Origin of the sequence: Cognatilysobacter xinjiangensis (assembly GCF_014651995.1) — a bacterium.
In the GTDB taxonomy this organism is placed as follows: domain Bacteria; phylum Pseudomonadota; class Gammaproteobacteria; order Xanthomonadales; family Xanthomonadaceae; genus Cognatilysobacter; species Cognatilysobacter xinjiangensis.
This window is the reverse complement of record NZ_BMXY01000001.1, coordinates 621858-679528: the sequence shown is the minus strand read 5'-3', so window position 1 is coordinate 679528 and position 57671 is coordinate 621858. Positions and strand designations below refer to the sequence as shown.

The following is a 57671-nucleotide window of genomic DNA, read 5'->3' as shown; positions in this document are numbered from 1 at the left end:
TCGACGCGTGGACGCCGCAGCAGCTCTCGCTGCAGCGCTTCGCGGCGTTCAGCGTGCGCAAGGGCTGCTATCCGGGCCAGGAAATCGTCGCACGCACGCATTTCCTCGGCCGCGCCAAGCGCGAAGCCGTGCTGTTCGAGTTGGTCCACGGCGAGCTGCCGGACGGGCCGCTCCACGGACCCGAAGGTGCCACAGCGACGCCCATGGCCCGCGCCGGCAATTGGTGCCTCGCGGTGGCGTCCTGCGAACGTCCCTCGGGCGATTGGACGTCAGGCAACGCCGTACTGGTCGAGCGTCCGCTCGCGGACGGGCGGGCGAAGGCCGGCACTTCAGTTTCGTGAAGGCCGGCCGATAAGGGGCCGACCTCCCACGGCGCTGCCATGAACGCCTCGTCCCTCGACCGCGCGTCCCCCGCACTGCGGCAGCTCGTCGACGGCATCGACGAATTGCTGGTGCTGCTCGCGCCGGACGGCCGCGTGCTCGATGCCAACCTAGCCGGGCGCGGACTGATCGGCGACGACTCGACGGGTCGCGCGTTCGCCACGCCCTCGTGGTTGCCGGCCACTGAGGACCGGGAGGCCGTAGCCGCGGCGATCGCCGGCGTGTCGATCGCCGGCGCGCCTGCCCGCGTCCACGTGCGGCCGGTGCGGGGCGGCGAGAGGCTCGACATGGAGCTGCGCTTCTCCCCGGTCGAGAGCGACGACGGCCCCGCGGTCGCGGTGAGCGGGCACGACGTCACCGCCGAGCGACGCGCCGAGCGCGCCTACGATCGGTCCGAGCGGATGCTGGCCGGCATCGTGCGCAGCGTGCCGGATGCGATCGTGACCGTGGACGCGCAGCAGGTGATCCGGATGGCGAACCCGGGCGCCGAAGCCGCCTTCGGCTACACGGCGGACGAAATGATCGGCCAGCCGCTGGCGCTGCTGCTTCCCGAGGCGGTACGCGAGCGCCACGCTGCCCACGTGCGCGACTTCGGCGGTGGCGGCGAGGACGCGCGCTTCATGAACCAGCGCGTGCCCGTCGCCGGCCGCCGTCGCGACGGCCGCGTGTTTCCCGCGGAAGTCACGATCGCGCGGACGCCGGTCGGAGACGAGGTCCTCTACACCGCCGTACTGCGCGACATCAGCGATCGCTGGAAGACCCAACGCGAGCTCGCCGAGGCGCGCCAGCACGAGGAGGCGATCCTGCGCTCGGTAGCTGACGGCGTTATCGGTATCGATCGCCACGGCCGTACCACGTTCGCCAATCCTGCCGCCGCGCGCCTGCTCGGCTACCGCGTGCACGAGTTGATCGGCCATGACCTGCATGCGCTGGCGCACCACTCGCGCCCCGACGGCAGTGCCTACGCCGCCGAGCAATGCCCGACATGGCGGGCCACCCATCAGGGCATCGCACTGGGCGGCGACGACGTGTACTGGCGCGCCGACGGCACCGCCCTGCCCGTCGAGTACACGGCCACGCCGTTCCACGTCGACGGCCAGGTCGAGGGCGCGGTGATCGTGTTCCGTGACGGCTCGGCCCGCAAACGCGCCGAGGCCGAGCTGCTGCAGCTCTCGCTGGTCGACGAGCTGACCGGCCTCTACAACCGCCGCGGCTTCATGCTGCACGCCAATCGGGCGCTCGAGCGCGCGGCCGAGGATGGCCACGTGATCGTGCTCGCCTTCTTCGACATGGACCGCTTCAAGGCGATCAACGACGCGCACGGGCATCTCGCCGGCGACCAGGCGCTGCGCGAGGTGGCGACGCTGCTGCGCCGCACGCTGCGCCGCGACGACGTGCTGGGCCGCTTCGGCGGCGATGAATTCGTCGCGCTGCTGGCGCGTCCGCCGGGCGAGGACTTCGACGGCCAGCTGCAGGCGCGCATCGAGGCGCAGCTGGCGCACCGCAACGCGGCGCCCGACACGCCGTTCGCGCTGGCGATGTCCATCGGCACCGTGCAGCGGGCGCCCGGCGACCAGCGCAGCATCGAATCGCTGCTGGCCGACGCGGACGCCGAGCTCTACCGCGCCAAGCGCGGGCGTCGCCCCGCCTAGCGCGTGGCCAGGCGATCGGCGGCCGCGACGATGTCGTCGTCGGCCGGGATCACCGCGAATGCGGCGCCCGCGAGCGGGGTATAGGTGTCCGCGCCGACGACGCGTTCCAGCGGCGTCGCGCCCAGCCCGCCTTCGGCGAGCGCGGTGATCACGCCCTCGCCCACGCCCGCGCTGCGGCGGCCCTCGTCGACGACGATGATCCGCCTGGCGTTCTTGGTGTGCTCGACGATGTAGGCATCGCTGAGCGGCACCAGCCAGCGCAGGTCGATGACCTTCGTCTTCCAGCCATGCGCCTGCTCGATCCGCCGCGCGGCGCGCAGGCTCATCGGCACGCCGTTGCCGTAGGTGACGATCACGACGTCCTCGCCATCGCCGTACGTGCGGCCTTCACCGAGCGTCATCGACTCGCCGGGCGCCGGGTACTGCGTGAGCCACAGGCCGTCACCGGGCTCGTACAGGTCCTTGGTCATGTACAGCGCGATCGGCTCGAGGAAGATGCTCACGCGGCCGTCGACCTTCGCCAGCGCCATCAGCGTGCGCAGCATCCTGGCGGCATCGTCGCCGCGCGACGGGCAGCCCACGACCAGCCCCGGAATGTCGCGCAACGCGGCGATCGAGTTGTCGTTGTGGAAGTGCCCGCCGAAACCGCGCTGGTAGCCCAGGCCCGCCATGCGCACGACCATCGGATTGCGGAACTGGTCGTTGCTGAAGAACTGCAGGCTCGAGGCTTCGCCGCGGATCTGGTCGCCGGCGTTGTGGAAATACGCGAGGTACTGGATCTCGGGCACCGGCAGCATGCCCATGTTCGCGAAGCCCTGCGCGAGGCCGAAGATCATGGTTTCGTCGAGCAGCGTGTTGAACACGCGGCGTGGGCCGAACGCCTTGTACAGGCCCTTGGTGACCGTGTAGACGCCACCCTTCTGCGCCACGTCCTCACCGAACAGCAGCGTATCCGGATACTTCGCGAACTGGTCGTGCAAGGCGTTGTTGATCTGGATGGCGAGGTGCCTCGGCGGCTGGTTCTCGGGCAGCTTCGCCTCGCTGCCGAACACCTCCAGGCGGCGCTGCGCGTCGGGTGCGCGCTCGGCCTCGGCACGCACCGCGTCGGGCGTGTACGGCGCCAGCGGAGCGACGACTTCGTCCAACGTCTGCAGCTTCGGACGGCGATCGGCCTCCTCGGCAGCTGCGAAGCACTTCGTGCGCGTCGCTTCGTAGAGCTCGATGAGGTCGTCCTTGGACATCACGCCCGATTCGAGCGCGATCCCGGCCGAGCGCAGTAGCGGATCGGTCGCCTCGACCGCGCACAGCTCTTCGATCGAGCGCCACTCGATCTCGAAGTCGGTACCGGCGTGACCCATGATGCGGGTCGTCTTGAGGTGCAGGAACGTCGGGCGACGCGTGCGGCGACAGTGCTCGACCGCGCGCTGCACCTCGCCGTAGCCGTTGGCGAGGTCGAGACCGTCGGCGAAGAAGTAGTCCAGGCCGGGCACGTGGCGGAAGCGGTTGGCGATCCAGCCCGTCGGCGTCTTCACCGAGATGCCGATGCCGTTGTCCTCGCAGACGAACAGCACCGGCGCGGGCAGCTTCTGGTAGGCGGTCCACGCTGCGGCGTTGAACGCCGTCTGCGCGGTCGCATGGTTAGCCGAGGCGTCGCCGAACGAGCAGATCGCGATCGAGTCGTCCGGAATCGGCAGCGAATGGCCGATGCGGCGGCCGGTTTCGATGGCGACCGCGGTGCCCAGCGCCTTGGGCAGGTGCGAGGCGATGGTCGAGGTCTGCGGCAGCACCCACAACGGCTTGCTGCCCCAGACCTTGTGGCGGCCGCCACTGGCCGGGTCGTCCTTGCTGGCGGCGAAGCTCAGCGCCGAATCCATGATCGGATCCATGCCCGGCAGCTTGCGGAAGCGCTCGGCCATGAAACCGCCGGAGCGGTAGTGCAGGAACGCGGGGTCGGTATGGCGAGTGAGCCGCGCGACCATCGCATTGCCCTCGTGGCCGCTGCTGCCGATCGTGTAGAAGACCTTGTTCTGCACGCGCAGCACGCGCGCCATCAGGTCGAGGTGGCGGCTGATCAGCTGCGACTCCAGCAGCTCGCGGAACCCGTGCGCGTCGAGCGCGCTGCCTTCGAGGATGGACTCGTGCGGAGCGGGCCGCGCATCGACGTGGCCATGCCAGGCCTTCACGAACTCGACGAAGTTGACGTCGCAGATCTCGGCGCGGTTGACGCCCTTCATTCGGGCGGGAATCGGGTTCGGCAGCGTAATCGACATCGGGGATCCAGGACGGGCGCACACCCGTCGTCAGTCGTGCGTTGGAATCAGCCGGCTCGCGCAATGCACGCGACGCCGGAGGTGGGAAATGCGTTGATCGGCCGGGTCATCGAGGCTCGCGGCGCGGCGCAGGGCTCACAGCCGGGCGCCGCGATGCGCGCGCCATTCCTCGCGCGTCTGGCCCCAGATGTCGAGCTCGAAGCGGTCGTGCGGCGGCTGGAAAACACCGCGCCCGCGATTCCTCGCGCCGAGGCGTTTCGCGACGTTCTGCGAGGCGACGTTGGCCACGTCGATCGAATGGATGACCTCGGTCCAGCCGAGCGTGTCGAAGGCCCAGTCCATGGCGGCAGCGCAGGCCTCGGTCGCATAGCCCTTGCCCCAGGCCTGCGGATGCAACGCATAGCCGACCTCGGTGCCCGGCCAGCCCGCCGGCTGCCACGGGCCGGCCTGCCCCATGAACAGGCCGGTGGCCTTTTCCTCGATGGCGAACATCGCGAAGCCCTGCACCGCCCACGCGCCGGGCATCTGCAGGAACCGGCGCCAGGCGTCGCCCAGGACCAGCGGACCGCCGATGAAGTGCGTCTCGGGGGCCGCGAACATCTCGGCATAGCGCGGGAAATCGTCCTGCCGCCACTGCCGCAGGACCAGCCGTTCGGTTTCGAGGCTCGGGCCGTGCTCCGACATCGTGCTTCTCCGCTAGTCGACGCGCCGCGTCGCGGGTCGATCCGTTCGCGCGCAGCCGGCGCGCATGCGGAAACCGGCCCGAAGGCCGGTTCCATCGATCAGAACGCGTTGATGCCCGTGAGCTCGCGGCCGACCACCAGCTGGTGCACCGTTTCCGTGCCCTCGTAGGTGATGACCGACTCGAGATTCAGCGCGTGGCGGATCGCGGCGTGCTCGGTGGTGATGCCGGCGCCGCCGAGCAGGTCGCGGCATTCGCGCGCGATGTCGATGGCCATGCGGCAGTTGTTCCACTTCGCGAGCGACACCTGCGTGGGCTGCATGGTGCCGGCGTCCTTGAGGCGGCCGAGCTGCAGCACCAGCATCTGCGCGAGCGTGATGCGGCGGGCCATGTCGGCCATCTTGATCTGCGCGCTCTGCGTGGCGGCTACGGGGCGGCCGAACAGGATCCGCTCCTTCGTGTAGTCGACGGCCTCCGACAGACAGGCGATCGCCGCGCCGATCGGGCCCCAGGTGATGCCGTAGCGCGCCTGCGTCAGGCAGCCGAGCGGGCCCTTGAGACCCTTCACGTTCGGCAGGCGGTTGGCCTCCGGCACGCGCACGTTGTCGAAGTACAGCGCGCTCGTGACCGAGGCGCGCAGCGACATCTTGTGCTTGATCTCCTGCGCCGCGAAGCCGGGCATGCCCTTCTCGACCACGAAGCCCTGGATGCCGTCCTCGGTCTGCGCCCAGACGATCGCGATGTCGGCGAGGTTGCCGTTCGTGATCCACATCTTCGAGCCGTTGAGGACCCAGTCGTCGCCGTCGCGCTTGGCGTTCGTCTTCATGTTGGCCGGGTCGGAGCCGCCGTGCGGCTCGGTCAGGCCGAAGCAGCCGATCACCTTGCCCGCGGCCATGTCCGGCAGCCAGCGCATGCGCTGCTCCTCAGTGCCGTAGGCGTAGATCGGGTACATGCAGAGCGAGCTCTGCACGGAAACGAACGAGCGGATGCCGCTGTCGCCGCGTTCGAGTTCCTGGCAGATCAGGCCGTAGCTGACGGCGTTGAGGCCGGCGCAGCCGTACTTCTCGGGTAGCGACGACCCCAGCAGGCCGAGTTCGGCGATCTCCGGCACCAGCTCGCGCGGGAAGCGCGCCTGGTCGAAGGCCTCGCCGATGATCGGGATGACCCGCTCGTCGGTGAAGCGCGCGACGGTGTCCTGCACGGCGCGCTCTTCTTCGGAGAGCAGCGAGCGGACGTCGTAGAGGTCGAACGGATTCAGGGCCATGCGGGATCGGGCGCTCGGGCGATGGAGCCCACTATTGTAGGCGTGCGTCACAAGCCCTCGACACCCCCGGCGGCCCGGGCCCGGCGCCGCAAAAGGAAAGGGCCGGTCGCCCGGCCCTTCCTGTCGACATCGGATCGTCGCGATCAGCCGCGGCTGGCGAGGGCGGGCGTGGTCACCACGCGGCCGTCGACGACAGGCAGGCGCGTGCCCGGGCGGTCATCCATGCGCACGGTCTGCTCGCTGCCCTGGTAGCGGTAGGTCACGTCATAGCCCACCACCTTGTTGTCGGTGCCGACCTTGATCCGGCTGCCGGGGCGGCTGCCCATGCGCTGGGTGCCGACCGTGCCGTCCGGATTCCGGTAGGTCACGTTGTAAGCCACGGTGCGCGAGCTCTGCGAGGTGTCGGTCACCGTGTGGCACTGGTGGTCGACGCGCTCGACGACGCGGCCGCCGACATGATTGCGGTCGACGCGATTGCCGATCAGGCCACCACCCACCGCGCCCGCCGCGGTCGCGAGCTTGCGGCCATTGCCGCCACCAACCTGGTTGCCGACAAGTCCGCCGATCAGCGCGCCCGCCACCGTGCCGCCGACGTTGCCGTCGCGCTCGGGCAGGCGCTCCTGCACGACCACGTCCTTGCAGACCTGGCGCGGCGTATTGGTGGTGCTGGTCTCGCGCACCGGGTCGATATCGATCACCGACGCGTAGAGCGGGCTGGAGGTGCGGACCGCCTCGACATCGACGACGTCGGCGTATTCCATGCGCGGCGTCGCGGCGGCGAGCTGCGCGGTAGGCGCGATCGCGCCCTGAGCATCGGCCGAGGCATCGAGCTGCATTGCGCCGATGGCGGCCGGCTCGCCGGCGCGGACGGGCTGGAAATCGGCCGCGTCGTCCTTGCCCAGCGTGTTGTATGCCGCAACCGCGACGCCGCCGAGCAGCATCGAACCCAGTGCGACGGCGAGGATGTTCTTGTCCATGTGAGCCTCCGGAAACCAGTCATCGCTGGCACGGGGCGATTCGAGCACCGGCCAGCTGAACCGGTACCGAGTGTGACGGGACGATCACATGCACGGTTCAGGATGCGCGCGGCCGCCGCCGGGCATCGTGCTAGCGTCGCCAACCACGAGGTGCCCATGTCACGACTGCTGATCAAACCCCTGCTGCGTTGGGCGGAGAATCTTCGTCACCCGACGCTCTTCTGGATCGTCGCCGCGATTTTCGGGCTCGACGTTCTCGTGCCCGACTTCATCCCGTTCGCGGACGAGATCCTGCTCGGCCTGGGCACGATCCTGCTGGCCAATTGGAAGAACCGCGGCGCGCCTGCGCCGATCGTCCGGCGCCGATGACGCGACTGGTCGACACCCATGCGCACATCGACGTCGAGGAATTCGCGGACGATCGCGACGCGGTGATCGCCCGGGCCGCCGCCGCCGGCGTCACGCGGCAGATCGTTCCGGCGATCGAGGCCGCGACCTGGTCGCAGTTGCGCGAGGTCTGCGCGCGCCACGATGGCCTGCATGCCGCTTACGGTCTGCATCCGATGTTCCTCGAGCGTCACGAGGCTGCGCATCTCGACCTGCTGCGCGAATGGATCGCGCGCGAACGCCCGGTGGCGGTGGGCGAATGCGGACTCGATCATTTCGTCGAGGGGCTCGACCGGGAGCGGCAGGCGGCCCTGTTCGACGCCCAGCTGCGCATCGCGCGCGACTTCGACCTGCCGGTGATCGTGCATGCCCGCCACGCGGTCGACGCGGTGATCGCGGCCCTCCGCCGTATCGGTGGCCTGCGCGGCGTGGTGCACAGCTTCTCGGGCAGCCGGCAGCAGGCGGAGACGCTGTGGAAGCTGGGCTTCCTCGTCGGCCTCGGCGGCCCGGTGACCTACGAGCGCGCCAAACGGCTGCGCACGCTGGCGGCAACCATGCCCATCGAGTTCCTGTTGCTCGAGACCGATGCGCCCGACCAGCCGGGCGCCGGCCATCGCGGCGAGCGCAACGAGCCCGCGCATCTCGTGGAGGGCCTGCACTGCATCGCCGCGCTTCGCGGCGAGGATGCCGGCGCCGTCGCGGGCGCCACCACCGCGAACGCGGAACGGCTCTTCGGCTTCAGCCCCCGCGCTTCGGCTTGAGCAGCATCTCGATCGCCTTGCCGGCCATCGCGAAGGCAAAGGCGCCGGTGATGTGCGTGGCGGCGCCCAGGCCGCCCCCGCAGTCGAGCTTCAGGCCGCCCTCGCCGTCCGCACCGCTCGGGCGCAGGCCGCAGACGCTGCCATCGGCCTGCGGGTAGCGCACGTTCTCCAGCGAGTACACCGCCGGCACGCCGAAGTAGCGGTCGGCATTGCGCGGGAAGTTGAATTCGGCGCGCAGCTTCTTGCGCACCAGCGCGAGCATCGCATCGTGCTCGGTACGCGAAAGGTCGCGCACGCGCACCAGCGTCGGATCGGTGCGGCCGCCCGCCGAGCCGCTGACCACGATCGGCAGCTTGCGCCGGCGACACCAGGCGATCATCTCGACCTTGCTGCGGAAGCTGTCGCAGGCGTCGATGACGAGGTCGAAGTCCGCGTCGAGATGCGTGGCGAGGTTCGCCGCCGTCACGAAGGCCGGCACCGGCTCCACGTCCATCAGCGGACTGATGCGCTGGCAGCGCGCGGCCATCGCCGCGACCTTCGCATGGCCGTAGGTGCCGTCGAGCGCGGGCAACTGGCGATTGGTGTTGGAGACGCAGATGTCGTCGGCGTCGATCAGCCGCAGGTGGCCGACCGCGGAGCGCGAAAGCGCCTCGGCCACCCATGAACCCACGCCGCCGAGGCCGACGATCGCAACGCGGCACTTCGACAGGCGCGCCACGCTGCCGACGCCGTACAGGCGGTCGATGCCGGCGAAGCGTTCTGTCCAGGCGGGATCGAGGGCGTGCATGTCCATCGCGTCATTCTAAGTGTCGCGCCCGCCGTGCCGGGGCCTCGCGGACCGCGTGTTAAGGTCGCGGCAACTCCGCCGCACAGGACCGAGAACGACGTGAACGCGCCCGCCCCCGCCCCCGCCAGACGCGGCAATGGTTCCCGCTACCTGTTCATGGCGCTGCTCGGACTCGTCGTGGGCGCCGTCGCCAGCGTGATGGTGATGCGCGCGATCCAGCAGCGCCACGACCCGTATCCCGAAGCGGTGATGCACGTCATGAGCGCCCACATGCGCGCGCTCAAGCAGAACGTCGTGCAGAACCGCTGCGCGGCCACCGACGTGCTGCCGCACCTGCAGGCACTACGCGTGGTTTCGAACGACATCGAGCCCGCGTTTGCCGACATGCGCGACGACGAGAAGTTCGCGAAGTACGCCAGCGACCTGCGCGCCGCGATCGATGCATCGCTCGCGGCGCCGCCGATGGCCTGCGGCGCGGTACAGACCGCTGCGGCGAAGATCGGCGAGGCCTGCGAAGGCTGCCATCGCTACACGAACCAGTGACGCAGCCCGCCGGCGGCTGAACACCGCCGCGCGCGCTTGATACGCCATTCACCGCAGCGCTCCCAGCATCCGGCGTGCAAGGCGACCGCCTTGGTCCGCCACGATCAACTGGAGCGCCCGATGAATACCTCCCTGCGAATGATGGGCCTCGCGGCCGCCGCCTCGATCGCCCTGGCCGGCTGCGCGACCACCGCCGGCACCGGTTACGGCGGCGGCTACGGCTACGGCAGCACCGGCAGCGCCTACGGCACCTGCTACGACTGCGGCGTGGTGACGCGTATCGAACAGGTCGGCACCGGTACGGCGCCGAGTTCGGGCGCGACCGGCGCGGTCATCGGTGGCCTGGTCGGTGCGGCCGCGGGTCGCACGCTCGCCAACGATTCAAGTTCGGGCCGCCGCAACACCGCGACGGTGGCCGGCGCGGCCGCGGGCGCGGTCGCCGGCGCCGCCATCCAGCGCAACATGAACGACGGCCGGACCTACAACGTCTACGTCCGCATGGACGACGGCCGTACCACCGTCGTCACCCAGAACGACCTGGGTGGCATCCGCGAGGGCGCGGCGGTCCGCGTCTACAACGGCCGCGCCGTGGTCCGCTGAGCGACCCGTATCACAGTCCGATGAGGCGGTCCCGGAGACGGGGCCGCTTTCGTGTCCGGTCCCGGCGCCGTTTGTCGTTTGTTGCGACGCGCCATGCATCCGGGCAGCCCCGGGCGTAACGTCGGCCCGTCCAATCCGGACGGACCACTCCCCCGAGGTCTAGATGAACCGCCTGCCCCTGATCGCCGCCGGCAGCGTGCTGCTGGCCGGACTCGCACTGAGCGCTGCCGACGCGTCGGTGCAACCCGCCCGCCTGAACCCGCTGCGCGTGGCGATCGTCGCCTCGACACAGCAGTCGTCCTTCCTCGGCGCCGTCGACATCGAGGTGACCAATACCAGCGGTCATACGGTCCGCGTGCCGACCTGGCAGCTGCCCTCGCAGTACCTGCAAGCCGATGTCTTCCGCGTCACCCGTGACGGCGAGGAGGTCGGCTACGAGGGCCCGATGATCAAGCGCGGCCTGCCGAGCGCGGCGGACTTCGTGATCCTGCGCCCGGGGCAGACGTACCGCACCAGCGTCGACCTGTCGGCCTTCTACGACATGTCGCGCAGCGGGCAGTACACGGTGGCGTACGCGTCGCCGCTGCAGCACGCGTCGATGTCGAGCGGCGAGATGCTGATGGCCGCGAACGGCCTGCCGATGACCGCGCAGAGTGCCCCGCTGCGGCTTTGGGTGGACGGCACCGACCAGCTCGGCGGCGCACGCACGCTGGCCGCACGCGCGAAGCCCAGCGTCGGCGCGACGGCGGTCAACGGCGTGAGCTACGTGGGCTGTTCGACCTCGCAGATCAGCACGGCGGGCAGCGCAGTGAACTCCGCCCGCACCTATGCCGAGAACGCGAAGGGCTACCTCAACGCCGGCACCACCGGCTCGCGCTACACGACATGGTTCGGGTCGTACACGTCGTCGCGCTATTCCACGGCACGCCAGCACTTCGTCAACATCGACAAGGCGATCGACCAGAGCGGCGGCCAGATCACCATCAACTGCGGCTGCAACCAGAACTACTACGCCTACGTCTACCCGACCCGCCCCTACGAGATCTTCGTCTGCAGGGCGTTCTGGTCCGCCCCGCTCACCGGCACCGACTCCAAGGCCGGCACGCTGATCCACGAAATGAGCCACTTCAACGTCGTGGCGGGCACCGACGACCATGTCTACGGACAGTCCGGCGCCAAGAGCCTGGCGGCGTCGAACCCGACGCAGGCGCTGGACAACGCCGACAACCACGAGTACTTCGCGGAGAACAATCCCGCGCTGAAGTAAGCCGTCGCGATCGGCTCCGGAAAGCCCGGCCCCGGCCGGGCTTTCCATTTGCGGCGTCGGCCACCCCGGATGGGACAGAATGGCCGCTCCATCACCGGAGCCGACCGTGACCGACCTGAGCCTGCTGTGGACCGTACTCGCCGTGCTGCTCGTCATCGCAGGCATCGCCGGCACCATCCTGCCCGCCCTGCCTGGCATTCCGCTGGTCTTCGGCGGCCTGCTGCTCGCGGCATGGGCCGATGGGTTCCAGCATGTGGGCGTGTGGACGCTCGGCCTGCTCGCCGTGCTCACGCTGCTCTCGTTCGCGGTCGACCTGCTGGCAACGGCGCTGGGCGCGAAGAAGGTCGGTGCGAGCCGGTTGGCACTGCTGGGCGCGACCATAGGCACCTTTGCCGGCCTGTTCGCGGGCTTCATCGGAATCTTCGTCGGGCCGTTCGTGGGTGCGGTAATCGGGGAGCTGCTGCATCGGCGTCGCCTGCGCACCGAGGACATGGGCCATGCCACGCGTGTCGGCGCGGGGACCTGGATGGGCCTTCTACTGGGCACGGTGCTGAAGCTTGGAATCGCGTTCGCGATGCTCGGCTACTTTGCGATCGTCTGGGTGGCGAACCGCGGCGCGTGACGGCTTCACGCCCGCTTGCGAAGCGGCCGTACACAGTCACGGGTGAATGAAGTTCCGACCGAACTGGAGTCGCCGCCGGATGATCTGGACCATCGCCCTGACGGCGCTGGCAACGCTTTTCGTCGCCGTGATCGCGATGAACTTCGCGACGCCGGAAAAGAAGCTCGAGCGCCGCATCAACCACGCCTACGGCACCGCCGACCCGCAGTTCCTGCGCGAGATGGGCGTCATGCTCGGCCCGTCGATCGTGCCGGGCAACAAGGTCGAGGCGCTCAACGACGGCGACGAGATCTTCCCCGCCATGATCGAGGCGATCCGCGGCGCCAAGCGCACGATCACCTTCGAGACCTACATCTACTGGTCCGGCGACATCGCCCAGAAGATGACCGCCGCCCTCGCCGAGCGTGCCCGCGCCGGCGTCGAAGTGAACGTCACCATCGACTGGGCCGGCAGCATCAAGATGGACCAGTCGCTGCTCAAGTCGATGGAGGACGCGGGCGTGAACGTGCAGCGCTACCGGCCGCTGCACTGGTACAACCTGGGCCGCATGAACAACCGCACGCACCGCAAGCTGCTCGTCATCGACGGGCGGCTCGGCTTCACCGGCGGCGTGGGCATCGCGGACCAGTGGATGGGCCACTCGCAGGACCCGGACCACTGGCGCGACATGCACTTCCGCATCGAGGGGCCGGTCGTCGCGCAGATCCAGGCCGCATTCAACGACAACTGGATCAAGTCCACCGGCACGGTGCTCAACGGCGAGGCGTACTTTCCGCCGCAGACCGTGGCGGGCGACATGGACGCGCACATGTTCATCGCCTCGCCCGCCGGCGGCAGCGAGAGCATGCACCTGATGTACCTGCTGGCGATCGCCGCCGCCGAGCAGACGATCGATCTCGAGGCTTCATACTTCGTCCCCGACGAGCTCGTCACCAAGGCGCTGCTGGCCGCCCGCAAGCGCGGCGTGCGCGTGCGCCTGCTGCTGCCCGGGCCGCACATCGACTCGGAGACGGTGCGCATCGCCTCCAAGCGCGAATGGGGCCCGCTGCTGGAGGCCGGCATCGAGATCCACGTCTACCAGCCGACGATGCTGCACGTGAAGCTGCTCGTCGTTGACAACTACATGGTGTCGCTGGGCTCGACGAATTTCGATATCCGCTCGTTCCGGCTCAACGACGAGGCGAGCCTGAACGTCTACCATCGCGGCTTCGCCGAGCAGATGACGGCCACGTTCGAGCGCGACCTGCAGCGGGCCAAGCCCTACACCCTGCAGATGTGGCGCCAGCGCCCGTGGACCGAACGCCTGTCCGAGATGTTCCTGCTGCCGATCAAGTCGCAGCTGTAGCCCGAGGTAGCCGAGTGCCGTTGCGCCCAGTCGTCCGATTCCTGCTTGCCTGCTGCCTGATCCTCGTCACGTTCGCCGCGGCCGCGCAGGACGACGCCCTGCTCGCGCAGGCCGCCGGTGCGAAGGCGGCTTCCGCGCCCGGCGCCGTCGACACGCAGCTCGCGCGGCACGTCGCCTCGCGGCTGCACGCGGTGCCGGGCTACGACGGCATCGTGGTGACCGCCGAGAACGGCGTGGTGCGCCTAGATGGCGAGGTCGGCGACCCGGACGACCGCGCGCATGCCGAGCAGATCGCCGCGCAGCAGAAGGGCGTGGCCTCGGTCGACAACCGCATCGAGATCGCCGGCGGCGTCGGCAAGCGCCTGCATCTCGCGCTGCAGCAGGTCTACGGCAAGCTGTTCGGGTTGGTTGCCAAGCTGCCGCTGCTGCTGGTCGCCGCATTGATCGTTTTCCTCGCGTGGCGCGTCGGCCGCGCGATCAGCCGGCGCATCCACCTGTCGCGGCTGAGCGCGAACAACCCATACATCGATTCGCTGGTCGCGCGCATCGTGAGCTGGGCGATCCTGCTGGTCGGCCTGCTGATCGCGCTCGACCTGCTGGAAGCCACGGCCGTGGTGGGCGCCCTGCTCGGTTCGGCCGGCGTGGCCGGCATCGCGCTCGGCTTCGCCTTCCGCGACATCGCCGAGAACTACGTCGCCGGCATCCTGCTGAGCCTGCGCCGCGGCTTCTCGCCGGGCGACCACATCCTGGTGGACAAGTACGAAGGCAAGGTGGTCGCGCTGACCTCGCGCCACACGCTGCTGATGACGTTCGACGGCGTGCAGGTGGCGGTGCCGAACGCGATCGTCTTCAAGTCGGTGGTCAGCAACTACTCGCAGAATGCGACGCGGCGATTCGAGTTCGCGATGATCATCGATACCAACGAGTCGATTCGCGAGGCCCAGGAAGCCGCGGTCGCGCAGCTCATGCAGACCCCGGGCGTGCTTGCCGACCCCGCGCCGTCTTGGGCGGTCGACAGCTACACCAACGGCGGCATCCAGCTGAAGTTCCAGGCCTGGGTGAACCAGCGCGAGAGCGACATGGGCAAGGTCCGCAGCGAGGCCATCCGCGCGGTGAAGTCCTCCTTCGAGAAGGCGCAGATCGACGGCCCGCGACCGGTGCAGTACCTGTTCACCGCGCCGCTGCCGGCGGGCGTCGCGCACCGCATCGGCATGGAGATGGAGGCGCCGACCCCGACCGAGCCGACCGACTGCGGCGATACATCCGTCAATCGCGACATCGACGCGCAGGTCAGCGCGCAGCGGGCCGCGCACGACGACGAAAACCTCATTTAGCCTCGCAGCCGCTGCGACGCGGACCGCGCAGGCTCGGCATCAAGGAGGACGCCATGGACCTGCGACGCATCCTTTCCCTCGACGGCGGCGGCATCCGCGGCATCGTCAGCTGCCGCTGGCTGGCGGCCGTCGACGCCGCACTCGGCGCGGCCGGCAAACCCGCGATCCCCGCCAGCTTCGACCTGTTCGCCGGCAGCTCGACCGGCGGCCTGATCGCCTGCGGGCTCGCACTCGGGCATCCGCCGGACCTGCTTGCCGGGCTTTACCAGACGCAGCGGCACGAGATCTTCCCGGGCATGGCACGCCGCCTGTGGTCGCGCGCGACGCGCCTTCTCAGCGATGGCCCGTCGGCGCCGCGCTACGACGGCCGCGGGCTCGAAGCAGTGCTGGCCGACGTGTTCGGCGACGCACGCCTCGGCGATTGCCGCGTGCCGACGCTGGTGACCAGCTACGACACCATCAGCCGCAGCCCGGTGATCTTCAAGAGCTTCAAGCACGAGCACGCCGACCTCCGCGTGCGAGACGTCTGCCGCGCCACCGCCGCGGCGCCCACCTACTTCCCCGCGCATCCGCTTCGTGTCGAAGGCCGCGACTGCGCGCTCATCGATGGCGGCATCGTCGCCAACAACCCCACCGCCTGCGCGATCGCCGAGGCGCTGCGCAAGGACGCCAAGGTCCAGGGCACGCGCGACCTCGTCGTCGCATCGATCGGCAGCGGCGAGCGCACCCGCCCGATCGACCTGCGCTCGGCGCGCGAATGGGGCGCGGTCGAATGGGCGATCCCGATCATCGACGTGCTGTTCGACGGCAACGCGGAGTCGGTGGACTACATCGCCCGGCACGTCGTCGGCGACGGCTACTTCCGCATGCAGGCGCCGCTGACCATCGGGCTTGATGACCTCGACGACGTCAGCGACACCAACATTGCGGCGCTGGAACGGCTGGCGGAGGACTACGTCGCGCAGTCGACGACGCAGCGCATGCTGGCGGCGCTCGCCCAGCGCATCTGACACCCGAATACGACGATGCCCGGCGAACCGGGCATCGTCATCGCATCAGGCGGGCTCGACCACCACCGGGATCTTGCCGATCCGCGCCTGCCATTCGCGCGGTCCGGTGGCGTGCACCGACGTGCCATTCGAATCGACGGCCACGGTCACCGGCATGTCGCGCACGGTGAACTCGTAGATCGCTTCCATCCCGAGGTCCTCGAAGGCGACGACGCGCGAGGCCTTGATCGCCTTCGACACGAGATATGCCGCGCCGCCGACCGCCATCAGGTAGGCCGAGCGGTGCTTGCGGATCGCCTCGATGGCGACCGGGCCGCGCTCGGCCTTGCCGACCATGCCCAGAAGCCCGGTCTGGTCGAGCACCTGGTCGGTGAACTTGTCCATGCGCGTGGCGGTCGTCGGGCCCGCGGGGCCGACGACCTCGTCGCGCACCGGGTCGACCGGGCCGACGTAGTAGATGAAGCGGCCGGCGAGATCGACCGGCAGCGTCTCGCCGCGATTGAGCATGTCGACCATGCGCTTGTGCGCGGCGTCGCGGCCGGTGAGCAGCCTGCCGTTGAGCAGCAGCACCTCGCCCGGCTTCCAGCTGGCGACGTCCTCCCGCGTGATCGTGTCGAGATCGACGCGGCGGCCGGCGCTGGCGTCGTAGGTCAGCTTCGGCCAGTCCTCCAGCGATGGCGGCTCGAGATGCGCCGGGCCGGAGCCGTCGAGCGTGAAGTGCGCATGCCGCGTCGCCGCGCAGTTCGGGATGATCGCCACCGGCAGGTTGGCCGCGTGCGTCGGGTAATCCTTGATCTTGACGTCGAGCACGGTGGTGAGGCCGCCGAGGCCCTGCGCGCCGATGCCGAGCGCGTTGACCTTGTCGTAGAGCTCCAGGCGCAGCTCCTCGATGCGGTTGGTCGGGCCGCGCGCGATGAGGTCCTGGATGTCGACCGGCTCCATCAACACTTCCTTCGCGAGCTGCATCGCCTTCTCGGCGGTGCCGCCGATGCCGATGCCGAGCATGCCCGGCGGGCACCAGCCGGCGCCCATGGTCGGCACGGTCTTGAGCACCCAGTCGACGATGGAGTCGGACGGGTTGAGCATCGCGAACTTCGACTTCGCCTCCGAGCCGCCGCCCTTCGCGGCGACGGTGACGTGCACCGTATTGCCCGGCACGAGCTTCATGTGGATCACGGCCGGCGTGTTGTCACGCGTGTTGGCACGCTTACCCGCGGGGTCGGCCAGTACGCTGGCGCGCAGCACGTTGTCGGGATTCAGGTATGCGCGGCGCACGCCCTCGTTGACCATATCCTCGACGGACATCGTCGCGCCGTCCCAGCGCACGTCCATGCCGACGTCGAGGAACACGGTGACGATGCCGGTGTCCTGGCAGATCGGCCGGCGCCCCTCGGCACACATGCGCGAGTTGATGAGGATCTGTGCCATCGCGTCGCGCGCGGCGGGCGACTGCTCGCGCTCGTACGCGGCCGTCAGCGCCTTGATGTAGTCGACCGGGTGGTAGTAGCTGATGTACTGCAACGCGTCGGCGACGGACTGGATCAGGTCGTCCTGGCGGATGGCGACGGGCGTGGACGGAGCGAACGGAGCGGTCTGGACGGACACGGCGGGCACGGCTTGCGGAAAGTCCGCCATTTTACGGGCCCGCCGCGGCCGGCGGGCACGGGACGTGTCGCGGCCTTCAGGCGCGGCGCGCGACCGGGCCCGGCGCGAGGCCGGTGAGCTCCGCCACGCGCTCGGCATCCAGGGGCGGACTGAACAGCGAGCCCTGCAGCCCCGCGCAGCCCCAGGCGGTGAGCAGGTCGCGGTGCGCGTCGGCCTCGACGCCCTTGGCGATCACCGGATAGCCCAGCGCCGAACCCATGTGGCAAATCGCACGCGCGATGCGGCGCGCGCGGTCGTCCTCTGGCAGGCCGTTGACGATGGAGAGATCGAGCTTGAGCGCGTCGAACGCGTAGTCCGCGAGCTGCTCGACGCTGGCCTGGCCGCTGCCGATGTCGTCGACGGCCACGCGCACGCCGAGCGCGCGCAGGTCGACCACCAGCGCGCGGCCGCGCTCGCCCTGCGCGAACAGCTGCGCGCCGCGGAATTCGAGTTCCAGCCACTGGGGCGCAAGCCCGGTCTCGGTGAGCGCCGTGCGCACCTGGCGGATCAGGCGCTCGGGGTCGAATCGCGCGAGCGACAGGTTGACCGACACCGGCAACGGCTTGGCGCCCGACGCCTGCCAGGCCTGCGCCTGGCGGCAGGCGGCAAGCAGCACCCATTCGTCGATCTGCACGATCAGGCCGGTTTCCTCGGCGACATCGAGGAAGCCCTTGGGCAGCGTCACCGCACCGTCGTCGCGGCGCCAGCGCAGCAGCGCCTCGACCGAGCGCCAGCCGCCGCGCGTGCTCGCCACGGGCTGGTAGTCGAGCACGAAGTCCTCGTGCGCGAGCGCCAGGCGCAGGTCGTGCTCAACGCGCATGCGCGCCTCGGCGCTCTCGCCCATCACGTCGGTGAAGTAGCTGTAGCGACCGCGCCCCGTCTCCTTGACGTGGTAGAGCGCCGTATCGGCCTGCTTCATCAGCGTCCGCGCCTCGCGCGAATCCTGCGGATACAGCGCGATGCCGACGCTGGCGCCGACGCGCAGCTCGTGGCCGTCGAGCATGATCGGCTGCTCGACCGAGCGGATGAGCTTTTCGGCGACACGCGCGGCGTCGCGCGGATCGGCCAGGCGCTGCAGCAGCAGCACGAATTCGTCGCCGCCCTGACGGCTCACCGTGTCGTCCTCGCGCACGCAGGCCTTCAGGCGCGCGGAGACTTCCTGCAGCACCCGGTCGCCGACGGGATGACCCAGCGTGTCGTTGATCGGCTTGAACTTGTCGAGGTCGATGTAGAGCACCGCGCCGCGGCGCCCCTGCGGCACCTGCGCCAGCGCCTGCGTCAGGCGGTCCTGGAACAGCACGCGGTTGGGCAGGCCGGTGAGCGCGTCGTGCTGCGCCATGTGGGTGAGCGCCTGCGCCTGCTCGCGCGCGTGGCTGACGTCGCGCAGCAGCAGCACGCCGCCGGTCGCGCGGCCCTGCGCATCGCGCAACGGCGACGCGGATTCCTCGACCGCGCGCTGCGCACCGTCGCGGCGCACCAGCTCGCGCTCGCCCTCCAGGCGTGAGGGCTTGCCGGTCTTCAACGCCTCGCGCAGCACCGAGACCTGCGGCACCGCGCGGCCTGGCTCGACGAGCCTGACCACTTCCTCCAGCACGCGACCGAGCGCGTCCTCGCGCGTCCAACCGGTGAGCTCCGTCGCGGCGGGGTTGAACGCGGTGACCGTGCCGGCGGGGTCGACCACCACCAGCGCGTCGCTGATCGAATCGAGCGTCGCCTGCGCCTGTTCGCGCGCGGCACGCGCGGCGTCTTCCAGCGCGCGGTCGCGGCTGAGGTCGCGCAGCGTGACCACCGCACGGCCACCGTGCTCGCCGGGCATCGAGCCGAGTTTGAGCTCGACCGGGAACGTGGTGCCATCGCTGCGGCGCGCACGCATGCCCGCCACGCCGTCGGCCTGTGCGGCGGCGAGGCCGTTCTCGCTCAGCCAATTGGCGAGCGTCGCGCCCACGAGGTCGCTGCCCTGCGCGCCGAATACGCTGGCGGCCGCCGCGTTGTGCATCTCGATGCGGCCATCCTCGTCGAGCACCAGCGTGGGCTCCGGCGCGGCGTTGACCAGCGTGCGCAGGTCGCGCTCGCCCTGCTGGCGCCAGGTGACGTCCTCGGCGAGCAGGTGGAAGCCGGCGATCGCGCCGTCGAGGCCGAAGTACGGCTCCAGGCGCACGTCGAGCACGCGATCGGCACGCTCGGCCTGAAGGTGTTGCGAAGCGCCGGCCATCGCGCGCGCGGCGCTGCTGTCGATGCGCGCGGCGAAGTCGGCGCCCAGCACGTCGGCGAGCGTCGCGCCTTCGAGGCGCTCACGCGTCAGTCCCGACCAGCGCTGGTAGGCGTCGTTGACGTGGCGATGGCGAAAGCGCCGGTCGAAGGTGGCCACGAGCCCCGGGCTCTTCTCCGCCAGCGTGAGCAGGTGGCCGCTCGCAGCGCGCAGACGCGCACGCACGCGATCGCGCTGGTGCACGAGCAGGCAGCCGAGCATCGCCAGCGCCAGCATCGTCGCGACCAGCCCGAGCGCGGGGCCGACCGACCAGCCGCCCGCCATGCGCGACAGCAATGCCGGCGAGCGCGCCGCGATCGCGAGCGCGCCGATGGCCACCAGCATCGACAGCGCACCGAGCGTGCGCGGACGCCCGGCCGCCGCGATCGCCAGCAGCCCCAGCGCCAGCAACGGCACCAGCCGCGGCGACCAGAACGCGAGTGCCGCGGCACCCAGCAGAAGCGCGGCCGCGAGGATGAGCGTGGTGCGTCGCGGATCCTCGGCGAACGGGTCCTCGGGATCCAGCGATGCGAACGCGATCGTCGTAACGTAGGCCGCCACCGCACCGAGCGCGAGCGCCGGCCATGCGGCGAGCCACGCGCCCGGCAGTACGTGCACTGCGTCGGCCAGCGCCCAGGACAACGCGAGCGCGGCGACGCCAAGTGCCGCGAGCGCGCCCGCGGCGGGCGCGGGGTCGTCCCATTCGAAATGCGGATGCAACCGGCGCACGAGCGCGCGCAACGCGGCGACGCTCGCGGTGATCACCGCGGTAGCGACGATCGCCTCGACCGGCGACAGGCGCACCGCCAAGCAACCTGCAAGAACCCCGAGCGCGCCGAGCAGCCAGCGCAGGTCGGCGCGGCCGCGCAACGGACGCGCGAGCCATAGGCCCGCCCAGCCGCCGACGACCATGCCCACCAGCCCTGCCGCGAGCGGCGGTGGCAGCCACCGCGTGGCGGCCGCCATCGCCCCGCCCGCCAGCAGGGCGAACAGCAAGGGGGCGGACAACACCCGCCCGACGCCGATGCCTCGACGGGGGCCGGCGTGCGCGCGGCTTGGGGCGTGGTCCATTTCCATCCGGTGGCAGGTGCGACGAAAAGCGTCACTTCCGTATCGATAACGGCATTCTGTGAACGGAGTACGCCAAGAAACTGTGCAGCCCATTGCAGCTCGGCCGGCGTCTACACGTGGCCTTGACGCGGACTGCCGACCGGTTCACACCTTCGTCCACCCCACTTCCACACGGAGACGCCATGCGCCGACTCGCCCCGCACGCCGCCATCCTCGTCATCGCGCTCGCCGGTTGCCGCGCGCAGGACGCCACCTCCGCACCGCCGACCCCGGCGGCCGTGGCCGCGAGCGCAGCCAGTGGCGAGATACGCGTCACCCGTGTCGCTGGCGGGCTGGAGCACCCATGGGCCGTGCTTCCCCTGCCCGATGGCCGGTTCCTCGTGACCGAACGCCCGGGCCGGCTGCGCTACGTCGAGCGCGACGGAAAGCTTTCCGCGCCGCTGGCCGGCGTGCCCGAGGTCTGGGCGCAGGGCCAGGGCGGCCTGCTCGACGTCGTGGCGGCGCCGGACTTCGCCACCAGCCGCCGCATCTGGCTGAGCTATGCCGAGCCCGGCCCGAACGGGACCGCGGGCACCGCCGTGGGCTATGCGACGCTCGGCAGCGACCGCATCGACGGCTTCACCCGCGTCTACCAGCAGCAACCGAAGCTCGAAGGCCCGAACCACTTCGGCTCGCGCATCGCGTTCGATCGCGAGGGTCACGTCTTCATCAGCCAGGGCGAGCGTAACGACCGCCCGACCGCGCAGAAGCTGGACATGCTGCAGGGCAAGCTGGTGCGGCTGAATCTCGACGGCAGCATCCCGCGCGACAACCCCTTCGTCGGGCGCAGCGATGCGAGGCCGGAGATCTGGAGCTACGGCCATCGCAACATGCAGTCGCTCGCGGTCGACCCGCGCACCGGGCGCGTATGGGAGGCCGAGCACGGCCCGCGCGGCGGAGACGAGGTCAACCTGCCGCAGCCCGGGAAGAACTACGGCTGGCCGATCGCCAGTCACGGCCTCGACTACGCGCTGCCGCGCGCCTATCCCGAAACGCAGGGCACCGAGGTCGCGGGGACCGAGCCCCCGTACCACGTCTGGAAGAAGTCGCCGGGCCTGTCCGGCATGGCCTTCTACACGGGACGGCCGCAGTCGAGGTGGAACGACAGCCTGTTTATCGGCGCCCTCGCCGACCGCAACCTGATCCGCCTCACGCTGGAAGGCGACCGCATCGTGTCCGAGGAACGCCTGCTGGACGACCGCCGCGCGCGCATCCGCGACGTGCGCGTCGGCACGGATGGCGCGGTCTACGTGCTGACCGACGACGACAAGGACGGCGAGCTGCTGCGTCTGGACCCGCCGGCCTGACGTCACGCGGCGGGCGGCCGGTAGCGGCGGCCCTGCCCGGCTGTCAACGTCGACGCGCCCGGGCACGGCGTCCACAATCGCCGGCCCACCCGATCGTCGACGCATCGCCCATGCAGGATCGCAGCACCGCAGCACACATCGCCCGCCGCATCGCCGAGGAGATCGGCGCGCAGGCCCGACAGGTGGAAGCGGCGGTCGCGCTGCTCGACGAGGGCGCGACCGTCCCCTTCATTGCGCGCTACCGCAAGGAAGTCACCGGCGGCCTCGACGACACGCAGCTGCGCGAACTCGAAACGCGCCTGGGCTACCTGCGCGAGCTCGAAGACCGCCGCGTGCAGGTGATCGCCAGCATCGAGGAACAGGGCAAGCTCACGGACGAACTGCGCGCCGACATCCTCGCCGCCGACAGCAAGGCGCGTCTCGAAGACCTCTACCTGCCCTACAAGCCCAAGCGCCGCACGCGTGCGCAGATCGCCCGCGAGGCCGGGCTGGAGCCGCTGGCCGACACGCTGCTCGCCGATCCCACGCAGGCCCCCGAAACCGTGGCGTCGCAGTACGTCGATGCCGACAAGGGCGTCGCCGATGCGCGCGCCGCGCTCGACGGCGCGCGCGCGATCCTCATGGAGCGCTGGGGCGAGGACGCCGCACTGGTCGGCGAGTTGCGCGAATGGCTGGCGAACGTCGGCGTGATCCGCGCGAAGGTGATCGAAGGCAAGGAGAACGACGGCGCGAAGTACCGCGACTACTTCGACCATGCCGAACCGCTGGCGAAGATCCCCTCGCACCGCATGCTCGCGCTGCTGCGCGGCCGCCGCGAGGAATTCCTGCAGCTCGACCTCGACCCGGGCAGCGATGCCGACGCCGGCCATCTGCTCGCCACCGGGCGCGTCGCCAAGCACGCGGGCATCCGCAACGACGGCCGTGCCGCCGACCAGTGGCTGATGGACGCCGCGCGCCTGACCTGGAAGGCGAAGCTGCACCTGCACCTGATGCTGGACCTGATCGCGCAGGCCCGCGAGCGCGCCGAGGCCGAGGCCATCGCCGTGTTCGGCGACAACCTCAAGGACCTGCTGCTGTCCGCGCCGGCCGGCCCGCGGGTCGTGCTCGGACTCGACCCGGGCCTGCGCACCGGCGTGAAGGTCGCCGTAGTCGACCGCACCGGCAAGCTCGTCGCCACCGACACGATCTATCCGCACGAGCCGCGCCGCCAGTGGGATCAATCCCTCGCCACGCTGGGCCGCCTGTGCAGGCAGCACGGCGTGGAGCTGATCGCGATCGGCAACGGCACCGCCTCGCGAGAGACCGACAAGCTCGCGGCCGACCTCATCAAGCTCGCACCCGAACTCAAGCTCACCAAGATCGTCGTGAGCGAGGCCGGCGCATCGGTCTACTCGGCCTCCGAGATCGCCTCGCGCGAGTTCCCCGACGTGGACGTGTCGCTGCGCGGCGCGGTGTCCATCGCGCGTCGCCTGCAGGATCCGCTGGCGGAACTCGTCAAGATCGAACCGAAGGCGATCGGTGTCGGCCAGTACCAGCACGACGTCGATCAGTACAAGCTCGCCCGCGCGCTCGACGCGAAGGTCGAGGACTGCGTGAACGCCGTCGGCGTGCACGTCAACACCGCCTCGGCCGCGCTGCTTGCGCGCGTGTCGGGCCTGACGTCGACGGTCGCCGAGAACATCGTGCGGCACCGCGACGCCAACGGCCCGTTCCGCTCGCGCAAGGAGCTGCTGAAGGTGCCGCGCCTGGGCGACAAGACGTTCGAGCAGTGCGCCGGCTTCCTGCGCATCGACGACGGCGACGAGCCGCTGGACGCGAGCTCCGTGCACCCCGAGGCGTATCCGGTGGTCGAGCGCATCGTGTCGTCGACCGGCAAGCCGATTCGTGGGCTCATCGGCGATGCGGCTTTCCTGCGCGGGCTGAGGCCCGAGCAGTTCGTCGACGACCGTTTCGGCGTGCCGACCGTGCGCGACATCCTGAAGGAACTGGAAAAGCCGGGCCGCGATCCGCGCCCGGAGTTCAAGGCCGCGCGTTTCGCCGACGGCGTCGAGGACATCAAGGACCTTCGCCCGGGCATGGTGCTCGAAGGCGTGGTCACGAACGTTGCGGCATTCGGCGCGTTCGTCGACATCGGTGTGCATCAGGATGGACTCGTGCACATCTCCGCGCTGTCGAACACCTATGTGAAGGACCCGCGCGACGTGGTCAAGGTGGGCGACATCGTCAAGGTGCGCGTGCAGGAGGTCGACGTGCCGCGCAAGCGCATCGCGCTGACCTGCCGCCTCGACGACGCTGCCCCGCGCGCACCGCGCAGCGATCGCGATGCACCGCGCCCGGCCGCCGGCCGGCCCGGCAACGACCGTGGCGGCGCGCGTGGCCCGGCGCCGAAGGCGCAGCCGGCATACGTCAACAACGCACTCGCCGACGCATTCGCAAAGGCGAAGGGCAAGTAACGCGCGTCGATCGCGGCGTCGGCATCGATGCGCGATCGCTTCGGCGATGCAACGGGGCCCACGCGCCCCCTTCTCTCCATCGGGCCTCAGAACAGCCCGGGCTGCGATGCGGCCTCCGAGTAGTCGAGGCGGCCGTCGACGATGCGCGCAGCGCCCGTGTAGGGATGCGCCTGCACGCGCCCGCCGGCCTGCAGGTGCAGCACCGTCCAGCCACTGGCCTTGAAGTCGTCCGAGATCAGCGAGCGGTGGCACTGCCACCACATCGCCTCGGCGCACAGCACGGTCGTGTTCCTGCGCGATGCGAGTTCCGCGAGCCGCTCGCGCGCGGCGCCGTACTCGCGCGTTTCCATGTAGTCCGCATAGCCGCGGAAGGCCTCGTTGCGCCAGGCGGTGTTGTGGGTGTCGGACCGCGGGCGGCGGCGGCCGCCGAGGTCGGGGAACGGCAGGTAGTCGATGCCCGCTTGCGGCAAAGCCATCGCCATCGCGTCCGCGCCGAACTGCGGATGACGGCGCGAGCCCGGGAATCGCCGTACGTCGGCGACCGCGGCAATTTCCGCGCCGTGCAGCATCTCGACGAACGCCTCCCACGCGAGCGTCGAATGGCCGACCGTCCACAGGGTGCCCGTGCTGTCCATTTCCGAAGCCTGCCCGCACGCCGATGAAGCGGCCTTGACGGCGCCGCGCCTAGGCTGCCGTGAATCCACGGAGACACCTCATGTCCGAGCAGACCACCGGCCTTGCACGCACGGCCCAGATCGTCAGGTTCCTGCTGAAGTACCGCAGCGCCGGCGTCTTCAGCGGCCTCGACCAGGACGCGGTCCTGCAGGAGGTCGCCGCCGAGGTCGACGTGCAGTCCGACACGCAAGGCCGGCCGGAGGAATTCGTCAACGACCTCGAAGCGCTGGGCCCCACCTTCATCAAGCTCGGCCAGGCGCTGTCGACGCGCCCGGACATGGTTCCTGCCGAGTACATCGCCGCGCTCGAGCGCATGCAGGACAAGGTGCAGGAGCTGCCGTCCGCTACCGTGCAGCAGGTGATCGAGGAAGAACTCGGCGTCGGCGTGCACAAGGTATTCGCCGAATTCGACGACAAGCCGCTGGGCAGCGCCTCGCTGGCACAGGTGCATCGCGCGGTGCTGCGCGACGGCCGAGAGGTCGCGGTGAAGGTGCAGCGCCCGGACGCCATCGCCAGCGTCCGCACCGACCTCGAATCGCTGCGCTCCATCGCGTCCAAGATCGACCGCGGCACCGACATGGGCCGGCGCATCAAGGTCGGCGACTGGGTCAACGAGTTCGGCCGCACGCTTCTCGCCGAGCTCGACTACCGGCTGGAAGCGGAGAACCTGCAGCGCTTCGCGGACAACCTCGAACGCTATCCGCAGCTGGTCGTGCCGCGCCCGGTGTGGAGCCTCTGCGGCAAGCGCGTGCTGACGATGGACCTGGTGAAGGGCAAGAAGGTCACCGACATCACCGGCCTTCAGCGCACCGAGCAGCCGCTCGGCGACCTCGCCGCGGCGCTGATGCGCGCCTATCTCGACCAGGCGTTCGTCAACGGCGAGATCCACGCCGATCCGCATCCGGGCAACCTGCTGCTGACTACCGACGGCCGGCTCGCGATCTTCGACCTCGGCATGATCGCCCACGTACCGCCCAAGCGCCGCGACCGCCTGCTGAAGCTGCTGTTCGCCTCGGTCGACGGCCGCGGCGAGGACGTCGCCACCGAAGGCATCTCGATCTCCACACGCCTGGAGGACTTCGACGAGGAGCGCTACACGCGCGAGGTCGGCCAGCTCGTGTCGCAGTACGCGGCGCGCTCCGGCGGGCGCACTGTGTCCGAAGGCCGGCTGGTGCTGGACCTCACGCGCATCGCCACGGCGTGCGGCCTGCGCACGCCGCCCGAGCTGTCGCTGCTGGGCAAGACGCTGCTCAACCTCGAATCGATCTGCGACGCGCTCGATCCGGACATGGACGCCAAGGACGTGGTGCGCGAGCACCTCGAGGACGTGATGCGCCAGCGCCTGCGCAAGACGCTCTCGCCGGCGGGTCTGGCCGGCGAACTGATCGAGGTCGAGGGCCTCGTGCGCGAGGCGCCGCGGAAGCTCAACAACCTGCTGAGCCTGCTGGCGGACAACCGCCTGCAGGTCCGCCTCGACGGCCTCGACGATTCGAAGCTGATGGAGAACATGCAGAAGATCGCCAACCGCATCACGATGGGCCTGATCATCGCGGCGCTGCTGGTGTCCTCGGCGCTGATGATGCGGGTGGATGTCGGCGCGAGACTGTTCGGCTATCCGGCGATCGCGATGGTGCTGTTCCTGGTCGCCGCGCTGCTCGGCCTGTTCGTCGTCGTGAGCGTGCTGCTCACCGACCGCCGGGCGCGGCCCAAGGAAGAACGCGGCCTGCACTGAGGATCACGCGCGAGGCTGAATATCCTGAACACGGCTGCTTGCACGCGGGCTTCACTGCCCTAACCTTTGCAGATAGAGCTTCACCGGATCTGCACGCCGGTGAAGCGTCCGTTTCAGGGATTCTCCTCCATGCGTACTTCCGTCGCCCTGGCTTCGGCCATCGCCTGCTGCCTGCTACCGGCCCTGTCGCCGGCCGAGCCCACGGTTTCGATCCGCACCCCCACCGCGGTGCCGACCGCGCCCATCGCGCCGCCGGCCGCAACACCCGCGCTGCCGTCGATGTCGCTCGCCGCGCGTCTGGCCGCCCTCGCGCCCGGTGCCGACCCGGAGGTGATCGACCTCGCGCTGAGGGCCCGGGACTGCGCGATGTCGAGCGGCGAGGCCACCGGCGCGGGCGAAAAGCTGGCCGTGATCGACTACTCCAAGCCGTCCACGCAGAAGCGCCTCTGGGTGTTCGACCTCGCCGCCGAGCGCGTGCTCTATACCGAACACGTCGCGCACGGCCAGGGCAGCGGCGAGAACTTCGCGCGCGCCTTCTCCAACCGCGACGGCAGCCACCAGACCAGCCTCGGCCTGTTCCGCACCGCCGAGACCTACAACGGCGGCAACGGCTACTCGCTGCGCATGGATGGCCTGGAGCCCGGCTTCAACGACAACGCCCGCTCGCGCGCGATCGTGATGCACGGCGCCTGGTACGTGGACGCGTCGATGGCGCAGAAGAACGGCCGCATCGGCCGTTCGCACGGTTGCCCGGCGGTTCGCGCGCAGGTCGCGCGCGAGATCATCGACACGCTGAAGGGCGGCCAGTTCGTGTTCTCGTATTACCCCGACAACAAGTGGCTGCACCAGTCCCGCCTGCTGGCCTGCGCAACCACGGGCACGACGGTGGCATCGCGCCGCTGAGTCGAACGATCTCCACGGCGACATGAAGCGGGCGGCGCGATACTGCGTCGCCCGTTTTCGTTGGCGCCGCCGATGACCGACGCGTCCAAGCCGCAATCCCCTGCCTTCGTACGCCGTCACCTGCAATCGGCGGTGATCCGCGCCGACGACTATCTCGACGCCGCGCGCGGCCGGTTCCGCCAGATCGCCGGCACGCATCGCCCACGCCATCTCGCCGCCTACCGCGGCTGGGGCGACGCCACCGGCGTGCAGATGATCGGCCGCGTGCTGGCCGATGCGCCGCAGGGCGGGCCCGGCGAGGCGGATCGCTGGTGGGAGAACCTCCTCAATACGTATCGCCGCTTCGAAAGCGACGAGGTGCCGAACGTACTTATCAAGGTCGAGTTCGGCGGCCACGCGGTCGAAGCCGTCGCCGATCACGAGGGCTATTACCAGGCCGCGCTGCCCGGCCCGTCGCGCATCGATTCGTTGTGGGCCGACGCGACCGCGAGCCTCGCCGACGGCACGCTCGCCACGCCGCAGCCGGTGTTGCTGGTGCATCCGCGTGCGCGCATCGGCGTGATTTCCGACATCGACGACACGATCCTGCACAGCGGCATCACCAACTGGAAGACCGCCGCGCAGCTGACCTTCCTGCACAACGCGCGCACGCGAAAGCCGCTCAAGGGCGTCGCGACGCTGTACCGCGCGCTGCAGGCCGGCGCGCACGGCCGCGCGCCGTCGCCGATCTTCTACGTGTCCAGCTCGCCGTGGAACCTCTACGACCTGCTGCACGACTTCATGCAGATCAACGCCATTCCGCCAGGCCCGATGTTCCTGCGCGACCTCGGCACCGACGCCGGCAAGTTCATCAAGAGCGCCGGCCATGGCCACAAGCTCGAACGCGCGAAGGAGCTCATCGCGCGCTTCCCGTCGCTGCGCTGGGTGCTGCTGGGCGATTCGGGGCAGGCGGACGCCAAGCTCTACTCGCAGGCCGCGGAGGAGTTCGGCGAGCGCATCGCAGCGATCTACATCCGCGACGTCGACCCGGACATCGACTCGCCGCTGGACGCCGCCGTCGACGCGCACATCGAGCGCATCGCCGGTGGCCGCGTGCCGATGCTGCGCGCCCGCGACAGCCGCGCGATCGCCGAGCATGCCGCGGGCCTGGGGCTGATCGACGCCGATTCGGTCATTGAAGTCGCGCGCGAGGTCGAGCGCGACGCGGCCCGCCCGAGCCTCGCCATGGCGGCTTCGCAGGCCGCCGCGCAGGGCCGGGATGCGACCGCGGCGCCCGCGCGGCCGGAGGACGCCGGCGCCGGCGCGGCGGGCCCGCCGGCGGACGTGGGCTAGAATTCGCGCCCCCGCTCGAATCCCGCTCCGATGTCCTCGCCTTTCGGCACCGAGACCGTGCTCGACGTCCGTCACTGGACGGACGCCTATTTCAGCTTCACCACCACCCGCGACGACGGCTTCCGTTTCGACAACGGCCAGTTCGTGATGATCGGGCTGGAGGTCGAGCAGCCCGACGGCACCCGCCGCCCGCTGATGCGCGCGTATTCGATCGCCAGCGCGAACTGGGAAGAGCAGCTGGAGTTCTTCAGCATCAAGGTGGCCGATGGCCCGCTGACCTCGCGCCTGCAGCACATCCAGCCGGGCGATTCGATCCTGATCGGCCGCAAGCCCACCGGCACCCTGCTCATCAGCGACCTGCACGCCGGTCGCAACCTGTACCTGCTGGGCACGGGCACCGGCTTCGCGCCGTGGCTGTCGATCATCAAGGACCCGGAGACCTACGAGCGGTTCGAGCGCGTGATCCTCTGCCACGGCGTGCGCTCGGCGGCCGACCTCGCGTACCGCGACTACATCGTCAACGAGTTGCCGAACCACGAGTTCCTCGGCGAACAGATCGCCAAGCAACTGATGTACTACCCGGCCGTGAGCCGCGAGGACTTCGTATTCGACAGTGCGGACCATCGCGGCCGCCTGACCGACCTCATGGCGAGCGGACGGATGATGGAGCAGCTGGGCCTCGAGCCGCTGGACGCCGAACGCGACCGCGCGATGATCTGCGGCAGCCCGCAGATGCTGGCGGACTTCCGCGCCCTGCTCGACTCGCGCGGCTTCACGGCCGCACCGCGGATCGGCACGCCCGGCCAGTACGTCTTCGAGCGCGCCTTCGTCGAGAAGTAGGCGCGCTCAGCGCGCCGCGGCCGCCCGTTCGGGCTGCGGCCGCGTGTCGAAGCGCAGCGCGTCGCGGTAGCGACGGCTGCAGGGCACCACCGCACCGTCCTGCAACACGATGCGTGCATCACCCGACTCGACGGGCTCGATACGATCGATGCGGTCCAGGTTGACCATCCAGCTGCGGTGGACGCGCCGGAACGTGGCCGGGTCGAGTTGCTCCTCGATCTGCGCCATCGTGGTGCGCAGCGGGTAGTCGCGGCCTCGCACGCGCAGGTTCACGTAATTGCCCGCCGCCTGCAGCCACTCGATGTCCGCGGCTGGCACGAGGAATTCCTTGCCGAGCTTGCGCACCAGGAAGCGGTCCGGGCGCGCGGGCGGACCGGCGTTCGACGGCGCGTCGTCCGCGAGGCCCGGCAGGCTCGCCTCGCCCTGCAGGCGGCGCAGGAACAGCCGGTAGGCCTCGATGGTCAGCACCGTGCCGGTGAAGCCGCGCACGTCCTTCAGGTATTCGTAGGCACCCTGCACCCACCAGTCGCCGAAGTCGTAATGCCCTCCGGCCACCGAATAGGCCAGTTTGCGCAGCGCGACCATGCCGGTGACGTGCAGTGCGGACCAGACGACGCTGGCCAGCGCGTACTCGCCGAGGCGCCGGCGCCAGTTGTCGAATTCCACCGGCCGCCAGCGCGTGAACGCCACCACGGCCGGCACCAGCAGCAGGCTGAGCAGGTTGCTGCTGACCTCCCAGACCACCGGCTCCCAGCCGGCCACCTCCAGGTGCACCCGGCGGGTGTCCATCGACACCGTCACGCTGTTGGCGATCGCGTTGACGAGGAACAGGCCGATCCAGAAGCCGTACTCGATCCACGGTCGCCAGGGCTGGAAGCGCGCCCAGTCGGAGGCGGCGGGTTTCGGGTGATCGGCCATCCGCGCATTGTGCCGCGCGGGCCACGCGCGGGCGGATTCGCTCGTCCCGCGGGTCCACCTCTCGTCCCCGTGGCGGCCCGGATCGTCACCGAGGATGTCCGCGAACGCAGGCGCGACGTGACATTGGCCGCCCCGTCCAACGGACCGCCGGCATGAACCGACGCCACTACATCGACGCGCTGCGCGCCCTCGCCTTCGCCCTGCTGATCCTCTACCACTGGGGCATGCTCTACGTGGGCGACTGGGGCTGGCACATCAAGAGCCCGCACACCTACGAATGGCTGCAGTGGCCGATGCTGTTCGTGAACCGCTGGCGGATGTCGTTGATCTTCCTGATATCCGGCGTGTCCACGGCCTACCTGCTGGGCCGCGCGGGCGGGCTGGCCTTCCTCGGTCGGCGTACCTTGCGTCTGCTGCTGCCGCTGGTGTTCGGGATGCTGGTGATCGTCCCGGTGCAGCCCTACGTGCAGGGCATCGGCACCGGCTACGTGCAGCCGGGCTACCTCGACTTCCTCGCCCGCTACTACCGGTTCCAGCCGTGGCCCGCAGGCGCGTTCGACGGCGATACCCACGGCATCACCTGGAACCACCTGTGGTACCTCGCCTACCTGTGGACTTACACCGTCGCGCTGGCGCTGGTGCTGCCGTTGCTGCGCTCACGCGGCGGCCGCTGGCTGCAGGCGCGCTTCACCGGCCTGCGTGGTGCCGCGATGCTGCTAGTGCCGGCCATCCCGATCGCCATCGCCACGGTGACCCTGCAGGGGCGCTTCGAGGACACCGGCGACCTGATCCACGACGGCTACCGCAACGCCCTCTACTTCACCGTCTTCCTCTACGGCTTCGCGATCGCGCGCGCCGACGGCTTCTGGGACGAACTCGCGCGGCTGCGCCAGCGCTCGCTGGCGCTGATGCTCGGGCTCTTCGGCCTGTACGGCGTGCTGGTGGCCGTCCTGCCCGACGACCTCCCGGCCTGCGTGCAGCAGATCGTCTGGGTGCTGCGCAGCGTTTACATCTGGTGGTCGCTCTGCGCGGTGCTCGGCTGGTCCAAGGCCCTGCTCGACCGCCCGTGGCCCTGGCTCGGCTGGGCCAACGAGGCCGTGTTCCCCTGGTACGTCCTGCACCAGAGCCTGACCGTGCTGCTCGCGTACTGGCTTATCCCGCTGCGGCTGCCAGTCGGCGTCGAGGCGGTGGGCGTACTCGCCGGCACCGTCATCGGCTGCTGGGCCGGTTTCGCGGTGATCCGCCGCCTGCCGCTGCTGCGACCGCTGTTCGGGCTGAAGTGGCGCCGCCGCGATGCGTCGCCGGCGGTAACACTTCCCGCAGCCGCCGCAGCATGACTGCACGGAGCGCCCGCATCCACGGGCGCTCCATCGCGGTCAGCGCGCGATCGCCACCGGCTCGGCGAATGGCGCGATGCCCAGCGCGCGGTCGATCTCCGCCGGCGCATACGCGGTGTCGCCCTTGATGACCAGCGCGACCTTGCGCACGTCGGCGATGTTGGTCGTGGGCTCGCCGTCCAGCAGCACGAGGTCGGCAGTCATTCCGGGCCGGATCTCGCCGCGATCGGGTGCACGCGCGATCGTCGCGGCATCGAGCGTCGCGATCTTCAGCACCTGCGACGGCGTCAGGCCGGCGTCGACGTAGAGCTCCAGCTCGCGCTGCAGGGTGAAGCCGGGAATCTCGTCGGTGCCCGCAACGATCGGCACGCCCGCCCGGTAAAGGCGGCCGACGAACTCGACCATCTTGCGGTAGGAAGCGTCGTAGCGCTTCCAGGTGGCGTCGTCGGGGATGTCGAGCTCGGCGGCCATGCGCGCGCGCGTCACGTCCGGCGGCAGGTGCTCGGCGACGGGCGCGATGATCGGCGACATCGTGCCGTCCCGCTGGTGCAGGAACTCGAAGGTGGCGAGCGTCGGATCGGCGGCGATCTTCTTCTGCGCCATCGTGCGGATGAAGGCCTGCACCTCGGGGCCGTCGAAGTCGAGATCGGCGACCTTCTTCGCGGGCAGGTAGAAGCGCTCCAGCGTGCGCGTGTCGGTCTTGTCGTCGACGAGGAAGTTCAGCATCAGCTGGTTGATGTGCTGGATCTCGTCGAAACCCGCGTCGATCACGTCCTGCGCGCGCAGGAAGGCCGGCACGTGCCCGCTCACGCGCATGCCCTTGGAATGCGCGTAGGCGACGGTGTCCTTGAGCACGTCCTTCGGGAACGAGTTGTAGATCTTGATCTGCGGATAGCCGTGGGCCGCGTACCAGTCCACCGCCTTCTTCGCTTCGTCGAGGTTCTTGATGACGAAGCCGTTGCGCGCCGACATGGGGCTTTCGCCCTCGATGAAGCCCGCCGCCACGATGCGCGGCGACATCAGCGTGCCGGCCTTCTCCTCGGCGATGATCTGCTGCAGCGTGGCGTTGTCGTTGCCCATGTCGCGCACGCTGGTGACGCCGGCCGCGATGTTCAGGCCGCCGTCCCAGCGGCCGGCGTGGGCGTGCATGTCCCACAGGCCCGGAATCATCACGCGGCCACCGCCGTCGATGGTGCGGTCCGCCTTTGGCGCCTTGCCGGCCGGCGCCACCGACACGATCTTGCCGTCGCGGATCAGCACGTCGCTGCGCGCGCCGAGCTTCGCGGCCGCGCTGTCGAACACGCGCACGTCGCGGATCAGCGTGCTGCCCGCCAGCGGGTGCGCAAGCTGTTTCTGCATCGCGACCAGCAGCTCGCCCTCGGCGGCCTTCTGGCGCGCTTCCAGCTGCGGGCCGGCTGCCTCCCAGCCTTCCGGCAGCATCTGCAGGTAGCCGGGCACGACGAAGCCGAACAACGCTGGTGTGGCATCGCCGGTGAACCAGCCGAAGTTCGGCATCAGACCCTGGCCGGTAATGGCGAGCAGCCGTACCGTCTTCGTGTCGCCGCCGCGCGTGAGGGTCTCGCGCGCGAGCTCGCGCATGCTCAGCGTGCCGCCGGGCACCAGCGGGAGGCGGCCATCGGCGCGCTTTGCGAGCGCTGCCACGGTGGCGGAGATCGACTGCGGCGTGCCGCCGAGCGGCGCGTATTGCGCGACGCCGGCAACGGCGCGCGTGCCGCGGTCGGCGGTGGTCGTCCATTCGGCCTGATCGCCGCTGCGGCGATAGGTCTCGTCGACCTTCGCGCCGAACGTCGACACGCCGGTGATGCGGTAGCGGGAGAACGTGCCGTCGGGTGAGAGCGCGTACTCTTCCTTCAACTCCGGGCCGCGGCCGTTGTCCTTGAACACGAATTCGGTGCGCACGCTGCCGTCGTCGGCATGGGTGACCACCTGATGGCCAGCCTTGGTGCCGTTGTCGACGAGGATCACCCAGCGTTCGACCTGGGCGCCCCAGGCGGGCAACGCGGCGGAGAAGGCGAGCGCCAGCAGCAGGAGACGGCGGAAGGATTTCATCGGCAGGCCTCCATCGCGCCGGCAGTAGCGCCCGCCGAGACTAGCGCGCCGCCGGCCCGTCGTCAGGCCGGCGGTCGCTGCGCGCAAAAGGACATGCCGCCCGCAGGCGGCATGTCGCGGCCGATGACGCCGGCCGAAATACGCGAGCGGCTCAGTGCTTGGGCTCGGACACCCCGCGCAGCAGCTCGGCGGTCTTGCGGTCGCGCCCGCTCAGCGCGACGTCGGCCTGCGCCACCACGCCACACAGGCGGCCCTCGGTGTCGACGACCAGCAGCCGGCGGATCTGCCCCGCCTCCATGCGGTCGATCGCGTCGGCGAGGCTGGTGTCCAGGCTCACCGTCGTCACCGGGCTGGTCATGCAGTCCTGTGCCGTGCACTGCTGCGGATCGCGGCCCTCGGCCACGACGCGCAGGGCGATGTCGCGGTCGGTCACCGTACCCACCGGCCGCCCGGCGGCGTCGATCACCGGCACCAGGCCGATGTCGTTCTCGAGCATGAGGCGCGCGACCTCGCGGACCGGGCTGTCGGCCTGGCAGGCGGCGGGATCGGGGGTCATGACGCTGCGGATATCCATCGGTTAGCTCCTGTATCGATCCGGGAAAACCAGGCCCGCAACGCTGCGGGAAGCGCGGTTCGGCGCCCGTGAAACCGGCCGCCCGCGGGGCATATGCCTTTCGTCATAGGTCGGTCGAGCGGCCGTCTTGTACCCTGCGCGTTCACCCTGTCGAGGCTCCTCCATGAAGCATCCTCTCGCCCTCGCGCTCTCGCTGGCCCTGGCCACCACCGTCGCCCCGGCGGTCTCGGAGGCCGCCGCGCCGGCGAAGGCCGCCACGTCCAAGGCCGCCATGAACCCCTTCTTCGCTGAAAGCCCGCTGCCGCTGCACTACCCGCAGTTCGACAAGATCAAGGACACCGATTTCGGCCCCGCGTTCGACCGCGGCATGGCGGACCACCTCAAGGAAATCGAGGCGATCGCGAACAACCCGCAGCAGCCGACCTTCGACAACACCATCCTCGCGATGGAGAAGAGCGGCCAGGTACTGCGCCGCGCGCAGACCGTCTTCTACAGCCTGCTCGGCGCCGACACCAACGACGCGCGCAACGCGCTCGATACGGAATACTCGCCCAGGTTCGCGGCGCACTACGACGCGATCTCGCTGAACCCGAAGCTGTTCGCGCGCATCGAGTCGCTTTACGACAAGCGCCAGTCGCTGGGCCTCGACGCCGAGGGCCTGCGCCTGGTCGAGAAGTACCACCAGGACTTCGTGCGCGCCGGCGCCAAGCTCGACGACGCGCAGAAGGCGCGCCTGAAGGCGATCAACGGCGAGATGGCCAAGCTGGGCTCGCAGTTCGACCAGAACGTGCTGGCCGAGCGCAACGATCTCGCGATCGTCGTCGACAGCCGCGACCAGCTCAAGGGCCTGCCGGACGACCAGATCGCCGCGGCCGAGAGCGCCGCCAAGGCCAAGGGCCTGTCCGGCAAGTACGTCATCGCGCTGATGAACACCACCGGCCAGCCGCCGCTGACCTACCTCGAGGACCGCGCCCTGCGCGAGCGCATCTACAAGGCGTCGGTCTCGCGCGGCAGCCGCGGCGGCAAGTACGACAACACCGGCCTGGTGGCTCAGGTCACCAAGCTGCGCGCCGAGAAGGCCAACCTGCTCGGCTACCCGACCTACGCGGCCTACGGCCTCGAGGACCAGACCGCGAAGACGCCGGAAGCCGTCAACGCGATGCTCGGCAAGCTCGCGCCGGCCGCCGTCGCCAACGCCAGGCGCGAGGCCGCGGACCTGCAGGCCATGATCGACGCCGAGCAGAAGGCCAAGGGCCAGCCCACCTTCAAGCTCGAGCCGTGGGACTGGGCCTATTACGCCGAGAAGGTGCGCCAGGCGAAGTTCAACTTCGACGAGTCGCAGCTCAAGCCCTACCTCGAGCTCGACAACGTCATGGAGAACGGCGTCTTCTTCGCCGCCAACAAGCTCTACGGCCTGTCGTTCAAGGAGCGCAAGGACCTGCCCGTCTACAACCCGGACGTCCGCGTCTACGACGTCATGGACCGCGACGGCAAGCAGCTCGCCATCTTCATCGCCGACATGTACGCACGGCCGTCCAAGCGTGGCGGCGCGTGGATGAACTCCTACGTCGACCAGTCGGCGTTGACCGGCAACCTGCCGGTGGTCGCGAACCACCTGAACATCCCGAAGCCGCCGGCCGGCCAGCCCACGCTGCTCACCTGGGACGAGGTCACCACCGCGTTCCACGAGTTCGGCCACGCACTGCACGGCATGTTCTCGAACGTGAAGTACCCGTATTTCTCGGGCACCAGCGTGCCGCGCGACTTCGTCGAGTACCCGTCGCAGGTGAACGAGATGTGGGCCGACTGGCCGGAAGTGCTGGCCAACTACGCCAAGCACTACCAGACCGGCGCGCCGATGCCGAAGGAACTGCTGGACAAGGTGCTGGCCGCCAGCAAGTACGGCCAGGGCTTCGCCACCACCGAGTACCTCGGCGCGGCGATGCTCGACCAGCGCTGGCACCAGATCAAGCCGAGCGAGGTGCCCAACGCCGCCGGCGTGATGCCCTTCGAGGCGGCCGCGCTCGCGAAGGACGGCATCGACTTCTATGCCGTGCCGCCGCGCTACAAGACGCCCTACTTCAGCCACATCATGGGCGGCTACGCGGCGGGCTACTACGCCTACATCTGGTCGGAAGTGCTGGACGCCGACAGCGTCGAGTGGTTCAAGCAGAACGGCGGCCTGACCCGCAAGAACGGCGACCATTTCCGCGACACGCTGCTGTCGCAGGGCGGCAGCCAGGACGCGATGGTGCTGTTCCGCAACTACACAGGCCGCGATCCGTGGATCGAGCCGCTGCTGGAGCGCCGCGGCCTCAACGGTCCGGCCGACGACAGCAAGGCGCCGGCGGATGCGACGCCGGCGACCCCGGCATCGAACGCGAAGAAGTAACCCGCCGCGTAGTATCAGAAGCCGCCCGGAGAAATCCGGGCGGTTTTTCTTTGCGCAGTCGCAGGGCGCCGCCGGCGTCCTGCATGGGCCGACGACAGGCAGGTATCCCGCGCCCTCAAGCGCCGCCAGCCACCATCAGCGCCTCCGGAGGATCCGGCATGGCCGCATCGAACCGGCTGCTGTGGGCAGTGCTGTCGGCCGCCTTCGCCGCGATGACGGCGATGTTCGCGAAGGTGGGCGCAGGGTGTCGACCCTGATTTCGCGACGCTGTTCCGCACGCTGCTGATCGCCGTGCTGCTGACGCGCTGGTGATCGGTTCGGGCAGGTGGACCGACCCACGCACGCTGCCGCTGCCGCTGCCGCTGCGCACCACTGCCTTCCTCTCGTTGTCCGCGCTGGCCACGGGCGCCTCCTGGGTCTGCCATTCCCGAACGTTGCAGCTCGGGCAGGCCTCGCAGGTGGCACCCGTCGACAAGCTCAGCGTGGCGCTGGTGACGTGCGTCGTGGCGCTGTTCGCGTTCGTTCCGCGCACGCACTGAATATCGGCCGCGGCGAGCCGGGCAATGTGCGGCATCGAATTGCACGTACAACATCCGCCCGTTGCCGCGTCAGCGCCGGACCAATGACACGGCGTCACACCGTCAGCGCGTCGTCCAACCCGCGGATGCGCAGCCGTCGAATGCCCGTCAGCCCGCACCCAGCTGCAGTACCGCGGTCGTGCCGCGCCCTGCATCGGACTGCAACGACAGGCGCCAGCCGAAGTGGTCGCAGAGCCGTGCGATCAGGTCGAGCCCGATTCCGGATTCGCCGCCGCCACGCGCCATGCGCAGGTAGATCGCACTGATCTGCTCGGGGCTGAGGCCATGCCCCGGGTCGCGGATCGTGACCGTGCCACTCCGGTCGAGGGCGATGTCGATCACGCCCTGGTCGCTGTTCTCGATCGCATTGCGCAGGAGGTTGCCGATCGCCGCACGCACTATGCCTGGTGGCGCGTGGATCTCGCATTCGGGCAGCGGCTCGAGGTTCAGCTGCAGCGACTTGCCCACCGTGAGGTGCCGATGGTCCTCGACCACCTGCGGAAGAAGCACGTGCAGGGCCAACGGTTCGTTGCTGCGAGCGAGCTTCGCCGGATCCTTCGCGAGCGCGAGCAGCAGGGTGACGAGGTGGTCCATCTCGCGCGCGCTGCGGCGGATGCGCTCGAGCTGCTCGCGCATCGAGGCGGGGTCCGCGCCGGGCTGCAGTCCCAGCTCGGCGGCACCATTGATGACCGCGATCGGCGTTCGCAGCTCATGGCTGGCGGTGTTCACGAACGTGGTTTCGCGCTCGACGAATTGCCTGTTGCGCCGCAGGAAGTCGTTGAACGCGTCGGCAATCACCGTCAGCTCGGAGCCGGCGCCGCGTTCAAGCGTGATCTCCGCCGCGCCCCGCGCCGGCTGCAGCGCCCCGATCCGTCCGGCCAGCTGGCTCAGCGGTCGCAGCAGGTAACTCACGCCCAGCGCGGCCGACAGGCTCACCAGCAGCAACATGGCGAGCGCGGCCGCCAGCGTCAGCAGTTCGAAGCGGGATTCCTCGCGCGAGAACTGCTCGATGTCCATCGCCAGCGTATAGCGTTCGCCGCCGTAGTCGCGGACCAGCGCGACGACTTCGGTGTCGCCAACGCGCAGGTCGTCGTGCAGGCCTTCGTCGAGGCCCCGAAGCACTTCCGGCATTGCAGCGGCATCGCGGGCATCGGTACTCGCATAGACGCGCAGCCCCGGCGTCCCGGCCACGCGATAGCCGGGCTCCAGCCTGTGTCGTTCGACGAAGTGGTCGAGCTCGACGGTGAGCAGCGACCGCCAGACGATGCGCTCGACGTACTCGATGACCACCGTGCCCTGCGCGACCACCGCCAGCGTCAGTGCCGCCGCGTACACCAGCAGCCAGATCGTGATGCGGCGGCGCAGGCTGCCGCGGCCGAGCGCCCTCATGCGTCGCCGCCCGTCGCGCGCGCCCTGCCCAGGCGGTAGCCCACGCGCGGAACCGTCTGGATCAGCTTGACCGCGGCGCCCCCGTCGACCGCGCGGCGCAGCTCGTATATGTGGGAACGCAGCATGTCGCCGTCGGGCGGATCGTCGCCCCACAGGGCGGATTCGAGCTGCTGCCGGGTGACGACGGCCGGGCTCGCGCGCATGAGCACTTCGAGCAGCCGGCGTCCCGCCGGGAACAGATGCACGGGCTCACCGCCTCGCGTCGCCTCGAGCGTCGCGAGATCCAGCCGCAGATCCTCCACTTCCAGAGCCGTGCTGCGCGATCGGCCGCGGCTGCGCAGCAGCAGCGCCTCGAGGCGGATTTCCAGTTCCGGGAGGTCGAACGGCTTGGTCAGGTAGTCGTCCGCACCGGCGCGGAAACCGGCGATCTTGTCGGGCAGTTCGTCGCGCGCAGTCAGCATGATCACGGGCACGTCGCTGCGGCCCTCTTCGCGAAGCCTGCGGATCAGGTCGGGTCCGTCCATGCGCGGCAGCATCCAGTCCACGATCAGCGCGTCGTACTCGTGCGTCAGCGCGAGATGCAGGCCGGTGATGCCGTCGGGCGCCGCATCGAGCACGTGATCGCGCGCTTCGAGGTAGGCGGCGATGTTGCCGACCAGGTTGATGTTGTCTTCGATGACCAGCAATCGCATCGGCGTCGTGTCCCGTGGCGTTCGCGCACCGGTCGAGTATGAACGCCGGCGCATGCGGGCGGCGGCATGCGCCGGTTCCGACATTCTTCCGACATTTGTGCAACGACGTTCCGACGTCGGCGCCGTCAGCCTGCGCGTCCACGCAGCTGGCAGCGGCAGGCATGCAGCCCAACGTTACGCGCCTTTTCTGGCTTCCCTTCGCGGTCTCGCTCGCGCTTTGCCTGTGGCTCGTCGGCGCGGGCGGCGACTTCTGGATCGCCGACCGCCTGTACGCCTGGGAGGGCGGGCGCTGGGCGCTGAGAAACCACTGGCTCACGAATGCCCTGCTGCACGCACGCGGCCACGACGCCTCCGTGCTGGCATGGCTATGCGCGGCCGCGGCACTGCTGGTGGCGATGCTGCGCCGGAGCCCGCGCTGGCGCCGCCCGCTCGCGTACCTCGTTGCGTCGGTCGCCGCATCCACGGGCGTCGTCGCAGCGCTGAAGTCCTTCAGCCCGCGCCCCTGCCCCTGGGACCTCGCGCGCTACGGCGGCGACGGCTATCGCCGGGCGGGGCATTGCTTCCCCGCGGGTCATGCGAGCGCCGGTTACGCGTGGCTCGCGCTGTATTTCATGCTGCTGGTGGTCCGACCCGCGTGGCGATGGCATGGCCTCGCCATCGGCGTCGCGCTGGGGCTGCTCTTCGGCGTCGACCAGCAGCTTCGCGGCGCGCACTTCATGTCGCACGACGTCGTCGCCGCGACGATCTGCTGGACGGTCGCGCTCGGGCTCTACACGATGATGCTGCGGCCGCGTGCCATCGGGCGCGGAACATGAGCACCGTTTCGATGGGCTCGCCCGTATGGCCGCGCATGCGCGACGCCGTCGCGAACTGGCGCCCCGTGATCACGGTCGAGACGCTGGCGCTGCTGGGCAGCCTCTATTTCGGCCTGACCGCCAACGGCGCCTTCTGGAAAGCGGCCTGGGTGGCCAGTGGAGGGCAGGTCCCTCTGATGGGCGCGCTGCTGGTGCTGCTCGTCGGGCTGCACGGGCTGCTGCTCGGGCTGCTGCTCGCGCGCGCGTGGGCGCGGCAGTTACTGGGCGTACTCGTGATGGGCAGCGCGCTCGCCGCCCATTACATGAGCGCCTACGGCGTTTACCTCGACGGCGACATGCTGCGCAACATTGCGCACACGGACTGGGCGGAGTCGCGCGAACTGATGACGCCTGCGCTCGTGATGCACCTGCTGATCTACGGCGTCCTGCCCGCTGCGCTGGTGCAGCGGACCAGGCTCGCCGCTCGCCCATTCCTGCGCGCAGCCGCGGTACGCGGCCTGTTCCTCGTCGCGATGTGGAGCCTGGTGATGGCCGGCGCGGCGCTGTCGTTCAAGGACCTGTCGTCGCTGCTGCGCAACCACCGCGAAGTACGATACCTGGTGACGCCCGGCAACTACCTGTACGGCATCGCGCGGATGGCGCTGTCGGGCGACGACCGCGCGCAGGCGCCGCTGCTTCCGGTCGCCGAGGACGCACGGCGCGCCCCCTCCGCTGCCGCGCGTCGGCCGCGACTGCTGGTGCTTGTCGTCGGCGAAACCGTGCGTGCCGAGAACTGGGGCATGGATGGCTATCGGCGCAATACCACGCCGGAGCTCGCGGCTGCCGGCGTAATCAATTTCCCGCATGTGAGCGCCTGCGGCACAAGCACGGAGGTGTCCCTGCCCTGCATGTTCTCGCCGTTCGGTCGCGCCGACTACGACGAGAGCCGGATACGCGCGCACGAGTCGTTCCTGCACGTACTGCAGCGCGTCGGCGTCGACGTCGCATGGCACGACAACCAGAGCGGCTGCAAGGGCGTCTGCCGCGGCCTTGCGCTGGACATGATCGCCCCGTCGAGCGACCCGGCACTCTGCAACGGCCTGCGCTGCTACGACGAGATCCTGCAGCGCGCGGTTCCAGCCGCCGCCGCGCCCGGCGCGCGCGACAGGGTGATCGTCCTGCACATGCTGGGCAATCACGGCCCCAGCTATTTCCAGCGTTACCCGCCGGCGTTCGAACGTTTCCGCCCTGCCTGCCACGATGCGGAACTCGGCCACTGCTCGCAGGACGAGATCGTCAACGCCTACGACAACGCGGTCCTCTATACCGATCACGTGCTGGCCGGGCTGATCGCGCGCCTCGCGGCGCTCGAACACTACGATCCGGCACTGGTCTACGTGTCCGACCACGGCGAATCGCTGGGCGAGCGCGGCATGTACCTGCACGGCATGCCCTACTCGATCGCGCCGCGCCAGCAGACCGGCGTCCCGATGGTCATGTGGTTCTCGAGCGGGTTCGCCGCGCAGACCCACCTCGACGTCGGCTGCCTGCGCTCGCGAGCCGCGCAGCCGACCAGCCACGACAGTCTGTTTCCCACGGTCCTGGGCCTCTTCGACGTGGACACGACGGCCCGTCGCCACGAGCGCGATCTCGTAGAGCCCTGCCGGGCGCGGGGCCCCGCATGACCGCCGAGTCGCAGCCGATGCACCGCAAGCCCGGCAACGCCGGCGTCGCGCGTCTGCTGGCTGCGTCCGCCCACTCGATGCGCGGCCTGCGCCAGTGCTGGCGACACGAGGCGGCGTTCCGGCAGGAGGTCGTCGTCGCCCTTCCGCTGCTCGCCGTCGCCGTCTTCGGCCACTTCGAGCGTGTCGAGCGCGCGCTGCTGATCGCCTCGGTGCTGCTGGTGCTGATCGTGGAGGTGCTCAACAGCGGCATCGAAGCGGTGGTCGACCGGATCGGCCTCGAGCGCCATCCGTTGAGCGGGATGGCGAAGGACCTCGGCTCGGCCGCAGTGACGCTGAGCCTCGTCCTCGCCGCGTCGGTCTGGGGCTGCATCCTTCTATAGGGCGCTACGGGAGCGCCGCGCATCCGTCGGGATCAGGGCCATCGAGCATCGGGTAGCCATGCTGGCGGCCTAATGCCCATGCCTCACTATTCCGTTGCCGCCGAAACCGCGTGGTTGCTCGCGCTCTTCGGCGCCCGGCAGCCGGATGGCCATCCTCTTCTTCGATGTTCGCGGGGCTGGGCATCCATTGCAACGAGCCGTTCCACCGACGCGAACGACGTCGGATACGGCGACACGGGCCAGGTCGTCACTGGCACGAACGAGGGCGAGTCGGGCGTTGTGCGCGACCTCAACTTCGGCAATCGGCATTTCGGCACGGTACGCAGTTCGCTGCCGCCACGTCGCAAGGCCCCAGCAGGGTCCTCGCGGACGCCGACGGCCCTACCGCCGCATGCATTCCGGCGCATGGCTCGCCGGCGCGCATGATCGCTACACGAGCCCTGCGGCACACTTCCCGCGTCTCGACTCCGGGAGCCGCCATGAATCGCCGACACCCTGCCACCCGCCGCTCAGTCGCGAGCACCGCGCTCGTGGCCTGCATCGCACTCGCCGGCTGCCAGCCGTCGCCACCCGCCGGCGATACGCGCGACGCCCGGGACACGCCGGCCGCGGCGACGACCGGCGATGCGATTCGGCGCGAGCCGTCCGCGCCCGCGCCGGCGTCATCACCTGCCGAAACGGCACCGTCTATCGACGCGGCCGCGCGCCCACCCGCCGCAAGTCCCGATGCCTCCCTCCCCGAGCCCCGCACGCCGCCGGACGCGGCGAGCCCGCAGGCCGCGGCGACGGTCGTCGAAACCTATTTCGGCCTTATCGACGAGAAAGCGACCGCACGCGCCGACGCGCTCTGGCGCGATCCCGCCGCCGCGGCCGCGTTCCGCGACGAGCTCGCGCGACTCGGCATGCCGCGCGTCGAGGTGGATGCGCCGGGCGGGGTCGAGGGCGCGGCCGGCTCGATGTACGTAACGGTGCCGGTGCGGTTCCAGCCCACGTTCGTGCCGGGCAATTCGCGGCCGCGGCATGGCGAGGTCGTGTTGCGCCACGCGAACGATGTGCCGGGCTCGACCGCGGAGCAGCGCCGCTGGCGCATCGAGCGCATCGACGTGGCGATGACGCCGAAGTAATCGCACGCATGCGCGGGCGCAGCACGCGATGCGAAGCGCGCGGCTGACGTACCGCGGTCGCCACGCGCCAAGCGATAGCCGCAAACGAAAACGGGACCCGAAGGTCCCGTTTTCTCCGCATCGGCCCGACTCAGCGGCGATCCGCCGCCGTCTGGTCGCGCGCGCCGCGGAATTCCGAGTCCTGGCTCCAGTTCGGCCAGTCGTTGGAGTTCGCAAGGTCGCGGCCGAGCGTGTAGAGCATGCCGAGGTCGTGCGCCATGCCGGCGAACGTCCAGCTCGCTTCCCACTGATCGGCGGGCTGGTGGTAACGCTCCTCGGTGTACTTGGCCTGGTCGGCCTCGGCCGCGGCCACGCCACCGTCCACCCAGTCGTTGCCCGACCCGTACGAGATCGCCGGCACGCCGCGCTTGGCGAACGGGAAGTGGTCGGAGCGGAAGAAGTAGCCTGCTTCCGGATGCGGGTCCGGGCTGTAGGCGAGGCCGAACGTCTTCGCCGTTCCGGTCAGCCGGTCGAGCAGATCGAGCTTCGCGCTGCCGGAGATGGTGAAGTTCTTCGCCAGCCCGTTCGGGTCGAGCGCGTCCATGTTGATCACGCCCACCGTCTTGCCCAACGGGTACACCGGCTTGGACGCGTAGTACTCGGAGCCCAGCAGGCCCTTCTCCTCGGCGGTGACGGCGAGGAATACGATCGAACGATCGGTGCGCGGCGCCTTCGCGAACGCGCGGCCCAGTTCGATCATCGCGGCGATGCCGGTCGCGTTGTCGACCGCGCCGTTGTAGATGCGATCGCCCTTCGCATCGGGCTGGCCGATGCCGAGGTGGTCCCAATGCCCGCTGTAGATCACGGTCTCGTCGGCGCGCTTCTTGCCGGTCAGGCGGCCCACCACGTTCTGCGAGGTGATCACCTGGCTGTCGACGTCGTACTTGGCCGAGAACGTCGCGCCCTTGATCTCCACCGGCTTGAAGCCGCGCGTCTGCGCCTGCTTCTTGAGCGCGTCGAAATCGAGGCCCGCGCGCTTAAACAGGTCGACGGCGACGTCGCGCTGCATCCAGCCTTCCAGCTGCGGGTGCGAGCCCGACGGGTTGTCGCGCACCACGTCGAACATGGTGTTGGTGTTCGAATTCTTGACCGTGTTCCAGCCGTACGACGCCGGCTCGGTCTCGTGCACGATCAGCAGGCCCGCGAGGCCCTGCCGCGCGGCTTCCTCGAACTTGTAGGTCCAGCGGCCGTAGTAGGTCATGGCCTTGCCGCCGAAGTCGCCCTGCCCCGCCTCGAAGTCCGGGTCGTTGATCAGCACGACGCCGATCTTGCCCTTGGTATCGACGCCCGCGTAGTCGTCCCAGTTGCGCTCGGGCGCCTTGACGCCGTAGCCGAGGAAGACCAGCGGCGCGTTCTCGATCGACACGGACTTCGCGCCCGTGAGCGCGGCGCGCACCGCGACCTGCTCGCCCTGCGTCAGCACCTGCGGCTTGCCGCCGACGGCCAGCGAGAGCTGCGGCGTGCCCGTGATGTCCGAGCGCAGCAGAGGCACGGCCTGCGTCCAGCCGCGCTTGCCGTCCTTCATGTCGCCGCCGGGCTCGAGGCCCGCGGCCTTCATCTGCGACACGATGAAGTCGACGGTCTTGGTTTCGCCGGCGGTGGCCGGTGCACGGCCCTCGAACTCGTCGGAGGAGAGCGTGCGGACGATCTGCGACAGGCGCTGGGCGCTGATGTCGGGTGCATTCGCGGCATGGGCCGGTGCCAGCGCGAGGCCGATCGATGCGGTGAGAACGGAGACGGCGAGCAACCTGGACAAGGGAAACCTCTGCAGGACTGGATCAACCGCCCGATGGTAGCAAGCGGCCGCGGTGCAGCATCCGCCCTGCGGAGCTGCAACGCGGCCGTGGGCCCGGCGCGATGGCGGACGATCAGTGCAGCGGGCGCTCCGGCGGCGGCGGCAGCGCTTCGCCCGATTCCAGCGGCATGCCCTGGCGCAGGCGATCGGCATCGGAGGCAACCTCACGCGAGGGCGTGCGCGAGGCCTGGCGGACATGGGACTTGGACGCGGTCTGGGACATGGGGGAGGTCCTGGGCGGTGGGGCCGGCCATTGTCCCGCCGCGGGGTCTCAGGGCCGGCGACGACCCGCACGGCCGCTAAGCTTCGGGCGAGCCAGCGGCCATATGGACTGTGACTTGGATCTCGCCCTGTTCGACTTCGACGGCACCATCACCACGGGGGACACCCTTCCCGCGTTCGTGCGCGGCGCCACGCCGGCCTGGCGGGTGGCGCTGGCCACGCCGCCGCTCGCGCCGCTGATCCTCGCCTACCGGCGGGGCTGGCTGTCCGGCACCTCGATCCGCGCCGCGATCGCTCGTGCAGCGTTTGCGGGCGTCCCGGTCGCCGCCTACCAAGCCGCGGGTGCCGCCTTCGCCGGCGACGTGATACCCGCCCTGCTCCGCCCCGCGGCGATGGCACGAATCGAGTGGCACCAGCGGCGTGGCGACACGGTGGCCGTGGTGTCGGGCAACTTCGATGCCGTACTCGCACCCTGGGCGGCGGCCCACGGGCTGGAACTGCTGTGCTCCACGCTGGCGTGCCGCGGCGGTCGGCTCACCGGCGGCTACGCGGGCGCCCAGTGCGTCGGCGCGGAAAAGGCCCGACGGATCCGTGCGAGATGGGACCTGTCGGCCTTTCCACGCGCTTATGCATACGGCGACACCGCCGAGGACGCAGCCATGCTGGTTCTCGCGGATGAAGCCTATTACCGGGAGATGCCCAACGTTCCAGCGGCGTTAGCGCCGGATCCGTCAGTCGTGACATCCGGCTAGCCCGTTCACTGCACTAATGCCGTCCACGACGTCATTGACCGGGGGATTGAAGTCATCTGCAGGGCCGCCATGTCATCGGCGTCGTCGGCGACCGTCCGCTTGTCGTCCGACCCGATGTCAGGTGCGGCGGCCGGTCCGCCGCGACCCCCGGATCAGCCCTTCGACGCACGTGTGCCCACAGGATCGGCCGCCGACGCGGCAGCCGCGCGTGCGCCGAGGATGATCATCTGCACCATCGCCGAGATCTCGTCGACCAGGCGGGCGTCGCGGTCGGGCGGCAGGTCGAGTGCACTTGCGCCCATCGCGAACACCAGGCGCGTGATCGCCCGCGCGACCAGCCCCGGCTGCGCCAGTGGCGCGTTCTGCAGGGCGGCGAGGCGGACAAGATCCGCCTGCAGCTCCTCTTCGAAGAACCGCAGTTCGCGGTCCACCGCCTGCTTGAAGGCGTCCGAGCCCACGGTGCCCTCGCGCATCAGCACGTGCAGCAGGCGGTCGTCGGCGCGCAGCTGCGACATGAAGGTCTCGACCGAGGCTCGCACGACGCCGCGCGGCACGTTCGCGCGCAGACGGGCCTCGCGGATGATCGTGCGCAGCGACTGGCCGGCGCGGTCGATCAGCGCGACCTTGAGCTCGTCGATGTCGCGGAAGTGGCGATAGAAGCTGTTGGGCGCGATCCCCGCCTCGCGTGCCACCTCGCGCAGACTCAGGCTGGACACGCTGCGGTGCGGCCCGATCAGGCGCAGAGCCGCGTCCAGCAGGTCGTCGCGGGTGATGGCGATCCTGCGGGCCGGTGCCGGGTCGACGTCGGGGGCGGGGTCGGCAGTGATAGGGGCGGCGCCTGTCGGTGGCCCGGGATCATAGCCTGAACGCCGATATACACCTGTATAGACACGTGTATATGCGCCCGTACAATGGGCACCATGCCGATGTCTCCTCTGCCGGGCTCAAGTCCGGCCAGCCCGGTCCGCCGGGCCCTTCGCCGCGTCGTGGATCCCGCCGTCTTCGACTTCTGGGCCTCGCACCTCTCGCGCACGGCCGCTTGGGAGCGAACGCTCGCCCGCGTTGTCGCCAAGCGGCCCAACGGCGCGGGCAGCGTGACGCTGCTGCTGCGGCCCAACCGCCACTGGCAGGGCTGCGCCGCCGGCCAGCACGTCAACGTGACCGTCGAGATCGATGGCCGCCGCGTCACCCGTTCCTACAGCCCCACCGCGCCCTCCGCGGCGCGAGACCCGGTCGAAATCACCGTCAAGGCGATCGCGGGCGGACGCGTCAGCACACACCTGTGTCTCTCGACGCAGGTCGGCGACGTCGTCGAACTCGGCACGGCCTTTGGCGAAATGACATTGCCGGCTGCGTCCGCACAGGTTCTGCTGCTCGCCGCCGGCAGCGGCATTACGCCAATGATGGCGATGCTGCGCGAGTGGACCGCACGCGCTCGGCGCGCGCCGCTGACGCTGATGTACTGGGCGCGCACCCGCGACGAGCTCAGCTTCGTCGACGAGCTGCGCGCCGCTGCCGCGGCGCACGACGACCTCCGCGTGCGCTTCGTGCTGACGCGCGAATCCGCGGAGGCCGGCGACGAGCTCACCGGCCGCATCGACGAGTCTCAGGTCGCCGACGTCCTCGCCGGCGACATGCAGGCTTTCGCGTGCGGCCCGCACGGCTTCGTCGAGCGGGCACGCGCGCTGCTCGACGGGCGTGTCGATTCGTTCGTCGCCGAAGCCTTCACCGCGCCGCCGCTACCGGCTGTCGAAGGCGGCACCGTGCGCGTCGCGCTCGCGATGAGCGGACGCACGCTTCAGGTGCCGCGCGGCCAGCCGCTGCTGACCGCGCTGGAGGACGCCGGGCTGCAGCCGCGATCGGGCTGCCGCATGGGCATCTGCAACAGCTGCGCCTGCGGTAAGCGCTCCGGTGCGTCGCAGGACATCCGCACCGGCGACATCGACCGCGAGGCCGCGGCCTCGCTGCGCATCTGCGTGAACAGCGCGCTCGACGACCTCGTCCTCGATCTTTGAACACGGACCCCCGAATGCCCCGCAGCCGACATCTCACGCCCGCCGAACTCGACGCCTTCGGTGCCGAGCTCGACGCGCTCCGCGACGCGACCCGCGCCAGCCTCGGCCAGCGCGACGCCGACTACATCCGCCGCATCGTGCGCGCCGTGCGCTACACCGGCATCGCCGGTCGCGTAGTGCTGATGCTCGCGGCGGTCGGCACGGCGGTGGCGCCCACGTGGTCCATCGCGGCCTGGGTTATCGGCGTGCTGCTGCTCGGTTCGTCGAAGATCCTCGAGAACATGGAGCTGGGCCATAACGTCATCCACGGCCAGTACGACTGGATGGGCGACCCCACGCTCAACGGGCAGACCTACGAGTGGGACATCGTCGGCACCAGCGAGAACTGGCGGCAGACGCACAACCACGAGCATCACACGTGGACCAACGTGCGCGGCATGGACGACGACATCGGTTACGGGATGCTGCGCATCTTCCCCGAGCAGCGCTGGCGTCCGCTCTGCCTGCTGCAGCCGATCTCGGCGCTGCTGCTCGCGCTGTTCTTCCAGTGGGGCGTCGCGATCCAGGCGCACAAGGTGCCGCACTGGGTGCGTGGCCGCACGCCGACGCGCGAGTTCTTCGCCAGGCTGCGTCCGACGCTGCGCAAGGTAGGTCGCCAGCTCGGCAAGGACTACGTGCTGTTCCCGCTGCTGGCCGGGCCGTTCTTCCTGCCGGTTCTGCTGGGCAACCTCGCGGCCAACGGCCTTCGCAATCTCTGGACCTACACGATCATCTTCTGCGGGCACTTCACGGCGGACGCCGAGACGTTCCCGAAGTCCTCGGTCGTCAACGAGACGCGCGGCGGCTGGTACCTGCGCCAGGTGCGCGGCTCGTCGAACATCAAGGGCGGCAGGCTGCTCGACGTGATGTCCGGCAACCTGAGCCACCAGATCGAGCACCACCTGTTTCCCGATCTGCCGGCCAACCGCTATGCGGAGATGGGCGTCGAAGTGCGCCGCATCTGCGCGCGCTACGGCCAGCACTACAACACCGGCTCGCTGCCGAAGCAGTTCGGGCAGGTGGTCTGGCGCATCCTGCGACACTCGTTCCCGAGCCGGCCGTCGCAGCGCGGCGTCGCCGCCGGGAATGCGATCGGGGCGGCGCAGGGGGCCTGAGCGCCGCTGGTTTCGCGCCTGTCCCGGATCGACAGGCGCCGCGCGTTTCGTTCGTGCGTGCGCGAGCCAGCAGCTTTCTCGGCGGACGCTGCCCGCCTAAGGCTTCTTCGGTGATCCGCTTCGGCGAGCCCCGGCAGCAGTGGTCTTCGCGACGGCCGCGCCCGCGCGAGGCGCCTTTTTCGCGGTCTTCGTGGTCGCCGTCTTTCGTACCGGCGACTTCTTCGCGGCCGTCTTTCCGGAGACCGATCCGGGAACCACGCGCTTTGCGGCAGCCGCAGGAGACGTGCCGGCCTGCTTCCTGGCCGCGTTCGTCGACGCGCTCGACCTCTTCGCACCCGTCTTCGTCGCCGTCGCCAGTTCGGTCGGAGCCTTCGTCGACGCACTGCGTTTGGGCTTCGCTCCCCCCGCGCTGTCCAGCAGCACCCACGTGGGCGCGTGGTCGCTCGCGCCTGGCTGGCCGCGCACCCAGCGATCGACGCCCGCGTCGCGCAGCATCGGCGCGAGCTGAGGGCTCAGCAGCAGGTGGTCGATGCGCAGGCCCGCGTCGCGTTCCCAGTGGCGACGGAAGTAGTCCCAGAAGGTGAAGATCTTCGCGTCCCCGTGCACCTGCCGGATCGAATCGGTCCAGCCCTGCTCCAGCAGCGCGAAGTAGGCCTCTCGGCTTTCGGGCTGCAACAGCGCATCGGTGCGCCAGGACTTCGGGTCGTAGATGTCGAGCTCGTCGGTCGGCACGACGTTGAAGTCGCCGCAGAGCACGGTGGGCACGCCGTCCTTCAACAGGCGCGCCGCATGGCGATGCAACTGCGCGAACCAGGCGAGCTTGTAGTCGAACTTCGGCCCGGGCCACGGATTGCCGTTGGGCAGGTACAGGCAGGCCACGCGCAGCCCGTTCACGTCGGCCTCGAGGTAACGGCTCTGCGACGGGTCGGGATCGCCAGGCAGGCCGCGCCGGCGTTCCTCGGGCTGCGCGCCACGCGCGAGGATGGCAACGCCGTTCCACGACTTCTGCCCGTGCCAGATCGCGCCGTAACCGAGCGCCTCGACGGCGCGCTGCGGAAACGCCTCGTCCGGCGCCTTCAGTTCCTGCAGGCAGGCGACGTCGGGCTGCTCGCGCTGCAGCCACGCCAGCAGCGCGTCCTGCCGCGCGCGGACGCCGTTGATGTTGAACGTCGCGATCTTCAACCGGGCCATGCGCGCGATGCTAGGTGCGTCGCGTGCAGGGCCGGTGAGGTCAGGCCAGCAGGCGGCGCATCAACTCGAAATAGAGATCCGGCAACCGCTCGAGGTCGTCGACGGTGACGTGCTCATCGACCTTGTGGATCGTCGCGTTCACCGGCCCGATCTCGACGCAGTGCGCGCCCAGCGGTGCGATGAAGCGGGCATCGGACGTACCGCCGCCCGTGCTCTCCTCCGGCGCCGCGCCCGCGAACGCGGTCAGCACCTCGCGACAGACGCGGCGCAGCTCGCCGTCCGGCGTGTAGAAGGGCTCGCCACTGCGGTGCCAGTCGAGGGTGTAGTCGCGGCAGTGCGCGCCGATGATCGCCTCGCACTCGGCTTCGAGCTTCGCCGCGTTCCAGTGCGGGTTGTAGCGCAGGTTGAACAGCACCTGGAGCTCGCCCGGGATGACGTTGTTCGCGCCGGTGCCGGCGAGGATGTTGCTGACCTGCAGGCTGGTCGGCGGAAACGTCTCGTAGCCCTCGTCCCAGCGACGCGCGGCGAGTTCGGCGAGCGCGGGCATCGCCTCGTGCACGGGGTTGCGCGCCTTCTCCGGATAAGCCACGTGGCCCTGAATGCCTCGCACGGTGAGCGTGGCGGACAGCGAGCCGCGGCGGCCGACGCGCAGCAGGTCGCCGAGCTTCGCCGTCGACGACGGCTCGCCGGTGATGCACCAGTCGATGCGCTCGCCGCGTTCGCGGAACAGCTCGGCGACCTTGCGCACCCCATCGAGCGCGACACCCTCCTCGTCCGAAGTCAGCAGCAACGCCACGCGGCCGCGATGGGCGGGATATTCCTTCGCGAAACGTTCCAGCGCCACGACGAAGGCCGCGACGCTGCCCTTCATGTCGGCCGCGCCGCGGCCATACAGGCGTCCGTCGCGGATGTCGGGCTTGAACGGATCACTGGTCCAGCTCTCGATCGGACCGGGCGGTACGACATCGGTATGGCCGAGCAGCACCAGCGTCGGGCCTTCGCTTTCGCCGACGTGCACGGCCCACAGGTTGTCGACGTCGCCGAAGGGCAGCGACTCGCATCGCAGGCCGGCCGCTTCCAGCCGCGCCGCGATAAGCGCCTGGCAGCCGGCGTCGTCCGGCGTGAGCGAGCGCTGCTCGATCAGCGCACGGGTGAGATCCAGGACGTCGCTCATGCCTACCTCCCTCGCCGCCTGCGCTCAGCCGATGCCGAAGCGCTTCTTGAAGCCGTTGTCGGAAAAGCCCTGCGTCACCGTGCCGTCGTCGGTCACGACCACCGGGCGGCGAATCAGCTGCGGATACTCGCGCAGCAGCAGCTTCCACTCGGCATCGGATTCCGGCGTCTTGCGTGCGGGCGGCAGGCCGCGCCACGTCGTCGACGACTTGTTGACCATCGCCTCCCAGCCACCGAGCTTCTCCTTCCACTCGACGAGCGTCTCGGGCGACTGCCGCACGTCGCGGTAGTCGACGAAGTCGTGCGCGATGTCGAAGCGCTTGAGCCAGTTGCGCGCCTTCCTGCAGGTATCGCAGTTGGCGAGGCCGTAAAGCGTGGTCGCCATGTCAGTCCGCCAGCCCGCGCAGCAGGTCGTTGATCGAGGTCTTGCCGCGCGTCTTCTCGTCGACTTGCTTGACAATCACTGCGCAGTACAGCGAATGGCTGCCGTCGGCGGCGGGCAGCTGGCCCGACACCACGACGCTGCCCGGCGGCACGTAGCCGTAGCTGATCTCGCCGGTCATGCGGTTGTAGATCCGCGTGCTCTGCCCGAGAAACACGCCCATGCCGATCACCGAGTGGTGGCCGACGATCACGCCTTCCACGACTTCCGAGCGCGCGCCGATGAAGCAATGATCCTCGATGATCGTCGGCGTGGCCTGCAGCGGCTCCAGCACGCCGCCGATGCCTGCACCGCCCGAGAGATGGCAGTGCTTGCCGATCTGCGCGCACGAACCGACCGTCGCCCAGGTGTCGACCATCGTGCCCTCGCCGACGTACGCGCCGATATTGACGAAGCTCGGCATCAGCACGACGTCCTTGGCTATATGGCAGCCGCGACGCGCGATCGCGCCCGGCACGACGCGCACGCCGGCCTTGCGGAACTGCGACTCGTCGAAGTCCTGGAAGCGCGCAGGCACCTTGTCCCAGAACGGCGCGGGCGCACCATCGATCACTTCCATGTCCTGTGTGCGGAAGTACAGCAGAACGGCCTTCTTCAGCCACTCGTTGACCTTCCAGCCGCCCTTGCCATCGGGCTCGGCCACGCGGTATTCGCCGGATTCGATGCGGTCGATGACGAGGTTGACCAGCGGGCGCGTCGAACCGTCGATCTCGTCGAGCGTCAGCATCGTGCGACGCTCCCAGGCGCTGTCGATGCCGAACTTCAGCTCCTCGACACCCGGCCCCTTCGGTACGGCCTTGCGGCGGGCGGTCTTCTTCGCGACGGACTTCTTCGCGGTGGTCTTCTTGGCCGGTGGGCTCATGGACAATCTCCTTCGAAGCAGGCGAGCAGCGCCGTGCGCAGCGCCTCCTGGTGGGGTTCGTCGAGCGGACGGTCGGTTCCGTCGGCGTCGACGCGGGTGATCTGGAACACGTCCTCGGCGCGCTCGCCGAAGGTGGCGACGCGCGCGTCGTGCACGCGCAGCCCCTGCTCGCGCAGCACCAGCGCGACGTCGGCCAGCAGGCCGGGGCGGTCGGTGCAGACGAGGCTCAGCATCGTGCGAGGCGGCGAATCCAGCCGGTCGAAGCCGACCTGCGGCGCGATGCGGAAATGCCTGAGGTGGCGCGGCTGCGTGCGGCGTGCGGGACGCAGCGCGTCGAGCGGCCCGGCGAGCACGGCCTCGAGCCGCTGCGTGACGTCCTGCGGCGCCGGTGGGTGGCGCGCGTCGGCAGGCACCACCTGGAAGCTGTCGAACACCCGCGCTGCGGGGCCGTCGAGGACGCGCGCCTGCGCGATGGTCAGGCCGAGGCGGTCGAGCGTGATCACGATCGCGGCGAACAGGCCGTCGCGGTCGGGCGAGTGCACGAAGACCTCCAGGGCGCGCGCGTCGGCCAGCGCGCGCACGGCCACGCAGGTATCGCGATCGCCGAGGCCCATAAGCGCCTGTGCCTGCCAAGCGATCTGGTCGGGCCGCCCGCGCTGGAAACCGATCGCCGGCATGCGCGCGAGCGTCGCGTCGATCGCGGCATCATCGACCCCTGCTTCGCACAGCAGGCGCGCAGCGGTCGCGCGCGTTTCGCCGGCACGCTCGTCAGCTTCGAGCGGATGTTCCAGCCCGCGGCGCAGCGCGAGCCGCGTGGACGTGTAGAGATCGGCAAGCAGCCGGTCCTTCCATGCGTTCCACAGCTTGGGCGAGGTACCGGCGATGTCGGCGCAGGTCAGCAGGTAGAGCAGTTCGAGCCGTTCGCGGTCGCCGACCTTCTGCGCGAATGCATGAATGACCTCGGGATCGGCGATGTCCTGCTTCTGCGCCGTCATCGACATCAGAAGGTGCTGCGCCACCAGCCATTCGACGGTGGCGACGTCGCCGACCGGCAACGCCATCGCCTGGCCGAAGGCGCGCGCGTCCACCGCGCCGAGCTGCGAGTGATCGCCGCCACGGCCCTTGGCGATGTCGTGGAACAGCGCGGCCAGCAGCAGGAGCTCGGGCTTGCGAAGGCGCGGCCATACGTCTTGCGCGAGCGAGAAGCGTTCGTCGCCGCCACGCGCGAACGCGGCGATGTTGGCGAGCACCGCCAGCGTGTGCTGGTCGACCGTGTAGACGTGGAACAGGTCGAACTGCATGCGCCCGGAGACGTTGGCGAACGCCGGGATCCAGCGGCCCAGGATCCCCAGGCGCGCCATGCGCGTGAGCGTCTGCACGGGTTGGCGGCCACGCAGCAATGCCATGAAGGCTGCGCGCGCCTCCGTCGTCGCATTCCCATACGCGGGCATGCGTTCGAGGAACTCGGCCAGCGCCCGGGCGGTATGCGAGTGCAGGCCGCGGATGGCGCCCTGGGCGTCGCCCTCCGGGTACGCCGCCCACGCGGCGAACAACGCGAACACATCGGATGCGTCCCGGGGCCAGTCGCTCGACACCGCGGCGAGGTAGCCGCGACGCAGGCAGAAATCGCCGTCCAACGGTTCCGGCGTGGCCTCGCCTTCGAGCTGTTCCTCGAAGCGCTGCAGCAGCCGCTCGCCCACGCGCTGCACCAAGCCGGCGCTGCGGTAGAAGGCCTGCATCATCTGTTCGACGGCGAGCGCGCCCGGCGTATCGACATAGCCCAGGCGCGCGGCCAGCGCCTTCTGGTGATCGAAGCGCAGGCGCTCCTCGCGACGCGCGGCGACCAGATGCAGTCCATAGCGCAGGCGCGCCAGCACGTCCTGCTGGCGCTGCAGCGTGGCGTGCTCGTCGTTGCCGAGCTGCCCGAGCGTGGTCAGCGAGTCGAGGTCGCCCGTGTGCAGCACGCGCAGCGCCATCCAGCGCAATGTCTGCAGGTCGCGCAGGCCGCCCGGGCCTTCCTTGAGGTTGGGCTCGAGGTTGTCGGCGGTGTCGCCGAACCGCGCATGGCGCTCGCGCAACTCCTGGCGCTTGGCGGCGAAGAAGGCCGCCGGCGGCCACACCTCGGATTCGTCGATGGCATCGAGAAGGCGCTCCGACGCGGAAGGCACGGCGGCGAGGGCGCGCGCTTCGAGCATCGCGGTGAGCACGGTGATGTTCCCGGCGGCGCTGCCCCGGCACTGCGCGGTCGAACGCACGGCATGGCCCACGGGCAGGCCGGCATCCCAGAGCAGCGTCACGAAGCGCGCGATTTCCGGCGCGGCGTCGGGCTGCGCGGCCTCGTCCAGCAGCACCAGAAGGTCGACGTCGGACTGCGGGTAGAGCTCGCCGCGGCCGTAGCCGCCGACGGCGAACAGCGCCGGCACCTCGCCACCGTCGCCACCCTGTCCCAGTGTCCGCGCCCATGCAGAGCGCACGACGTCGTCGACCGCCGACGCGCGACGCGCGAGCAGCGGCCTGACGTCGACCCCGGGGCCGCCGGCATCGAAGGTCGCCGCATCGCGCGCGGCGGTCGACGCCAGCCACGCGCGCGCCGCCGCGATCCACGCGGCGTCGGGAGCCTCATCGGGAACGGGCCACGCGGCGTCGAGGGCCGCGGCGCCGCTCATAGGTCGTTGTCGTCGCCCGGCACGCGGGTGAGGATGTCCACGCCGTCCTCGGTGACCGCGACGGTGTGCTCCCACTGCGCCGAGAGCTTGCGGTCCTTGGTCACCACGGTCCAGCCGTCCGGCAGCACCTTCGTGTGGCGCGTGCCCTCGTTGATCATCGGCTCGATGGTGAAGGTCATGCCCGGCTTCAGCACCAGGCCCTCGCCCGGCTTGCCGTAGTGCAGCACCTGCGGATCCTCGTGGTAGATCTTGCCGATGCCGTGGCCGCAGTACTCGCGCACCACGCTGAAACGCTCGGATTCCGCGTACGTCTGGATCGCGTGGCCGATGTCGCCCAGCGTCGCGCCCGGCTTGACCGTGCGGATGCCGCGGAACATCGCCTCGCGCGTCACGTCGACCAGGCGCTTGGCCATTACCGACGGCGTGCCGACGAAGTACATGCGGCTCGTATCGCCATGCCAGCCGTCCTTGATGACGGTCACGTCGATGTTGACGATGTCGCCGTCCTTCAGGACCTTGCCGGGGCTCGGGATGCCGTGGCAGATCACGTTGTTGACGGACGTGCACACCGTCTTCGGAAAGCCCTTGTAGCCGACGTTGGCCGGGATCGCGCCCTGCACCTTGACGATGTGATCGTGGCAGATGCGATCGAGTTCCTCGGTCGTTACGCCCGGTTTGACGTGCGGAGCGACGACCTGCAGCACCTCGGCGGCCAGTCGGCCGGCGATGCGCATCTTCTCGATGTCTTCGGGGGTCTTGAGCGTGATCGGCATCGCGACATTATGCCGCGCCGGGCCCGACCTAGCCGCACCCGTGGCGTAACCGTCCGCGCTGCGGCATGCGACATCACCTTTCCTGACGGGTCGAATCACTTGCCATCGCGGCGGTATCCCCACGCGATGTGCCGCAGCCTGCCCGGGCCACCCGGGGCCGTTCGGCACCGCCGGTTGCCCGAAGTCCCTGTCCCGGTTAGACTTTTCCGGCTCCGCAGCCCACCGCGAGCCGCCCACGCCGGGCGCAGGGCACCGCCAGCCGCGGTTCCCCGGCGAATACACACCTGTCGCCACCGTCGATGCCGGGGTGCCCTTCGGGGTTCGGACATCGGACGCGGCAGGGAGGCCCAACCCCGGAATCCATGCCCGCCACGCGGGCGGCCGCTCCATTTCCCGCGGCCGGATTCCACCGCCTGGAGTTATCGCAATGCCCCAGATCACCATGCGCCAGATGCTGGAAGCCGGCGTCCATTTCGGCCACCAGACCCGCTACTGGAACCCGAAGATGGGCCCGTACATCTTCGGCGC

Annotated in this window: 50 protein-coding genes (2 of these 50 cut by a window edge); 28 read left to right on the top strand and 22 right to left on the bottom strand. The window is 69.9% G+C overall.

The window, feature by feature from the left end; genetic code table 11:
- Together ygfZ and IE066_RS03150 are read left to right on the top strand one after the other, a co-directional pair.
- Positions 1–341, top strand: the final stretch of a protein-coding gene (gene ygfZ, locus IE066_RS03155) for a CAF17-like 4Fe-4S cluster assembly/insertion protein YgfZ (RefSeq protein ID WP_189446910.1). It extends 523 nt beyond the left edge of the window; the window shows 341 of its 864 coding nt (coding positions 524–864); the start codon falls outside the window, past its left edge; its stop codon occupies positions 339–341.
- 39 nt (positions 342–380) lie between these two features.
- A complete protein-coding gene (locus tag IE066_RS03150) occupies positions 381–2033 on the top strand; it encodes a sensor domain-containing protein (protein WP_189446909.1) in 1653 nt (550 codons plus the stop codon).
- On the opposite strand, the gene IE066_RS03145 is transcribed toward IE066_RS03150, so the two are convergent.
- The 4 genes from IE066_RS03145 to IE066_RS03130 all read right to left on the bottom strand — a co-directional run bounded on the left by IE066_RS03145 (position 2030) and on the right by IE066_RS03130 (position 7226).
- Entirely contained in the window at positions 2030–4303 is a 2274-nt protein-coding gene (locus IE066_RS03145) for a thiamine pyrophosphate-dependent enzyme (protein WP_189446908.1), read from the bottom strand. The two genes, IE066_RS03150 and IE066_RS03145, sit on opposite strands and share 4 nt — an antisense overlap.
- A gap of 135 nt (positions 4304–4438) precedes the next feature.
- Positions 4439–4987, bottom strand: coding sequence for a GNAT family N-acetyltransferase (locus IE066_RS03140; protein ID WP_189446907.1), 549 nt, complete (start codon positions 4985–4987; stop codon positions 4439–4441).
- 98 nt (positions 4988–5085) lie between these two features.
- A complete protein-coding gene (locus IE066_RS03135; protein WP_189446906.1) occupies positions 5086–6249 on the bottom strand; it encodes an acyl-CoA dehydrogenase family protein in 1164 nt (387 codons plus the stop codon).
- A 143-nt stretch (positions 6250–6392) separates the two neighbouring features.
- Entirely contained in the window at positions 6393–7226 is an 834-nt protein-coding gene (locus tag IE066_RS03130; protein ID WP_308427408.1) for a glycine zipper 2TM domain-containing protein, read from the bottom strand.
- Positions 7227–7382: 156 nt separating this feature from the next.
- Here IE066_RS03130 and IE066_RS03125 point away from each other — a divergent pair, with 156 nt between their 5' ends.
- Together IE066_RS03125 and IE066_RS03120 are read left to right on the top strand one after the other, a co-directional pair.
- Positions 7383–7595, top strand: a complete 213-nt coding sequence (locus IE066_RS03125; protein WP_189446905.1) for a DUF6116 family protein — start codon at positions 7383–7385, stop codon at positions 7593–7595.
- Complete coding sequence (locus IE066_RS03120) at positions 7592–8374, top strand: TatD family hydrolase (protein ID WP_189446904.1); 783 nt, start codon at positions 7592–7594, stop codon at positions 8372–8374. Before IE066_RS03125 ends, IE066_RS03120 begins: the two co-directional genes overlap by 4 nt.
- On the opposite strand, the gene IE066_RS03115 is transcribed toward IE066_RS03120, so the two are convergent.
- Positions 8352–9161: a tRNA threonylcarbamoyladenosine dehydratase gene (locus tag IE066_RS03115; protein WP_189448773.1), complete on the bottom strand. Its 810-nt coding sequence runs from the start codon at positions 9159–9161 to the stop codon at positions 8352–8354. The genes IE066_RS03120 and IE066_RS03115 overlap by 23 nt on opposite strands.
- 99 nt (positions 9162–9260) lie before the next feature.
- Here IE066_RS03115 and IE066_RS03110 point away from each other — a divergent pair, with 99 nt between their 5' ends.
- The 7 genes from IE066_RS03110 (at position 9261) to IE066_RS03080 (ending at position 15882) form a co-directional block, all read left to right on the top strand.
- A complete protein-coding gene (locus IE066_RS03110; RefSeq protein WP_229790643.1) occupies positions 9261–9704 on the top strand; it encodes a hypothetical protein in 444 nt (147 codons plus the stop codon).
- Between the two features lie 120 nt (positions 9705–9824).
- Positions 9825–10304 (top strand): glycine zipper 2TM domain-containing protein, encoded by a 480-nt coding sequence (locus IE066_RS03105; RefSeq protein ID WP_189446903.1) that lies wholly within the window; start codon positions 9825–9827, stop codon positions 10302–10304.
- Between the two features lie 163 nt (positions 10305–10467).
- Positions 10468–11571, top strand: a complete 1104-nt coding sequence (locus IE066_RS03100; protein WP_189446902.1) for a M35 family metalloendopeptidase — start codon at positions 10468–10470, stop codon at positions 11569–11571.
- A 106-nt stretch (positions 11572–11677) separates the two neighbouring features.
- Positions 11678–12193, top strand: coding sequence for a DUF456 domain-containing protein (locus IE066_RS03095; protein WP_229790642.1), 516 nt, complete (start codon positions 11678–11680; stop codon positions 12191–12193).
- Positions 12194–12272: 79 nt separating this feature from the next.
- Positions 12273–13538: a phospholipase D-like domain-containing protein gene (locus tag IE066_RS03090; protein ID WP_189446900.1), complete on the top strand. Its 1266-nt coding sequence runs from the start codon at positions 12273–12275 to the stop codon at positions 13536–13538.
- A 20-nt stretch (positions 13539–13558) separates the two neighbouring features.
- A complete protein-coding gene (locus tag IE066_RS03085) occupies positions 13559–14872 on the top strand; it encodes a mechanosensitive ion channel domain-containing protein (RefSeq protein WP_189446899.1) in 1314 nt (437 codons plus the stop codon).
- 53 nt (positions 14873–14925) lie between these two features.
- Positions 14926–15882, top strand: a complete 957-nt coding sequence (locus IE066_RS03080; RefSeq protein ID WP_189446898.1) for a patatin-like phospholipase family protein — start codon at positions 14926–14928, stop codon at positions 15880–15882.
- A 45-nt stretch (positions 15883–15927) separates the two neighbouring features.
- Here the strand turns inward: IE066_RS03080 and IE066_RS03075 are convergent, their stop codons facing one another.
- Both IE066_RS03075 and IE066_RS03070 read right to left on the bottom strand, forming a co-directional pair.
- The gene (locus IE066_RS03075; protein ID WP_229790641.1) at positions 15928–17487 is read right to left on the bottom strand and encodes a fumarate hydratase; all 1560 of its coding nucleotides are present in this window, start codon (positions 17485–17487) and stop codon (positions 15928–15930) included.
- 76 nt (positions 17488–17563) lie between these two features.
- The gene (locus IE066_RS03070) at positions 17564–20782 is read right to left on the bottom strand and encodes a sensor domain-containing protein (RefSeq protein WP_189446896.1); all 3219 of its coding nucleotides are present in this window, start codon (positions 20780–20782) and stop codon (positions 17564–17566) included.
- Positions 20783–21027: 245 nt separating this feature from the next.
- Here IE066_RS03070 and IE066_RS03065 point away from each other — a divergent pair, with 245 nt between their 5' ends.
- Positions 21028–22191 (top strand): PQQ-dependent sugar dehydrogenase, encoded by a 1164-nt coding sequence (locus IE066_RS03065; RefSeq protein ID WP_189446895.1) that lies wholly within the window; start codon positions 21028–21030, stop codon positions 22189–22191.
- A 110-nt stretch (positions 22192–22301) separates the two neighbouring features.
- Positions 22302–24644, top strand: coding sequence for a Tex family protein (locus IE066_RS03060; protein ID WP_189446894.1), 2343 nt, complete (start codon positions 22302–22304; stop codon positions 24642–24644).
- An 86-nt stretch (positions 24645–24730) separates the two neighbouring features.
- Here the strand turns inward: IE066_RS03060 and IE066_RS03055 are convergent, their stop codons facing one another.
- The gene (locus IE066_RS03055) at positions 24731–25279 is read right to left on the bottom strand and encodes a DUF488 domain-containing protein (protein ID WP_189446893.1); all 549 of its coding nucleotides are present in this window, start codon (positions 25277–25279) and stop codon (positions 24731–24733) included.
- Between the two features lie 80 nt (positions 25280–25359).
- Here IE066_RS03055 and IE066_RS03050 point away from each other — a divergent pair, with 80 nt between their 5' ends.
- The 4 genes from IE066_RS03050 to IE066_RS03035 all read left to right on the top strand — a co-directional run bounded on the left by IE066_RS03050 (position 25360) and on the right by IE066_RS03035 (position 30126).
- A complete protein-coding gene (locus IE066_RS03050) occupies positions 25360–27051 on the top strand; it encodes an ABC1 kinase family protein (protein WP_189446892.1) in 1692 nt (563 codons plus the stop codon).
- Between the two features lie 129 nt (positions 27052–27180).
- Positions 27181–27954: a murein L,D-transpeptidase catalytic domain family protein gene (locus IE066_RS03045; protein WP_189446891.1), complete on the top strand. Its 774-nt coding sequence runs from the start codon at positions 27181–27183 to the stop codon at positions 27952–27954.
- Positions 27955–28026: 72 nt separating this feature from the next.
- Positions 28027–29286, top strand: coding sequence for an App1 family protein phosphatidate phosphatase (locus IE066_RS03040; protein WP_189446890.1), 1260 nt, complete (start codon positions 28027–28029; stop codon positions 29284–29286).
- A 30-nt stretch (positions 29287–29316) separates the two neighbouring features.
- On the top strand, positions 29317–30126 hold the full coding sequence (locus IE066_RS03035; RefSeq protein ID WP_189446888.1) for a ferredoxin--NADP reductase: 810 nt from the start codon (positions 29317–29319) through the stop codon (positions 30124–30126).
- A 6-nt stretch (positions 30127–30132) separates the two neighbouring features.
- Here the strand turns inward: IE066_RS03035 and IE066_RS03030 are convergent, their stop codons facing one another.
- Complete coding sequence (locus IE066_RS03030) at positions 30133–31044, bottom strand: LytTR family DNA-binding domain-containing protein (RefSeq protein ID WP_189446886.1); 912 nt, start codon at positions 31042–31044, stop codon at positions 30133–30135.
- A 152-nt stretch (positions 31045–31196) separates the two neighbouring features.
- Here IE066_RS03030 and IE066_RS03025 point away from each other — a divergent pair, with 152 nt between their 5' ends.
- On the top strand, positions 31197–32381 hold the full coding sequence (locus IE066_RS03025) for an acyltransferase family protein (RefSeq protein WP_189446884.1): 1185 nt from the start codon (positions 31197–31199) through the stop codon (positions 32379–32381).
- Between the two features lie 39 nt (positions 32382–32420).
- Here IE066_RS03025 and IE066_RS03020 read toward each other — a convergent pair whose 3' ends face one another.
- Positions 32421–34451, bottom strand: coding sequence for an amidohydrolase family protein (locus tag IE066_RS03020; RefSeq protein ID WP_189446882.1), 2031 nt, complete (start codon positions 34449–34451; stop codon positions 32421–32423).
- 151 nt (positions 34452–34602) lie between these two features.
- Positions 34603–35025 carry a CBS domain-containing protein gene (locus IE066_RS03015; RefSeq protein WP_189446880.1) on the bottom strand — a complete coding sequence of 141 codons (423 nt, stop codon included), beginning with the start codon at positions 35023–35025 and terminating at the stop codon, positions 34603–34605.
- Positions 35026–35188: 163 nt separating this feature from the next.
- Between IE066_RS03015 and IE066_RS03010 the strand changes: the two genes are divergently transcribed.
- Both IE066_RS03010 and IE066_RS03005 read left to right on the top strand, forming a co-directional pair.
- Complete coding sequence (locus IE066_RS03010; protein ID WP_189446878.1) at positions 35189–37417, top strand: M3 family metallopeptidase; 2229 nt, start codon at positions 35189–35191, stop codon at positions 37415–37417.
- Positions 37418–37725: 308 nt separating this feature from the next.
- Complete coding sequence (locus IE066_RS03005) at positions 37726–37956, top strand: hypothetical protein (RefSeq protein ID WP_189446876.1); 231 nt, start codon at positions 37726–37728, stop codon at positions 37954–37956.
- A 147-nt stretch (positions 37957–38103) separates the two neighbouring features.
- Here the strand turns inward: IE066_RS03005 and IE066_RS03000 are convergent, their stop codons facing one another.
- Both IE066_RS03000 and IE066_RS02995 read right to left on the bottom strand, forming a co-directional pair.
- The gene (locus tag IE066_RS03000) at positions 38104–39384 is read right to left on the bottom strand and encodes a sensor histidine kinase (RefSeq protein ID WP_189446874.1); all 1281 of its coding nucleotides are present in this window, start codon (positions 39382–39384) and stop codon (positions 38104–38106) included.
- Positions 39381–40076 (bottom strand): response regulator transcription factor, encoded by a 696-nt coding sequence (locus IE066_RS02995; RefSeq protein ID WP_189446872.1) that lies wholly within the window; start codon positions 40074–40076, stop codon positions 39381–39383. Before IE066_RS02995 ends, IE066_RS03000 begins: the two co-directional genes overlap by 4 nt.
- Before the next feature lie 161 nt (positions 40077–40237).
- Here IE066_RS02995 and IE066_RS02990 point away from each other — a divergent pair, with 161 nt between their 5' ends.
- The 4 genes from IE066_RS02990 (at position 40238) to IE066_RS02975 (ending at position 44059) form a co-directional block, all read left to right on the top strand.
- A complete protein-coding gene (locus IE066_RS02990) occupies positions 40238–40891 on the top strand; it encodes a phosphatase PAP2 family protein (protein ID WP_189446870.1) in 654 nt (217 codons plus the stop codon).
- Positions 40888–42555, top strand: coding sequence for a phosphoethanolamine transferase (locus IE066_RS02985; protein ID WP_189446867.1), 1668 nt, complete (start codon positions 40888–40890; stop codon positions 42553–42555). The genes IE066_RS02990 and IE066_RS02985 overlap by 4 nt, the downstream gene beginning before the upstream one ends.
- Positions 42552–42935, top strand: a complete 384-nt coding sequence (locus tag IE066_RS02980; protein ID WP_229790640.1) for a diacylglycerol kinase — start codon at positions 42552–42554, stop codon at positions 42933–42935. The genes IE066_RS02985 and IE066_RS02980 overlap by 4 nt, the downstream gene beginning before the upstream one ends.
- A 479-nt stretch (positions 42936–43414) precedes the next feature.
- Positions 43415–44059, top strand: coding sequence for a hypothetical protein (locus IE066_RS02975; protein ID WP_189446865.1), 645 nt, complete (start codon positions 43415–43417; stop codon positions 44057–44059).
- Positions 44060–44189: 130 nt separating this feature from the next.
- On the opposite strand, the gene IE066_RS02970 is transcribed toward IE066_RS02975, so the two are convergent.
- Positions 44190–45854: a M28 family metallopeptidase gene (locus IE066_RS02970; RefSeq protein ID WP_229790639.1), complete on the bottom strand. Its 1665-nt coding sequence runs from the start codon at positions 45852–45854 to the stop codon at positions 44190–44192.
- Positions 45855–45966: 112 nt separating this feature from the next.
- On the bottom strand, positions 45967–46116 hold the full coding sequence (locus tag IE066_RS14720; protein ID WP_229790638.1) for a hypothetical protein: 150 nt from the start codon (positions 46114–46116) through the stop codon (positions 45967–45969).
- Between the two features lie 115 nt (positions 46117–46231).
- Between IE066_RS14720 and IE066_RS02965 the strand changes: the two genes are divergently transcribed.
- Positions 46232–46867 (top strand): HAD-IB family hydrolase, encoded by a 636-nt coding sequence (locus tag IE066_RS02965; RefSeq protein ID WP_189446861.1) that lies wholly within the window; start codon positions 46232–46234, stop codon positions 46865–46867.
- 152 nt (positions 46868–47019) lie between these two features.
- On the opposite strand, the gene fabR is transcribed toward IE066_RS02965, so the two are convergent.
- Positions 47020–47694 (bottom strand): HTH-type transcriptional repressor FabR, encoded by a 675-nt coding sequence (gene fabR, locus IE066_RS02960; protein ID WP_189448766.1) that lies wholly within the window; start codon positions 47692–47694, stop codon positions 47020–47022.
- 159 nt (positions 47695–47853) lie between these two features.
- Here fabR and IE066_RS02955 point away from each other — a divergent pair, with 159 nt between their 5' ends.
- A complete protein-coding gene (locus IE066_RS02955; protein WP_229790637.1) occupies positions 47854–48882 on the top strand; it encodes a ferredoxin reductase in 1029 nt (342 codons plus the stop codon).
- A gap of 14 nt (positions 48883–48896) precedes the next feature.
- Entirely contained in the window at positions 48897–50036 is a 1140-nt protein-coding gene (locus IE066_RS02950) for a fatty acid desaturase family protein (protein ID WP_189446858.1), read from the top strand.
- Positions 50037–50132: 96 nt separating this feature from the next.
- On the opposite strand, the gene xth is transcribed toward IE066_RS02950, so the two are convergent.
- Genes xth through map form a run of 6 tightly spaced genes read right to left on the bottom strand, consistent with a single transcriptional unit; the run spans position 50133 to position 57143 of the window.
- Positions 50133–51227 (bottom strand): exodeoxyribonuclease III, encoded by a 1095-nt coding sequence (gene xth, locus IE066_RS02945; protein ID WP_189446857.1) that lies wholly within the window; start codon positions 51225–51227, stop codon positions 50133–50135.
- A 40-nt stretch (positions 51228–51267) separates the two neighbouring features.
- Positions 51268–52401 carry a succinyl-diaminopimelate desuccinylase gene (gene dapE, locus IE066_RS02940; protein ID WP_189446856.1) on the bottom strand — a complete coding sequence of 378 codons (1134 nt, stop codon included), beginning with the start codon at positions 52399–52401 and terminating at the stop codon, positions 51268–51270.
- 24 nt (positions 52402–52425) lie between these two features.
- Positions 52426–52785, bottom strand: a complete 360-nt coding sequence (locus IE066_RS02935) for a Spx/MgsR family RNA polymerase-binding regulatory protein (RefSeq protein WP_189446855.1) — start codon at positions 52783–52785, stop codon at positions 52426–52428.
- A gap of 1 nt (position 52786) precedes the next feature.
- Positions 52787–53704, bottom strand: a complete 918-nt coding sequence (gene dapD, locus IE066_RS02930; RefSeq protein WP_189446854.1) for a 2,3,4,5-tetrahydropyridine-2,6-dicarboxylate N-succinyltransferase — start codon at positions 53702–53704, stop codon at positions 52787–52789.
- Positions 53701–56370, bottom strand: coding sequence for a [protein-PII] uridylyltransferase (glnD, locus tag IE066_RS02925; RefSeq protein ID WP_189446853.1), 2670 nt, complete (start codon positions 56368–56370; stop codon positions 53701–53703). Before glnD ends, dapD begins: the two co-directional genes overlap by 4 nt.
- Positions 56367–57143 (bottom strand): type I methionyl aminopeptidase, encoded by a 777-nt coding sequence (gene map / locus IE066_RS02920; RefSeq protein WP_189446852.1) that lies wholly within the window; start codon positions 57141–57143, stop codon positions 56367–56369. The genes glnD and map overlap by 4 nt, the downstream gene beginning before the upstream one ends.
- A gap of 427 nt (positions 57144–57570) precedes the next feature.
- Between map and rpsB the strand changes: the two genes are divergently transcribed.
- Positions 57571–57671, top strand: partial view of a 30S ribosomal protein S2 gene (gene rpsB, locus IE066_RS02915; protein ID WP_189446850.1) — the 5' portion only. The gene runs 727 nt beyond the window's last position; only the first 101 of its 828 coding nucleotides appear in the window; it begins with the start codon at positions 57571–57573; the stop codon falls past the right edge of the window.

Bases quoted from the DNA above. Each gene is read 5' to 3' on its own strand.
- IE066_RS14720 (WP_229790638.1), bottom strand. From the start codon at position 46,116: ATGTCCCAGACCGCGTCCAAGTCCCATGTCCGCCAGGCCTCGCGCACG.
- IE066_RS03035 (WP_189446888.1), top strand. From the start codon at position 29,317: ATGTCCTCGCCTTTCGGCACCGAGACCGTGCTCGACGTCCGTCACTGG.
- IE066_RS02980 (WP_229790640.1), top strand. From the start codon at position 42,552: ATGACCGCCGAGTCGCAGCCGATGCACCGCAAGCCCGGCAACGCCGGC.
- IE066_RS02995 (WP_189446872.1), bottom strand. From the start codon at position 40,076: ATGCGATTGCTGGTCATCGAAGACAACATCAACCTGGTCGGCAACATC.
- IE066_RS02990 (WP_189446870.1), top strand. From the start codon at position 40,238: ATGCAGCCCAACGTTACGCGCCTTTTCTGGCTTCCCTTCGCGGTCTCG.
- IE066_RS03030 (WP_189446886.1), bottom strand. From the start codon at position 31,044: ATGGCCGATCACCCGAAACCCGCCGCCTCCGACTGGGCGCGCTTCCAG.
- IE066_RS03025 (WP_189446884.1), top strand. From the start codon at position 31,197: ATGAACCGACGCCACTACATCGACGCGCTGCGCGCCCTCGCCTTCGCC.
- xth (WP_189446857.1), bottom strand. From the start codon at position 51,227: ATGGCCCGGTTGAAGATCGCGACGTTCAACATCAACGGCGTCCGCGCG.
- IE066_RS03115 (WP_189448773.1), bottom strand. From the start codon at position 9,161: ATGCACGCCCTCGATCCCGCCTGGACAGAACGCTTCGCCGGCATCGAC.
- IE066_RS03130 (WP_308427408.1), bottom strand. From the start codon at position 7,226: ATGGACAAGAACATCCTCGCCGTCGCACTGGGTTCGATGCTGCTCGGC.
- IE066_RS03015 (WP_189446880.1), bottom strand. From the start codon at position 35,025: ATGGATATCCGCAGCGTCATGACCCCCGATCCCGCCGCCTGCCAGGCC.
- map (WP_189446852.1), bottom strand. From the start codon at position 57,143: ATGCCGATCACGCTCAAGACCCCCGAAGACATCGAGAAGATGCGCATC.
- IE066_RS03020 (WP_189446882.1), bottom strand. From the start codon at position 34,451: ATGAAATCCTTCCGCCGTCTCCTGCTGCTGGCGCTCGCCTTCTCCGCC.
- IE066_RS03045 (WP_189446891.1), top strand. From the start codon at position 27,181: ATGCGTACTTCCGTCGCCCTGGCTTCGGCCATCGCCTGCTGCCTGCTA.
- IE066_RS03055 (WP_189446893.1), bottom strand. From the start codon at position 25,279: ATGGACAGCACGGGCACCCTGTGGACGGTCGGCCATTCGACGCTCGCG.
- IE066_RS03135 (WP_189446906.1), bottom strand. From the start codon at position 6,249: ATGGCCCTGAATCCGTTCGACCTCTACGACGTCCGCTCGCTGCTCTCC.
- IE066_RS02985 (WP_189446867.1), top strand. From the start codon at position 40,888: ATGAGCACCGTTTCGATGGGCTCGCCCGTATGGCCGCGCATGCGCGAC.
- IE066_RS02975 (WP_189446865.1), top strand. From the start codon at position 43,415: ATGAATCGCCGACACCCTGCCACCCGCCGCTCAGTCGCGAGCACCGCG.
- IE066_RS03040 (WP_189446890.1), top strand. From the start codon at position 28,027: ATGACCGACGCGTCCAAGCCGCAATCCCCTGCCTTCGTACGCCGTCAC.
- IE066_RS02935 (WP_189446855.1), bottom strand. From the start codon at position 52,785: ATGGCGACCACGCTTTACGGCCTCGCCAACTGCGATACCTGCAGGAAG.
- IE066_RS03065 (WP_189446895.1), top strand. From the start codon at position 21,028: ATGCGCCGACTCGCCCCGCACGCCGCCATCCTCGTCATCGCGCTCGCC.
- IE066_RS03140 (WP_189446907.1), bottom strand. From the start codon at position 4,987: ATGTCGGAGCACGGCCCGAGCCTCGAAACCGAACGGCTGGTCCTGCGG.
- IE066_RS03125 (WP_189446905.1), top strand. From the start codon at position 7,383: ATGTCACGACTGCTGATCAAACCCCTGCTGCGTTGGGCGGAGAATCTT.
- dapE (WP_189446856.1), bottom strand. From the start codon at position 52,401: ATGAGCGACGTCCTGGATCTCACCCGTGCGCTGATCGAGCAGCGCTCG.
- IE066_RS03080 (WP_189446898.1), top strand. From the start codon at position 14,926: ATGGACCTGCGACGCATCCTTTCCCTCGACGGCGGCGGCATCCGCGGC.
- IE066_RS03150 (WP_189446909.1), top strand. From the start codon at position 381: ATGAACGCCTCGTCCCTCGACCGCGCGTCCCCCGCACTGCGGCAGCTC.
- dapD (WP_189446854.1), bottom strand. From the start codon at position 53,704: ATGAGCCCACCGGCCAAGAAGACCACCGCGAAGAAGTCCGTCGCGAAG.
- IE066_RS03100 (WP_189446902.1), top strand. From the start codon at position 10,468: ATGAACCGCCTGCCCCTGATCGCCGCCGGCAGCGTGCTGCTGGCCGGA.
- IE066_RS03010 (WP_189446878.1), top strand. From the start codon at position 35,189: ATGAAGCATCCTCTCGCCCTCGCGCTCTCGCTGGCCCTGGCCACCACC.
- IE066_RS03120 (WP_189446904.1), top strand. From the start codon at position 7,592: ATGACGCGACTGGTCGACACCCATGCGCACATCGACGTCGAGGAATTC.
- IE066_RS02950 (WP_189446858.1), top strand. From the start codon at position 48,897: ATGCCCCGCAGCCGACATCTCACGCCCGCCGAACTCGACGCCTTCGGT.
- IE066_RS03090 (WP_189446900.1), top strand. From the start codon at position 12,273: ATGATCTGGACCATCGCCCTGACGGCGCTGGCAACGCTTTTCGTCGCC.
- IE066_RS03050 (WP_189446892.1), top strand. From the start codon at position 25,360: ATGTCCGAGCAGACCACCGGCCTTGCACGCACGGCCCAGATCGTCAGG.
- glnD (WP_189446853.1), bottom strand. From the start codon at position 56,370: ATGAGCGGCGCCGCGGCCCTCGACGCCGCGTGGCCCGTTCCCGATGAG.
- IE066_RS03145 (WP_189446908.1), bottom strand. From the start codon at position 4,303: ATGTCGATTACGCTGCCGAACCCGATTCCCGCCCGAATGAAGGGCGTC.
- IE066_RS03105 (WP_189446903.1), top strand. From the start codon at position 9,825: ATGAATACCTCCCTGCGAATGATGGGCCTCGCGGCCGCCGCCTCGATC.
- IE066_RS03000 (WP_189446874.1), bottom strand. From the start codon at position 39,384: ATGAGGGCGCTCGGCCGCGGCAGCCTGCGCCGCCGCATCACGATCTGG.
- IE066_RS03060 (WP_189446894.1), top strand. From the start codon at position 22,302: ATGCAGGATCGCAGCACCGCAGCACACATCGCCCGCCGCATCGCCGAG.